Source organism: Shimia sp. FJ5 (assembly GCF_032918335.1).
GTDB classification, from domain to species: domain Bacteria; phylum Pseudomonadota; class Alphaproteobacteria; order Rhodobacterales; family Rhodobacteraceae; genus Shimia; species Shimia aestuarii_A.
Map to the genome: position 1 here is coordinate 54,716 of NZ_JAWJUV010000004.1, position 54,238 is coordinate 108,953.

Genomic DNA, 54,238 nt, shown 5'->3' on the forward strand with positions numbered 1-54,238 from the left:
AGGATTTCGACAAGATGCGCAAAGCGGGAGCGGCGCAGGTGCTTGATTATCACAGCGAGAATCTTGCCGCGGATATCCTTGCCGCGAATGGCGGCATGCCTGTGGATGCGGCGGTCGAGGTCGAGTTCGGGACGAACATCGCGGTGCTGGCCGAGGTGATGGCGCCGAACGGGCGGGTGGCGATCTATGGCTCGGCCAAGGACATGGCCCCGACGATCCCGTTTGGCCCAATCCTGTTCAAGGCGCTGACGCTTGATGTGGTGCTGATCTATATCCTGCCAGAGGCGGAGCGCGCCGCGGCGATCGCACGGTTGCATGGCGCTTTGGACGAGGGGGCGCTTGAGGTGCCCGTGGGACAGGTCTTTGCCCCGGAAGACGCGGCGAAAGCGCATGAGGCCGTGGAAGCCGGGGGACGCGACGGGGCGGTTCTGATCGCGTTTTAAGGGCGGTGTCCTAGAACCACTGTCCCGGCTCCATCAGGCCGAGGTCCAGAAGCTGGCGCGAGTGCCATTCGAAGGGCACGGAATTGTGCCAACGGAAGGATTGGATATCGAAGGTCGAGCCGGGATTGGTCTTGAGCGCCTTGGCGGTGCGAAATGAACAGACCGCCGCCGTCAGGTTGTTGTGCCACTCGCAGCTATAGGTGTTCATCTCTTCGTCGTTGAACGTGAAATCCTCACGCAGTTCGAGGCCGGGCTTGGCCTGAAACAGGGCGATCCGGTCAATCTTACGTCGATGTCCCGGGATATGCTCTTCGTAGCGCCAGCGCAGGCCGCCGAAGAAATCGAGCTGGCGTTCCTTGGGGTGATTGTGGTTGCTCGGGTCGGGCCGGGCGAGGGCGTAGTAGCCGGATTTGTCGAGCATCGTGTCGTCGAGGGAGACGGCATTGGGATGCGCGGCAAGGTCACTTGCGTAGAGGTCCACCACATAGGCGAGCATCGCGAAGCGGCGCTCTTCCATGTGGAACACGGTCATCTCTCCGATGGTGCGGCTCTCGCAGAAGGGGAAGAAAAGGTACTCGCCGTTGAAGCAATAATAGAACCACGTGCCGGGCGCTGCGGCGATGATCTTGTTTACGGTATCAATCATCGCCTGCCCGGTGGGGCGTTCCATGGTCACGCGGACCGTGGTGTCCTGTAGATCGTCAGGCAGGGGGAAGGCGGCGGGCATGAAGGCGATGACCTTCTTGAAGCCGAGCGCCTGATGGTGGCGGATGGTGGTGTCGATCTCGACCTCGTCCTCCACGAACACAAGCGCCACAGGCCCTTTGGCCAGATGGTCCGCACCATCGCGCAGGAAGGCTGTGAGGGTGTCGTAGGTCATGAGGGGCCTTGCGTGAAACCGAACTGCTCTTTCCTGTCAAATTCCGTCAATTCGCCGGGCATTGCAAGCGGCAGGGGTTTTCATGTAGAGACGCGGCCTGAAACCGCGACAGGACCGGGCACATGGACAACACCAAGGCCGATACGAAAAAGCTCTTCATCAAGACCTATGGCTGTCAGATGAACGTCTACGACAGCGAGCGCATGGCAGAGGCCATGGGCGGCGCGGGGTATGTCACCACCGACAGCCCCGATGACGCAGATATGATCCTGCTCAACACCTGTCACATTCGGGAGAAAGCGGCAGAGAAGGTCTATTCCGAGCTGGGCCGTTTCAAGGGGCTGAAGGCGGAGAAGCCGGACCTCAAGATCGGCGTCGCGGGCTGTGTCGCGCAGGCCGAAGGCGAGGAAATCATGCGCCGTCAACCGCTTGTCGATCTCGTCGTGGGGCCGCAGGCCTATCACCGCCTGCCCGAGATGGAAGCCAAGGCACAGGGCGGGGAAAAGGCGCTCGACACCGATTTCCCGGAAGAGGACAAGTTCGAGCGGCTCAAGAGCCGCCCCAAGGCCAAACGCGGCCCAACCGCGTTCCTCACGGTGCAGGAGGGATGTGACAAGTTCTGCGCCTTCTGCGTGGTGCCTTATACGCGTGGTGCCGAAGTCAGCCGCCCGGTCGAGCGGATCGTCACCGAGGCGCGCGATCTTGTGGAGCGCGGGGTGCGCGAGATCACGCTTCTTGGTCAGAACGTCAACGCCTATCACGGCGCTGGGCCAAGTGGCGATACGTGGTCGCTGGCCAAGCTGATCTGGGAACTCGACAAGGTAGATGGGCTTGAGCGCATCCGCTTTACCACGAGCCACCCGAACGACATGAGCGACGATCTTATCGAGGCGCATGGGGAATGTGCCAAGCTCATGCCGTATCTGCACCTGCCGGTGCAATCGGGAAGCAACAAGATCCTCAAGCGGATGAACCGCAGCCATGACCGCGACAGCTACCTGCGCCTGATCGAGAAAATCCGCGCGGCGCGGCCCGATATTCTTATCTCGGGCGATTTCATCGTCGGCTTCCCCGAGGAGACGGCAGAGGATTTTGAGGACACGATGGACCTCATCCGTGAGGTGCAATACGGGCAGGCGTTCAGCTTTAAATACTCGTCACGCCCCGGCACCCCGGCGGCGGAACGTCCGCTTGTCGATGACGCGGAAGCGAGCGAGCGGCTCTACCGTTTGCAGGCCCTCATCACCGAGCAGCAGCGCGCCATTCAGGACAGCATGGTTGGCCGCGAGGTTGGGGTTCTGTTCGAAAAGCCGGGCCGTTTCGAAGGGCAGATGGTTGGCAAATCCGACTATCTCCACGCGGTGCATGTTGCGGATACGGATGCCGGGATCGGCGATCTGCGCCGGGTGAGAATCGTCGAGAGCGGGGCCAATTCTCTGGCCGGTGTCGTCGTCTCGGATTGATGCGGGGGCGGAAACAATTTCGCCGCCTTTCAATGTGTTGTCCTCAGGGTGGCTTTTAACCGGGCAGTTGGTGCCTGTGGTGCAGGGCCAAAAACACATTGTTGCCACAATTGACTACCAGATATTGTGAAACTCTCTTCACAGGGTGTCCAAATTTGCTAGAGTGACCGACATTACGAAATCGGTCACGCGATGTCTTTTGGCGTTCGCCTGACCGAAGGTTGGCAAAGGATATTGCTGTGGCGGATAAGAGAAAAAGCATGATCCGGGCCGTTTTCGGGGGAGCAGTGGCGGTTTGCCTGGCGCTTGTTACCCTCGCTCAGCCCGCAGCGGCACAGAACCAGCGAACTGTGCTTGGACAAGAATACATTCCGACCATTTGGGTCGATCCGGATGGATGCGAACACTGGGTCATGGATGACGGTGTCGAGGGCTACATGTCGCCCCACGTCAACCGCCAGGGCATCCCGGTCTGTCGGCGCGGCAATGTTTGCGGCGTGATGCCGTCGGACCAGTTCTTTGCCACGGACCGCTATTCGATCAACGCGGCGAACCGTCAGCGTCTTGCACAGTTCTTCAACAGCGCGACCGCATCGGCCTTTATCATTGCCGGCCACACCGACAGCCGCGCCAGCGACGAATACAACATGCGCCTGAGCTACAACCGCGCCAACGCGGTGGCCAAGGTCGCCCGCTCGGTGGGCGCGCGCGTGATCGACGTGCGCGGTTATGGCGAGCGGATGCCGCGTGCTTCGAACCGGTCGTCGTCCGGCATGGCGCAGAATCGCCGCGTCGAAATCATCTGCATTCGTTAAGGGGGAATGGATATGAAACTCTCTCGGGGACTCCTTCTCCTCGCCTTGGCCACATCGGTTGCGGGCTGCGTCGGCAACAAAGTCGACAAGACAGTCGACCGCGGCTTTGACAGCAAACACCTCAGCCAGCTCAAGGCCGGTATCTGGGTCGATCCGAACGGTTGTGACCACTGGATCATTGATGACGGCGTCGAGGGATACCTCTCGCAACGCCTTGATCCCTATGGCAAACCGGTCTGTTCCGGTGCGGCGCCTCCGGGCGTGGCGACCGGTCCGTTCAAGAAGGGCTCGGCCTTCGGCGACGCGATCTGACGCCAGTCAAAACATTTCGGGAAAGGGCCGCGAGTTTCACCACGCGGCCCTTTTTTGTGACAGCTTCGCGAAATCTCTCCTGCTTTGCCTTGCGTATGGGCGCGCGACTTGGCACCCTCAACATATAGACTCGCATGTGCAGGAGAATTGATTGGCCACAGGTGTCCTGACCCCGCCGTCCCCGTCCGGCTCTCTCGGCGAAACCCTTGTCGAATTTCCGGATAACCGATTGCTCATCGACCTCTGCGGTGAATATGACCGCAACCTGGCCGACATCGAACAGAAACTCTCGGTTCAAATTCTGCGCCGCGGCAACCAGCTTGCCATTCACGGCGAAGAGGCCGCTCGTAAGGAAGCCGGAGAGGTGCTTGAGGCGCTTTATCATCGGCTCGAGACGGGCAAATCCGTTGAACATGGTGACATTGACCGTGAGATCCGCATGGGCGGATCGGAAGCAGATACCGGCGCGCGCGCGGGCGATCAGCTTGAGATGTTCAAGGGCGGTCCGGTCGAGATCAAGACGCGTAAGAAACTCGTGGAGCCGCGCACCGATGCGCAGAAGGCCTATGTGCTATCGCTGTTCAATCACGAACTGGCCTTTGGCATTGGCCCGGCGGGCACGGGGAAGACCTATCTTGCCGTTGCCGTGGGTGTGTCGATGTTCATCGAGGGGCATGTGGACCGGATCATCCTGTCGCGTCCGGCGGTGGAAGCGGGCGAAAAGCTCGGCTACCTGCCCGGCGACATGAAAGACAAGGTCGATCCTTATATGCAGCCGCTTTATGATGCGCTGAACGATTTCCTGCCGGGCAAGCAGCTTGCCAAGTTGATCGAGGAAAAGCGTATCGAGATCGCGCCGCTTGCGTTCATGCGGGGCCGCACGCTGGCCAATGCCTTCGTGGTGCTCGACGAGGCGCAGAACGCGACCACGATGCAGATGAAGATGTTCCTCACCCGACTCGGAGAAGGCTCGCGCATGGTCATCACCGGCGACCGGAGTCAGGTCGACCTGCCGCGTGGCGTGCCGTCGGGGCTTCGGGATGCGGAGCGACTCCTGAAGGGGATCGACAATATCTCGTTCAATTACTTCACCGCGTCCGATGTGGTGCGCCACCCGCTTGTGGCGGCGATCATCAAAGCCTATGACGCCGACGCACAGGAAGAGATGATCAAGAAGGGCCGTGAATAGGCCCCTCTTCTTGGCGGAGTCGAAGGGCGGGGCATGCTAACCGATACGATCATTGAGGACGACCGTTGGCAGGCCCTTGGGTTTGAGGCTCTGGCAGAGGCGGCGGCACAGGCCGTGCTTGCGCATCTTGGGATCGCCTCGGGGGATTGGGAGATTGCGGTTCTGGCTTGCGATGATGCGCGGATTGCTGAACTGAACGCGGATTTCCGTGACAAGGCGGCGGCGACGAATGTGCTCTCATGGCCCTCGGAAGAGAGGGGCGCGGCGCAAGACGGCGACGCGCCCGCACCACTTGAGCCGGGGTTCGACCCCGAGCTTGGCGATATCGCGATTGCCTTTGAAACCTGCGCCCGCGAGGCCGAAGAGGCGGGCAAACCGATGGCCGACCACGTGACGCATCTCGTGGTGCACGGGGTTCTGCATCTTCTTGGCTTCGATCATATCCGTGACAAGGATGCCACGTTGATGGAGGGGCTGGAGACGGCGATACTTGGCAAAATGGGCATTGCTGACCCATATAGGGTATGAAACGGGGCATATCCCCTATGGAAAGGTGAAATGGGCGACAGTCAGGACGGGTCCTCTAACGCAGCGCTGAGCGCGCAGCCGTTGGGCCAGACACATAAGAGTAGCGGCTTCTTTGGCCGCATCGTTGAAGCACTCAGCCCCGGCGAGGCCGCGACCGGAACACCCTCCGGCGTGCAGCCTGCCCAGGCCTCCCGAAAACACGGCATGATGAACCTGCGCCGGATGCGAGTTGAGGATGTGGCCATTCCGATGGCCGATATCGTCGCCGTGCCGGGCAACATCAGCAAGGATGAGCTTGTCACGGTCTTTCATGACAGCGGCATGTCCCGCCTGCCGGTGTATGAAGGCACGCTTGATACGCCTCTTGGCTTTATTCACCTCAAGGACTTTGCGCTCAAGCACGGGTTTGCCGCCGAGAATGGCGATTTCGATCTTGCGGCGATGCTGCGTCCGCTTCTCTATGTCCCGCCGTCTATGCCGATTGGCGTTCTGTTGGCCAAGATGCAGGCCGGGCGGCGGCATATGGCGCTGGTGATCGACGAATATGGCGGTGTGGACGGGCTTGTGACCATCGAAGACCTGATCGAACAGGTGATCGGGGAGATCGAAGACGAACATGACGTGGACGAGGACAAGCTTTGGGTGCAGGAGGCGCAGGGATGCTACCTTGCACAGGCCAAAGCGCCTTTGGACGAGTTTCAGGCCGAGGTTGGTCGCGACCTGACGAGCCATGCGTCGGTCGATACCGAGGAAGTTGATACGCTTGGCGGGTTGGTCTTCATGCTTTCGGGCAACGTGCCGGCGCGTGGCGAGGTGGTGAGCCACCCGGACGGGATCGAATTTGAGATCGTCGACGCCGATCCGCGCCGGATCAAACGGCTGCGCGTGCGTTTTGCCGATGCCGCCGCAGGCTGACGGCGCGCTCGGGCGCTGGTGGCAGGCGCGGCGGCGCTCTCATCAGCTGTTGCTCATGGCCGCATTGGGCGGCGAGGCGGCGCTTGGACAGGCGCCGTTTTCCATCCCGGCTCTGAGCCTGATCGGCTTTGCGCTCGCCTTTGCGTTTTTCCCTGCGATGAAAACAGCGCGCGCCGCAGCGGTGGCGGGGCTTTGTTTCGGATTCGGGTATTTCGCGGTGGCGCTGCATTGGATCGTGCAGCCCTTCCTTGTCGATAGTGCCCGCCACGGATGGATGGCGCCTTTTGCGCTGATCCTGATGGCGCTTGGGCTGGCGCTATTCTGGGCGCTGGCCTTTGGACTTGCACGGCGGGCCGGACGCACCGCCTGGACGCTTGTGCCGCTTTTGGCGTTGGCCGAGTTCGGACGGGCCTATTTGTTCACCGGGTTTCCTTGGGCGATGCCGAGCTATGGCCTTGTGAATGGCCTCGGTGGGCAGGCGGCGGCGTGGATCGGGCCGCATGGGCTCAACCTTTTGTTCCTCGCGCTCGCGGTGGCGCTTTCGGTGCTGCCGATCCGGCCTTTTGTCGGGGCGTTTGGCGTGGCGGCGACGGTGGCGGCGCTTTGGCCCTTGGCCGCTCCCCCCGCGCAAGACCCAGAGGCCCCGGTACTGCGTCTTGTACAGCCCAACGCGCCGCAGCGGTTGAAATGGCATCCCGATCACGTCTGGAAGCACTTTGGCCGCGCCATTGAGGCGACGCGGGCCGGTGAGACGCGCCCGGACCTCATCATCTGGCCCGAGACTTCGGTGCCGGTGCGTCTTGGCGATGCGCAGAACACACTCACCACGATTGCCACGGCGGCGGGCGGTGTGCCGGTGGTGCTTGGCATGAACCGGACCGAGGGGCGGCGCATCTACAATTCCGCTGTGGTGCTTGGTGCGGACGGGTTGGTTGCCGGGGTCTACGACAAACATCACCTCGTGCCGTTCGGGGAATACGTCCCCTTCGGCGATCTCATGGCGCAGGTTGGCATTCACGGCCTCGCGGCGCGGGACGGGGCGGGATATTCCTCGGGGCCGGGGCCAAGACTTCTTGATCTCGGGAGCGTGGGGCAGGCCTTGCCGCTCATCTGCTACGAGGTCGTGTTCCCGCAGGATGTGCGCGGCGCACCGGCACGACCGAGGCTGCTGATGCAGATTACCAATGATGCGTGGTTCGGGACGTTTTCAGGCCCATATCAACACCTGCAACAGGCGCGGATGCGGGCGATCGAGATGGGCCTGCCGCTTGTGCGGGCGGCGAATACAGGGGTCTCCGCGGTGATTGATGCACGCGGGCGGGTTGTGGCTGCGCTTGGCCTTGACGAGGCGGGCTATATCGATGCGGGCCTGCCTGCCGCACGGGCCGAGACGGTCTATGCGAAAATCGGAGATATGCCCTTTGCCGCGCTTATGGGGCTACTCTTGGCCCTGACGCTTTGGCGCAGGCGCGGCAAAAGCGATTGACCCGCTGCGGCAGGGCGCGTAAGCCCCTTGGCACCTGTTGTCACAACGGCTTCCTGGCGTGACGACGTAATCCTAATGGAGCATTTCATGAGCAGACAGACCTACACCTTCACCTCGGAATCGGTCTCCGAGGGGCATCCCGATAAGGTGTGTGACCGCATTTCCGATGCCGTATTGGACGCCTTTCTTGCCATCGAGCCCGAGGCGCGCGTCGCCTGTGAGACCTTTGCCACCACGAACCGCGTGGTGATTGGCGGGGAGGTTGGGCTGTCTGACCCGGACAAGCTTACCCAAGTGAAGGACGATCTGGCCCATGTGGTGCGCGACTGTGTGCGCGACATCGGCTATGAGCAGGACAAGTTCCACTGGCGCACTCTTGAGGTTACGAACCTCCTGCACGAGCAATCCGCCCATATTGCTCAGGGCGTCGATGCGGCCGAAAACAAAGACGAGGGCGCGGGCGATCAGGGCATCATGTTCGGCTTTGCCACCAATGAGACCGAGGCGCTCATGCCCGCTCCGATCCAGTATGCCCATGCGATCCTGCGCCGCCTTGCCGAGGTGCGCAAGAACGGCACCGAGCCGAGCCTTGGCCCGGACGCGAAATCGCAGCTTTCGGTGCGCTATGAGAGCGGCAAGCCGGTCGGTGTGTCGTCCATCGTGTTGTCGACGCAGCACCTAGACGAGAGCATGACATCGGATGACGTCCGCAAGGTTGTCGAGCCCTATATCCGCGAGACCCTGCCCGAAGGTTGGATCGACGCGAGCACCGTCTGGCATGTCAATCCGACGGGCAAGTTTGTCATCGGCGGCCCTGATGGCGATGCGGGCCTTACCGGGCGCAAGATTATCGTGGACACCTATGGCGGTGCGGCCCCGCATGGCGGCGGTGCCTTCTCTGGTAAAGACCCGACAAAGGTTGACCGTTCGGCGGCCTATGCGGCGCGCTACCTTGCCAAGAACGTGGTCGCGGCAGAGATGGCGGCGCGTTGCACCGTGCAGCTTTCCTATGCCATTGGCGTGGCCGAGCCGCAGTCGATTTATGTCGATACCCACGGCACGGGCGCAGTTCCGGATGCAGAGATCGAAAAGGCAATCCGTGACGTGATGGACCTCACGCCGCGCGGTATCCGCACGCAGCTCCAGCTCAACAAGCCGATTTTCCAGCGCACAGCAGCCTATGGCCATTTCGGCCGCGCCCCGGAGGCCGATGGCGGGTTCAGCTGGGAAAAGACGGATCTCGTGAGCGCGCTCAAGGCGGCCGTCTAGGCCCCGAGACGGTCAGAGAAAAGACACAGGCCAAAGCCCTCCTGCTACGGAAGGCTTTGGCCTTTTGCATTGGCTGTGGCACTCTCCTGAGGTGAACGGGAGGAACGTATATGTTGTTGGATGTCGCACTGCCATTGTCCTTGGCTTTCATCATGTTTTCGCTGGGCTATGGCCTGACTTTCGCGGATTTCGGGCGGGTGCTCGCGGTGCCGAAGGCAGCGCTTGCGGGGATGGTCCTGCAGATTGTTGTCGTGCCGCTCGTGGCCTATCTGGGACTACAGCTTTTTGACCTGCCACCGGCGCTTGCTTTCGGGGTGATGATCCTTGCCTTTTGTCCCGGGGGCGTGACCTCGAATATCCTGACCAAGCTCGCGGGCGGCACGGTGGCGCTTTCGATCACGCTTACGGCGGTGGTCAGTCTCCTGTCGGTCCTGACGGTGCCGGTTCTTGTGGGCTGGGCTGCGAAGACGTTCCTTGGCGACGGGGCGGAGACGATCAATGTCACGGCGATCGCGGTCTCGATGTTCGCAATCACGACGGTGCCGGTGCTTCTTGGCCTGTTGATCCGGTTCCTCGCGGAGGATTTCGCGCGCCGGAGCGAGGCGTTGGTCTCCAATATCGCTTTGGTCTTGTTTGTGGTGATCGTGGTGGCAGCGCTGGCAACAAACTGGGGGTTGTTCGTTGAAAACATCGCGCGGCTCGGCCCGCTTCTTGTCGCGCTGAATGCGGTGCTCCTCGTGCTTGGCATGGTCGTGGCGCGCGTGATCGGGCTTGGCGGGGCGGACGGCATCTGTATCTCGATCGAGATGGGGGTGCAGAACGCCGCGCTTGGCATCACGGTGGCCGGACTCGTGGCGCAGGTCGGCGGCATCCCGGAGTTCGCGGTGCCCGCCGCCGTTTACGGCATCACCATGTATATCGTCACCATTCCGGGCATGTTCCTTCTGCGCAAGGTGTTCCACGAGGCTTGACGGCGCGCGCTGCACAGGGCAGATGCGGGACCGGTTTTCAATAAGGGGTCGTGATGGCAGACCGGCAACATCCCTCGGGCGCGCCTTGGCGCAATTTCTATGGTCGCTTCAAGGGCAAGGGCCTGCGCAAGTCGCAGGAGGCCTATCTTGACGAGGATCTTGCGGCGCTCGCGCCGGGCAAGGTCACGTGGGAAGAAAACCCCGAGCGCGAGAATATCGACCTTGAGGCGTTGTTCGGCGGTCGCGATGTCTGGCTCGAGGTCGGGTTTGGCGGCGGCGAGCATATGGTGCATCAGGCCGTGCAGAACCCAGACGTCGGGATCATCGGCTGCGAACCATATATCAACGGTGTGGCGATGCTTCTTGGTAAGATCCGAGAAGCGGAAGCCGAGAACATCCGTGTGCATCCCGGGGATGCGCGGGATATGTTTGATGTGCTTCCTGAGGCAAGCATTGCGCGGGCCTTCCTTCTCTATCCTGACCCATGGCCGAAGAAACGCCATCACCGGCGCCGGTTCGTGACGCCGGAGCACCTCGAACCGCTGGCGCGGGTGTTGAAGCCCGGCGCGATTTTCCGCGTGGCGACGGATATTCCCGACTATGTGCGCCAGACCCTCGAACAGGTGCCGAAACACGGGTTTGAATGGCTCGCCGAGGGGCCGGCGGATTGGCGCACGCCTTGGGGCGATTGGATCTCGACACGCTATGAGCAGAAGGCGTTCCGCGAGGGGCGCGTGCCGCATTACCTCACCTTCCGGCGCAAGTAAGACGCTTTGCCCGCCCCCGCGGAGGGGCCGGACAAAGCGGCCTGTCCCGAGGGACAGGCGACAGGGGCGTTGCCCCTCTTGCCCCTAAGGGGCAATTCACCCCAGGATATTTCCGGCAAGAGGAAGAGCGGCGTGCCTGCGGCATGGACGGCTGCGCGGCGTTGCGGTAACAGCTTGGGGCAAGAGCAAAAGAGGAATTGCCCATGTCCGGCCACGGCACCCCAACCCCCATGACCTCCAGCCCCTGTGGCCCGCTTCAGGGCGAGGCGCATGTGCCGGGGGACAAGTCGATCTCGCATCGTGCGCTTCTGTTCGGGGCGATGGCCGTGGGGGAGACTGTGATCACCGGGCTTCTTGAAGGCGAGGATGTGCTTGATACCGCCAAGGCGATGCGGGCCTTCGGGGCTGACATTACGCGGGACGAAGACGGGGTATGGCATGTGTATGGCGTCGGTGTCGGCGGGTTTGCCGAGCCTGACACTGTCATTGATTGCGGCAACTCCGGCACCGGCGTGCGCCTCATCATGGGGGCGATGGCGACGACGGGGATTTCGGCAACCTTCACGGGCGATGCCTCGCTCAACAAACGTCCCATGGCGCGGGTCACCGATCCGATCGCTCTTTTCGGGGCGCAGGCGGTGGGGCGCTCGGGTGGGCGGCTTCCGATGACGATTGTCGGCGCGGCGGAGCCTGTGCCAGTGCGCTATGAGGTGCCGATGCCGTCGGCGCAGGTTAAGTCGGCGGTGCTTCTTGCGGGGTTGAACGCGCCGGGGCAGACCGTTGTGATCGAGAAAGAAGCGACGCGGGATCATACCGAACGGATGCTCGCGGGGTTTGGTGCAGAGATCACCACCGAGGTCACCGATGCGGGCCGGGTCATCACGCTCACCGGGCAGCCGGAGTTGGAGCCACAGACCATCGTCGTGCCACGCGATCCGTCGAGTGCGGCCTTTCCGGTCTGTGCGGCGCTGATCGTGCCGGGCTCGGACGTGCTTGTGCCCAATATCGGGCTCAACCCGACGCGGGCGGGGCTTTTCACCACGCTCAAGGAGATGGGCGCGGACCTGACCTATGAGAACCTGCGCGAAGAAGGGGGCGAGCCGGTGGCAGACCTTCGGGCGCGCTTCTCGCCGAACCTCAAGGGTATCGAGGTCGATCCGGCGCGGGCGGCGAGCATGATTGACGAATACCCGGTCCTTTCGGTCGTGGCGGCATTTGCCGAGGGCGAGACCGTGATGCGCGGCGTGAAAGAGCTTCGGGTCAAGGAAAGCGACCGGATCGACGCCATGGCCAAGGGCTTGCGGCTCAATGGTGTGGAGGTCGAGGAGGGCGAGGATTGGTGGATCGTCAAGGGGCGTGGCGCGGGCAACGTGCCGGGCGGGGCGACCTGCGAGAGCCATCTCGACCACCGGATTGCCATGTCTTTCATGGTGATGGGGATGGCAACCGAGGCCCCTGTCAGCGTTGATGACGGATCGCCGATCGCCACGTCTTTCCCGATCTTCGAGACCCTGATGGGAGGGCTTGGCGCAGAGCTTTCGAAAGGAGGCGCGTAATGGCGTTTACCATCGCGATTGACGGGCCGGCGGCGGCGGGCAAGGGCACGGTGTCAAAGGCTGTGGCCGCGCATTTCGGCTTTGCGCATCTGGATACGGGACTGCTTTATCGGGCGGTCGGGGCGAAGATGCTGGCAGGTGTTGATCCTGTCGCGGCAGCGCAGGGGTTGATGGCGGAAGACCTCGAGGGCGAGGGGCTGCGGTCTCCGGACGTGGCGCAGGCGGCGAGCAAGGTTGCGGCGATTGGCGCGGTGCGGGCGGCTTTGGTCGATTTCCAAAGGGCTTTTGCGCGGCGCGCGGGCGGTGCGGTGCTGGACGGGCGCGATATTGGCACAGTGATTTGTCCGGGCGCGGAGGCGAAGCTTTTCGTCACGGCGAGCGCCGAGGTCCGTGCCGAGCGGCGCTATCTCGAGCTTGTAAACAAGGGGCATGAGACCAGCCGCGAGGCGGTTCTCGCCGATGTAAAAGAGCGCGATGCGCGGGATATGGAGCGGGCGGAAGCGCCGCTAAAGCCCGCTGCGGATGCGGTGGTGATCGACACCAGCGAAATGAGCATCGAAGAGGCGGTCGCCGAGGCGATCAAGGCGATTGATGCGCGGCTTGGGGAGTAGGGCGATGCAGATGCGCAAGATGGGGGCCAAAGGGCCGGAGGTTTCGGCGCTGGGGATCGGGGCAATGTCCTTTGCGGATTTCTATGGCCCGACGAGCGAAGAGAATTCCTATGCCATCTTGGACGCCGCGCTTGAATCCGGGGTCAGCCATATCGATACGTCCAACGTGTATGGCATGGGCCGGTCGGAAGAGGCGATTGGGCAATTCCTAAGAGACAAGGGTGCCGGGACGCGGGAAAAATTCCATATCGCGACCAAGGCGAGCATCACCACCGATGCAGAGGGCAAGCGGTGTTTTCGCAATGACCTCGCGCATCTGGAGGGGGAGTTGGATCAGAGCCTCGCGCGGATGGGGATCGAGCAGGTGGATCTTTTCTATATCCATCGCCGCGATCCACAGGTGCCGATCGAAGAGGTTGTTGGCAGCCTTAGCATATTGAAAGATAAGGGGAAAATCGGAGGTATCGGGTTTTCCGAGATCGCGCCGTCTTCGCTGCGTCGGGCGGCGAAGGAGCATCATGTCGATGCGGTGCAGTCCGAATACTCCCTTTCGACGCGGGCGCCGGAGCTTGGGCTCTTGCAGGCCTGTGCAGAGCTTGGCACGGCCTTTGTCGCATTTTCGCCTGTGGGGCGGTCGTTCCTCACGGATGATCCGATCCCCTTCGAGCGCATCGAGAGCCTTCCGTTCCTGAGGGTCAATCCGCGGTTTCAAGCACCGAACTACGGCGAAAATATCAAGGCGACAGAAGCCTTTAGGGCGCTTGCGGCGGATATGGGTGTTGCGGCTGCGGGGCTTGCGATTGCCTGGACTCTGGCCAAGGGCGCGCATGTGATTCCGATCCCCGGCACACGCTCGACGGCGCATTTTGCCGAGCTTGTTGCCGGGGCGCAGATGCAGCTTAGCGCCGAGGATGTGGCCGCAATCGAGGCGGTCTTGCCGGTCGGCTGGGCGCATGGGGATCGCTATTCGGTGGACCAATGGGTCGGGCCGGAGCGGTTCTGTTAGGCCGGAAAATCAACGTCGGTATTACGTCGGTATTGCGTCTGTATCGCGGTGGTGCAGATTCTGCGGGGATGTGGCTTGCGTCTTTTAGCGACCTATGATTGTTACGATATAACGTATCTATTGCCACGGAGACAGGACATGCAGGAAAGGCGCGCTGCATTCTCAGATTCGATACAGGAACGCGGGCCTCGCAAGACGACGCGCCTGCGTCAGATCGGCGAGGTCGCGTGATGGGGCGGCGGAATCTCCGCGCCGGGAATGTGCGGCGCCGGCAGGGCGACCCGATGCGCGAGTTTGATGCCTTGCCGCCGCCGCTTCGGGCATGGCTTCGGCAGGCGGCGCTGCCATGGAGCGCGAAATCGGCCCTGCGCATCTGGGAGCAAGCCTGTCGGGAAGGCGGTGCGGACGCAGCGCTGGCGCGGCTCGCCGCCGCCGAGGCGGGGACACTCGCGCGGGATGCGGTGATCCGGCAAAAAGCCGCCAAACACGGTTGATTTCCCTTTAAACGCGGCTTATAGAGCGCCTGTCGACAAGGCGTGCAGCGCCATAGAACAAAGAGACGAGCAGGGTCGGGCACTACCGGCCCTCTTTGTTTTATGTGAACGGCGTTGCGGCTGACCAACGAAACCCAAGACCGGCGGAGACAACCGCACGGCCAGAAAAAGCACTTTGTAAAGGAAAAGACGCCACATGGCTAACGCAACCATGGAGGAATTCGAAGCCCTCCTTAATGAAAGCTTCGAAATGGACACACCGACCGAAGGGTCTGTTGTCAAAGGCAAGGTCATCTCGATTGAAGCGGGCCAAGCCATCATCGACGTAGGCTACAAGATGGAAGGCCGCGTTGATCTTAAAGAATTCGCAAATCCCGGTGAAGCTCCTGAAATCGCTGTTGGCGACGAAGTAGAAGTGTTCCTCCGCGCGGCCGAAAACGCCCGTGGCGAAGCCGTGATTTCCCGCGAGATGGCCCGCCGCGAAGAGGCATGGGACCGTCTTGAAAAAGCATATGCAGACGATGCACGCGTCGAAGGCGCGATCTTCGGCCGCGTCAAAGGCGGCTTCACTGTCGACCTCGGCGGTGCCGTTGCATTCCTGCCCGGCTCGCAAGTTGACGTGCGCCCCGTGCGCGACGCAGGCCCGCTCATGGGTCTCAAGCAGCCGTTCCAGATCCTCAAGATGGATCGTCGCCGTGGCAACATCGTTGTCTCGCGCCGCGCTATCCTCGAAGAGTCGCGCGCCGAACAGCGTGCAGAGGTCATCGCGAACCTCACCGAGGGTCAGGCCGTGGAAGGCGTCGTCAAGAACATCACCGAATATGGTGCCTTCGTGGACCTCGGCGGTGTGGACGGTCTTCTCCACGTCACCGACATGGCATGGCGCCGTGTGAACCACCCGTCGGAGATCCTGTCGATCGGCGAAACCGTCAAGGTTCAGGTCATCAAGATCAACAAAGAAACCCACCGCATCAGCCTCGGCATGAAGCAGCTGCAGGAAGATCCGTGGGATCTCGTTGCGGCGAAATTCCCGCTCGAGTCGGTGCACACTGGCCGCGTCACCAACATCACCGACTACGGTGCGTTTGTTGAGCTGGAGCCCGGTGTCGAAGGTCTCGTTCACGTCTCGGAAATGTCCTGGACCAAGAAGAACGTGCACCCCGGCAAGATCGTCTCCACCTCGCAAGAGGTTGAGGTCATGGTGCTCGAGATCGACCCCGCGAAACGCCGTGTCTCGCTTGGCCTCAAGCAGACCATGCGCAACCCGTGGGAAGTCTTTGCAGAAACCCACCCGGAAGGCACCGAGGTCGAAGGCGAAGTCAAGAACATCACCGAATTCGGTCTGTTCATTGGCCTCGACGGCGAAATCGACGGCATGGTTCACCTCTCCGACATCTCGTGGGACGAGCGTGGCGAAGACGCCATCCAGAACTACAAGAAGGGCGACGTCGTCCAAGCCGTGGTTTCGGAAGTCGATGTCGAGAAAGAGCGCATCTCGCTCTCGATCAAGGCGCTTGGCGGCGACAAGTTCGCTGAGGCCGTTGGCGGCGTGAAGCGTGGCTCGGTCATCACCGTCGAAGTCACCGCGATCGAAGATGGCGGTATCGAAGTCGAGTATGAAGGCATGAAGTCCTTCATCCGTCGTTCGGACCTGTCGCGCGACCGCGCAGAGCAGCGCCCCGAGCGTTTCTCGGTTGGCGACAAGATCGACGTGCGCGTGACTAACGTGGACAGCAAGACCCGTCGTCTTGGCCTGTCGATCAAGGCACGCGAGATCGCAGAAGAGAAAGAGGCCGTCGAACAGTACGGTTCCTCCGACTCCGGCGCATCGCTCGGCGATATCCTTGGCGCAGCGCTCAAGGGCGACGAATAAGCCAAAGGCCGGAAACGGCAGTAAGATTTGGAACGGCCCCGTATTGCACGGGGCCGTTTTTTCATGTCCAACTGTGGCCGCCGGGCCAAGGCTTTTTGAGAAGCCTTGGGCAAGCGGTTTTGAAACCGCTTGTCGGCGCCAGAGACAAGGGAGAGGCACATGAGCAAGAAAACCGCATTGATCACGGGCGCAGCGCGCGGCATCGGTCTGGCGACGGCAAAGCTTTTGGCAGCGGACGGCTGGCGCATCGCGATGCTGGACCGCGACACTGACGCGCTGCACGAGGCGATCCAAGAGGTCGAGGATGCGGTCTACCTTCCGTATGACGTGTCGGACCCCGAACAGGTCCAGGCAGCAATCTCGGATCTGCGGTCCTCCTGCGGGCGGCTTGATGCCTTGGTCAACAACGCTGGCGTGGCCGATTTCGGCCCCATTGAGGAGACGGATTTCGCCCGCTGGCGGACCGTGATGGCGACCAATCTCGACGGGGTGTTCCTGATGAGCCAGGCGGCGACACCGCTTCTCAAGGCGAGCAAAGGGTGCCTCGTCAATATCGCCTCGATCTCGGGGCTGCGCGCCTCGACGCTTCGGGTCGCCTATGGCACGTCGAAAGCTGCGGTGATCCAGCTCACGAAACAGCAGGCGGCGGAGCTTGGGGAATATGGTGTGCGGGCCAATTGCGTCTGTCCGGGACCGGTGCGCACCAAGCTCGCCATGGCAGTCCATAGCCAGGACATTATCGACGCATATCACGATGCCATCCCGCTCAACCGCTATGGAAGCGAGCGCGAAATCGCGGAAGCCATCGCCTTCCTATGCTCCGACAAGGCGAGCTATGTGACGGGGCAGGTTCTGGCCGCGGATGGCGGGTTTGATAGCACCGGAGTCGGGCTACCCGCGCTGCGCCGTTAACCATTGTGGCCGGAATGGGGTGTATTTCTCATTCCGAATCAATGGCTTCTTCTGCGCTGCGGCAATGGGGTTTTCTAGGCCAGCCATGCCACGGCACAGGAAAACAGGTCTCTGAAGCGCGGGAATTGAGCGGAATCCGGCGTTTTTCCGGCGGAACTGACGCGTATGTGTTTCCGTTTTTCCGGATTGTTCCTATAGTCGGGGCGATGCACGCGCAAAAGACATGCACGCCCAGGGAGTAAACAGTCAGATGATCCGCTCGGAACTCATTCAGAAAATCGCCGATGACAATCCGCACCTGTATCAAAGAGATGTGGAGCGTATTGTGAACACGATCTTTGAAGAGATTATCGACGCTATGGCGCGCGGCGACCGGGTCGAACTTCGGGGCTTTGGGGCGTTTTCGGTCAAGAAACGCGACGCACGTGTTGGGCGCAACCCGCGCACGGGCGAAACGGTGCAGGTCGAGGAAAAGCATGTACCGTTCTTCAAGACCGGAAAACTCCTGCGCGACCGTCTCAACGGGAAGTAATCCATGCGGTATATTCGCTATGCATTCCTCGCCGCGCTGGCGATAGTGCTTATTTCTGTGGCTATGGCCAACCGGGGTATGGTCACGCTGAGCCTTCTGCCCGAGGCGTTGGCTGATCTGACGGGGTTCGGTTGGACCATCGCGCTGCCGCTCTATGCGGTGATCTTTGCCAGTATCGCAGCAGGCGTTTTGATCGGCTTCATCTGGGAATGGCTGCGCGAGCACAAGCACCGCGCCGCCGGTAGCCAGATGCAGCGTGAACTCAAACAGACCAAGCGCGAGATGCGCCGCATCAAGGGCAGCGAGGGCAAGCCGCAGGACGAGGTTCTCGCGATCCTCGACGAGGCGAGCTAGGCCCGTTTGCAAGCGGGTCCGCTTGCGGGTAGAGACAGATCATGGATATCCGGGTCAAGATATGCGGGCTGAAAGAGCCTGAGCATGTGGTTGCGGCGGCCGAGGCGGGCGCGGCCTATGTCGGTCTTGTGTTCTTCGAGAAATCGCCGCGCTACGTGACGCCGGAACAGGCGCGCGATCTCGCCTTGGCCGCGCCGGTCGGGCTCGCCAAGGTGGCGCTTGTGGTCAATGCCGAGGATGCGTTTCTTGATCATCTCTTAGAGACGGTGCCGCTTGATGTCTTGCAGTTGCATGGCAAGGAAAGCCCCGAACGCGTGGCCGAAATCCGGGCGCGCTATGGCTTGCCGGTGATGAAGGCGGTGGGGATTGCCGAGGAGGCGGATCTCGCGGCGCTTCAGACCTATGGCGCTGTGGCGGACCAGCTTTTGGTCGATGCGAAACCGCCCAAGGGCGCAGAGCTTCCCGGCGGCAATGGGTTGGCGTTCGACTGGCGGCTTGTGAACCGGAAATACTGGCCCTGTCCTTGGATGCTCGCCGGGGGGCTCACCCCCGAGAACGTGGCCGAGGCGATCCGCATGACGGGCGCGCGGCAGGTCGATGTCTCGTCCGGTGTCGAACGCGCGCCGGGGGTGAAGGATGCCGGCCTGATCCGCGATTTCGTCGCGGCGGCGACGGGTGTTGGTGCGGCTGCGGCGGTGCCGAAGCTGCGGTAAGGCCATAGGCCCGCGCGCCAACGTCTCAGGCGACCGCTTTCAGCTTGCCCTGTATCCATGTGCGTTCTAGGTAATGTGGACGCGCAGGAGAAGGGCGACCCAATGGCCAATGATCTTTTCAATTCCTTCATGACTGGACCCGACGAAAAGGGCCGGTTCGGCAATTACGGCGGGCGGTTCGTGTCAGAGACACTGATGCCGCTCATCCTCGATCTCGAGGCGGAATATGAAAAGGCCAAGACCGACCCGACCTTCTGGGCCGAGATGGACGACCTTTGGAAGCACTATGTCGGTCGCCCCAGCCCGCTCTATTTCGCGGAGCGCATGACCGAGGCGCTTGGCGGCGCGAAAATCTATCTCAAGCGCGACGAACTCAACCACACCGGCGCGCATAAGATCAACAACGTCCTTGGCCAGATCATCCTTGCCCGCCGTATGGGCAAGAACCGCATCATCGCGGAAACCGGCGCGGGCCAGCATGGCGTGGCGACGGCGACGGTCTGTGCCAAGTTCGGCCTCAAATGCGTGGTATACATGGGCGCGCATGATGTGCAGCGTCAGGCGCCGAACGTGTTCCGTATGCGTCTTCTTGGTGCCGAGGTGATTCCGGTGACCTCTGGGCGTGGCACGCTCAAGGATGCGATGAATGATGCGCTGCGCGATTGGGTGACCAATGTGCGCGACACGTTCTATTGCATCGGCACAGTGGCAGGGCCGCATCCCTATCCGGCCATGGTGCGCGATTTCCAGTCGATCATCGGCAAGGAAGTCAAACAGCAGCTTCCCGAGTTCGAAGGCGAAGGTGCGCTTCCCGATACGGTCATCGCCGCAATCGGCGGCGGGTCGAACGCGATGGGGCTTTTCTATCCGTTCCTTGACGACAAAAGCGTCAACATCATCGGCGTCGAAGCCGGAGGCAAGGGCGTCGACGAGAAGATGGAGCATTGCGCCTCACTGACCGGCGGGCGTCCCGGCGTGCTGCATGGCAACCGCACCTATCTCTTGCAGGATGACGACGGGCAGATTCTTGAGGGATATTCGATCTCGGCCGGGCTCGACTATCCGGGGATCGGGCCGGAGCATAGCTGGCTCAACGATACGGGCCGTGCGCAGTATGTCTCGATCACCGACAAGGAAGCGCTTGAAGCGTTCCAGTTCTCCTGTGCCCATGAGGGGATCATCCCCGCGCTCGAGCCGTGCCACGCGCTTGCGCATGTGATGAAGCTCGCGCCGACGCTGCCGAAGGATCATGTTCTAGTGATGAACATGTGCGGTCGCGGCGACAAGGACGTGCAGACCGTGGCACGCTATCTCGGCTTTGACATGAGCGATACCGAGGGGCGTTCGGCGGACTAGGTAACGCGGTCTGCTTTTTTGAAATGAATGCAAAGAAAGCGGTGTGCACACGTGGCGCCCCGCTTTCTGTTTGGGGAGGTGGCTTTTCGATTGTTGCGCGAGGGGGTAATTTTGTTGCGCACAAGTCACGGTTGTGCCGCGGCGAAAAATGCGGCGTTGAGCGAAACTGCCCCATCCGGCTATTTAGCAGCCCCGGCCCAAGCGGACCGGACCCTAGCGGGCGGAGATGATCATTCCCCCGGTGCAGGCGGCGCTGCCGTTTCTGTATTCCAGGGCCGTGCCGCCGAAAGTTGGTGATTGGTGTAGCTCAGTCTGGAGAGAGCGACAGGGTCAGGTCCTGTAGGACGCGGGTTCGATTCCCGTCACCTCTACAAATGTAGCTCAATGGGTAGAGCAATCGACAGTTAATCGATGTGTCGCAGGTTCGATTCCTGCCATTTGACCAATGGTAAGCGCTCCAAACGCTCGGGGTTCGACTCCCCTACGCCGGATAATCCGGCTCATTCGGGTTCCAGGGTTGCTCCAGCAGGGGCGGCTCTTGCGCCGTGCACCCCGTCGGTGAACGGCAAAGGAATCGCCGCTGCTCTGGTGTCGTGCCGGAGCGGGGATGACGATTGCGCCGGCCTTGGGCCCGCATGGGCATGTTCGCATGATCCAAGCGCGCCTTTGGCCTGCTCTTTCCGCTCGCCCAACTCCTGCGCGATAGCATGGCGCGGGGCGGCCCTGGCGCCTTTTTCAGCCTCGTTTCGAGGCCTTTCACCTGTGGGCAATGTTGCCCCAACCTCAACAAAACAAGGAGTTCGCGTTTTGCGACGACGATAGGACGAGACCGAAAAGGAGACGAAAATGGCACATGTCCTTGAACGAATGATTGACCGGCTGACCGGGCATATCCGGGTTACGCTGATGGAAACCGAGCGGATGCTGGTGCTCCACAAAGGTCGGTTCGAGGCGATCCTCGGACCGGGTGAGCACCGGATCAAGGCGCGAAATGTGGTGCGCGAAGTGCATAATCTGGATCGTCTTCGGTTCACATCTCCCTATGAACGGGCGCTGTTTCGTGAACGGCCTGACCTTGCCGAGGCGCATCTGAGCGAGTTCCGCGCAGAACAAGGCGAGGTTCTTGTCCTGCACCGGGATGGACGGCCTTTCGAGGTCATCCTGCCGGAGGAACGCAGCGTGGTCTGGAATGATGCCGGGCCGTGGACTTCGGAAGCGGTCGGCGTGAGTGAAACGCTCGAAATGCCGACCAGCCTCATGCGGCGCCTTGTACGCAGCGGTCTGACGATGACCTTTCAGGGCGTCGAGGTGGCCGAGGGTCATGTGGGCCTCCTGACGGTGGACGGGGTGCACATGGGCGAACTCGCGCCTGGGACGCACGGTTTCTGGAAAGTGGGTCGCCATGTGGCCGTTAAGCAAATCGACTTGCGTCACCGGGTGCACGAGGTAACGGGCCAAGAGATCCTGACCAAGGATCGGGTCACGATCCGTGTCAACCTCACGGCTGGTTTTCGGGTCGTGGATCCGCTCAAAGCGGTGGGCTTGGTGAAGGACTTCGATGAGGCGCTGCATCGGGCGCTTCAACTTGCCTTCCGCAAGACGCTTGGCGGTCTGACCCTCGACCGGCTTCTGGTCGAGAAAGGGGCAATCCACGAGGAGGCCGCCGAAGCGGTGCGCCGCGAGATGGCCGGGATCGGTATCGAAGTTGGGGAGATCGCGCTCAAGGATGTGATCCTTCCCGGCGAGATGCGGGACATCCTGAACCGGGTGGTCTCTGCTGAGAAAGAGGCCGAGGCCAACGTAATCCGGCGCCGGGAAGAAACGAACGCAACACGGTCGCTTCTCAACACGGCAAAGGTCATGGCGGAAAACCCGGTGATGCTGCGCCTGAAAGAACTCGAGGCGCTTGAAAGCATCGCGGGCAAGGTCGAACGGCTTACCGTGCATAACGGTGCCGAGGGCCTTATGAATGATCTCGTGCGTTTGCGCGACTAAGACATGGACCGGCCCGGGGGTTGCCTCGGGCCGGTTTTCGTTCGGACCTAGGTCTCCAGAAGCACGGTCTCAAACCCCTCAAAGCTCGGCGGGCCCATGATCGGACTTTCGCCTTCGCGCTTGCCTGCGTTCTTGTGGGCGGCGCGGAATTGCTCGGACTTGGTCCAGGCTTCGAAATCTTCCTTGCTGTCCCAGAGTGCGTGGCTCGAATAGAGGGTGTGGTCGTCGTGGGTCGGACCCTTGAGGAGGCGGAACTCGCGGAAGCCTTGCATCTCTTTCAGGCGGCTTTCGCGGCTTTTCCAGATTTGTTCGAAATCGGCTTCGCGGCCGGGGCGGATCTTGAAGCGGTTCATGGCGATGAATGACATGGGAAACCCTATCGTTGTGTCAGTGCGGGGGCGCTGGCTCGGGTGCGAAGGGATGCAGGCACGGGTGGCTGGCTGGCCGCAATGGACAGGAGCCGGGGCCGAAGGTCAAGGCGGTCAGAGCGCGCAGGCCTTCAGAACCCGCAGCGGCACCACATCGAGCGCGCGTTGATGCGTCGCCGAAAGATCGACACGGGGGGCGCAGCCTTCGTCATGGGCCTGCAGAAAGCGCGCGGCGCAGAGGCACCAGCGGTCGCCGGGCTTCAGGCCGGGAAAGGCGAAATCGGGCTGGGGCGTCGAGAGGTCATTGCCGACATAGGCCGAGAAGGCGAGGAATTCGGCGGTCATCACGGCGCAGACCGTATGGTTGCCCTGATCCTCGTAGCAGGTATTGCAATGGCCATCGCGGAAGAACCCGGTCATGGGATCGGAAGAGCAGGGGGTGAGCGGGGCGCCAAGGACGTTCACAGAGGGTTCTTGATGGATCATGGGGGCAGGATGCCACGAGATAGGCCATTCGGCAAACCCGGCGTCCTGTCATAGAGCTGTGACATTCGGCTTGACCTATGCGGGCGTCGCGGAAAGGGTCGGGGCATGAAACGCATTACAGAACCCGCCCGCGAAATCGACGTTGTCCATGAAACCGAAGTGCTTGTCGTGGGGTCTGGTCCCGGCGGGCTTTCGGCGGCGCTCGCGGCGGCGCGGGCGGGGGTGGATGTCACGCTGGTCGAACGGTTCGGCTGTTTTGGCGGCAATATCACGGTTGTGGGGGTCGAGGGGATGCATTGGTATCGCCACGAGGCCACGGTCGAGAGCGACGGCATCCCGCGCGAGTTTGAGGAGGCCGCGAAGGCGGCGGGCGCGGCGGTGCCGGAGAGCCAGTCGCTGAGCTATGAGATCGACTCGGAAGGGTTCAAACTCGTGGCGGACCGGATGGTTGAGCAGGCGGGGATTCACCCGATGCTGCATCGGGCCTTTGTCGCGCCGATCATGGAGGGCGACCGGATCATCGGCATCATCACCGAATCCAAGGCAGGGCGCGAGGCGATCCTTGCACAGGTGGTGATTGATGCGACGGGGGATGCGGATGTGGCGCATCGGGCGGGTGCCCCGTGTGAGAAGGCGGCGCGCGAAGACCTCATGGCGGCCTCGGTGATGTTCCATGCCGCTGGGGTCGACCGGAAGGCGTTCCTTGCCGGTGTGCAGGCCGATCCGCAGACCTACAAGGATTGGGGCGGTGGCGGCGAATGGAATATCGAGACTTCCGGCAAGGAGGACGAGATGTTCTCGCCCTTCCTGCACAAGCCGTTCCAGCAGGCCATTGAGGCAGGGATGATCCCGCCGCATCTCAACACCATTGCCGGCACATGGGGCGCGGCGCATGAGAGCGGCGAGCTGACCTATATGAACCTCGTGCATCTTGCGGGGATCGACGGGACGGATCCGGCGGACCTCACACGGGGCGAGATCGAGGGGCGGCGGCAGGCGATGCTGGCGCTCGAGGCGTTGCGGTCCTTCACGCCGGGCTGCGAGGAAATCCGGCTCCGCAATTTCGGCATGAGCCTTGGTATCCGCGACACCCGCAAGGTGCAGACGGTGTATCGGATGACCGAAGGGGATGTGCGCGAACAGGGGCGGTTCGAGGACAGCATCGGGATTTTCCCCGAGTTCATCGACGGCTACGGCGTTCTTATCCTGCCGACGACGGGGCGCTATTTCGAGGTGCCCTATCGCAATCTCCTGCCGCAGAAGGTCCGGGGGTTGTTGGTTTCCGGGCGGGCGACGGGGGGCGAAAAGATCGCCCATGCCGCGACGCGCAACATGGCGTGCTGCGCGGTGATCGGGCAGGGCGCGGGGGTTGCGGCAGCGCTGGCCGTGCGTCAGGCGTGCGAATTGGACGCGCTTGACGTGGGCGAGATACAACGCGGGCTTTTGCGTCAGGGGGCGCGGGTGCACTAGGGGCCAGCCCCTCTTGCCTGCCAAGGCAGGCAATTCACCCCGGGATATTTTCGGCAAGAGGAAGAGTGGGCCTATTGCGCGGCGTTCGCGATGGCGCGGAACATGGCGACGTTGCTTTCATGGGCGCCGGGCTCGCGGAACTGGCGGTCGGCGGCGTTCGTCGCGATGACGACGCCGAGCGGTTTGTTCACGTAGATGTATTGTCCGTAGATGCCACGCCCGAGATATTCGCCTTCGGTCGCGCCGATGGGCACCCACCATTGATAGCCATAGCCGATGGCGCCCTCTGCGGTATTGGCGCTGGCGACTGTGCTCTCGGCGACCCAGGGGGCGGGCACGACCTGTTGGCCGTTATAGGCACCGTCTTGCAGGAACATCTGGCCGAAGCGGGCATAGTCGCGGGTGCGGATGTTGAGGCCGCCGAGGACAAAGGCGACGCCTTCGCCATCGGTGATGTAATAGGGCGCGTCCTCGTAGCCGAGCGGTGCGATGATCTTTTCAGAGAGGAGCGAGGGGATATCGCGCCCGGTTGCGCCACGGATCACCATACCAAGGATATGGGTGTCGATGGAGACATATTGCCAAGTCGCGCCCGGCGCGGTGAAGGTCTCGGTGAGGCCTTCGGCAAAGCCGTCCATCGTGCCGCCCAGGGCGATCACGCGGCCCATGCGGTTGATGTCGGAATCATAGTCGAGATAGTCCTCGTCGAAGGTCACGCCGGAGGACATCTGAAGCACGTTGCGGATCGTCGCACCGTCATAGGCGCCGCCCTTGAGGGAGGGGGCGTATTTGGTCACCGGGTCGTCGAGAGAGTCGATATGGCCCTCGTCGTAGATCACGCCAAACAGCGCCGAAAGGTAGGATTTGGCGACCGACCACGAGATGCGGCGATCCTCGGGGGCCGTGCCGAGATGATAGCTTTCATGCACAAGCGCGCCGTCCTTGAGGACCACAAGGGCCGTCACCGAGCGCGCGTCGATCCAATCGGCGCTTCCTTCGGGGAGGGTCATCGCCGGGCCTTCGGGCAGCGGAGAGACCGGACCCGCGCCGCGATCCACGGGCGTGGTCAGGAAAAGCGTGTCCATGTTTGAGAAATTGTGGACGATTTTCTCTTCTGAGAACAATGAGTTCACAGCGAGAAGCCGTGTGATCTCTTCGCGTTTCCAGATATAGAGAACGACGGCCGTGACGATCAGAAGCAACAGTATCCGACCGAGCCATTTTCCAAATGTGCGCATTTCACCCTCTCCCTTTTGACGCAGTTGGCCTCAGGAAAGGGCGGTTTGGCAAGTCTAACGTTAGGAGAGTTGGGTCGGGCCTTGCCAGTCGATCCAGCGCCCGTGGAAATCCACACGCCCAAGGGAAAGGCGGTGATCACCGGGCCAGAGGCGGAGGGAGAGTGCGGCGCCCGGGGTTTGGCCGTCGGTTTCCATGGAGAGCCATGCGAGGGGTGCGGCCTCGGTCGCGGCGGCGCCTGCGGTTTCAATGAGGGCGGTGCCGCGGGCCTGAACCTCGGGCGGGAAATACTGCCAGGCGACGGTGTGATAGACGAGGTGCAGCGTGCCCTCTTGCGGCGAGGAGAGGCGGGGCGCGAGCCAGTCGATCGCGTCGGCGCGGTCCACGGGGGCGTCCTGTGCGGCGATGGCGGCGCGCGTCCGGGCGAGGCGTTCGGATTGATCCGGCCAGAGATAGGCCATGAGCCGCAGGGCACCCGCCGGGCTATGGGCGTCGAGCGGGTTGAGGTCGACGCCGCGCCGGTCCGCTATGTGCAGGTCCGAAGGGGTCGGGCAGGGGCCGGTCCAGTCCGGGGCGAGTGTGAAGGCCGCATCGGGGGCGGCGAAATGTGTCTCGCCCGCCTGAAGTGCGAAGCGGTCGAACATCAGGTTCAGACCACCGCTCGCACCGAGTTCGGAGAGGCGCAGGGGCAGACCAAAGCGCGCGGCAAGCATATGCGCAACGGGGATCAGCGCAGCGGCGCGGCGCACCTCGTTGGTTTGCGGCGGGCTTGCGATCCAATCACAGAGAAAGGCGTCATGGGTGTGCAGCGCGGTATCGAGGGCGGCCCAAAGCGCGGGGTCGTCCGTCGCAGCAGGCGGGTAGGCGGCGGCGAGGGACGGGTCGCGCCCAGAGAGACAGAGCGCATGCAGCCCGCCCGCGATCCGAAGCGGTAGGCTATCGGCGTAGGGGGACATGTCGCCGGGCCAATGCGCGACCTTCTCTGCCAAGGCGGTATCCTCGGACCAATGGTCGGCAAGGAGGCGCAGGAGGCGGCCCATGAAGGGGCTATCGAGATTTTCGCAATGGCCAGCCTGCGCGCGCAGAGCATCGCGGATCATTTGAACTTGTCCGCGAGCTTTTGCAGCGGGCTGCGTGTGTCCTCGGGTTCCGGCGCGGATTCTGCGGCGGGTTTGGGGGCGGCGTCTTTCGGCGTGGTCGTGGAGGACCGGGGCGGATTCACGCGCAGGGCAACGGCATTCATGAACTTGCCGGTATCGCCTTCGGCCAGTTGCGGCGCGCCGTCGGAGATCCCACGCAGCAGATCGTCGAGCCACTCCTGATCGGCCTTGGCGAAATCGCGCAGCACATAACCCGCGACGGCGTTCTTGTTGCCGGGGTGGCCGATGCCGAGGCGGACGCGGCCATAGTCGGGGCCGATATGTTGGTGGATGGAGCGCAGTCCGTTATGGCCTGCGTGGCCACCGCCCTGTTTGACGCGGCATTTGCCGGGGGCAAGGTCCAGTTCGTCGTGAAAGACGGTCACGTCGTCGGGCGTTAACTTATAGAAGCGCATGGCTTCGCCGACGGATTGGCCGGAGAGGTTCATAAAGGTCTCCGGGCGCAGGAGCAGCACCTTTTCCCGGCCCAAGCGGCCTTCGGTGATCGCGCCTTGGAACTTGCCCTTCCACGGGCCGAAACCGTGATCTTCGGCGATGCGCTCGAGGGCCATGAAGCCGATATTGTGGCGGTTGCCTGCGTATTTGCCACCCGGATTGCCGAGTCCGACGAAGAGTTTCATGCGCTGCGCCCCGATGATCCTGTAGTCCCGTGATCTATAGGGGCGGGGCGGCGCGGAATCAATCGCGTGGGACAGACGAAAAACGCGGCCCCCGAGGGAGCCGCGTTCAATACAGAGCCGTAAGGGCGGGGAAGATTACTCTTCCGCTGCTGCTTCCTCGGTGGCTGCTTCTGCTTCATCTTCGCCTTCTTCGTCGTCATCCGATGCTTTGAGGCCGGACGGTGCGGAGATGTTGGCAATGACGAAGTCGCGGTCGATGGTCGGCTTGGCGCCTTCCGGCAGGGTGACGTCCGAGATGTGGACGATGTCACCGATTTCGAGACCTGCGAGGTCTACGGTGATCGACTCGGGGATGTCACCCGCGGTCACGCGAAGCTCAACGTCCGGACGCACAACGGTGAGAACGCCGCCGTGTTTGATGCCGGGGCATTCGTCTTCGTTGATGAAGTCGACGTGGATGAAGAGGTTGATCTTCGAGGTGCGGCGCAGGCGCAGCAGGTCGAGGTGGGTCGGAAGGTCTTTGACGACGTCGCGCTGAACGTTGCGGCAGATCACGCGCACGTCTTCTTCGCCTTCAACCTTGAGGTTGAAAAGGGTCGAAAGGAAGCGGCCTTCTTTCAGCTTCTTGAGAAGCGTGTTGAAGGGGATCTGAATTGCCAGGGGATCCTGGTCGCCACCATAGACGACACCGGGAACCATACCATCGCGACGTGCTTGACGAGCGGCGCCCTTGCCTGTCCCCGTCCGGACCTCGGCGTGAAGATCAGGGATCTGTCCAGCCATTTTGTATTCTCCAATATGTTAGGGCAGGGTGCCTCCAAGGCTGTCACCCCGCGTGAAGCCGCGCCTATAGCGCGTTCTTTGCTGTTTGGAAAGAGGATTCGGCGCGAAATCAGGGATCTCGCGCCAAAGCGGGTCAGCCCTGCCAGCGGCCGCCGAAATCCTCGGGAACGAGAAGGATATCGCGGCCCAACTCGTCGATACGGCGACGCCCGCAAAGCGCCATGGAAATGTCGAGCTCGCGGTGTAGAACTTCGAGCGCCGTGGTGACGCCCTTTTCGCCCATTGCGCCGAGGCCATAGACGAAGGCGCGGCCGATAAACGTTCCCTTTGCGCCCATGGAGACGGCCTTGAGGATGTCCTGCCCCGAGCGGATGCCGCTGTCGAGATGCACTTCGACCTGATCGCCGACGGCGTCGAGGATCGAGGGCAGGGCGCGGATCGACGACAGCGCGCCGTCGAGCTGGCGTCCGCCATGGTTGGAAACGATGATCGCATCGGCCCCGACCTGAAGCGCCATCTTGGCGTCTTCGGCGTCGAGGATGCCCTTGAGGATCACCGGGCCGCCCCAAAGCTCTTTGATCTTGGCGATCTTGCCCCAATCAAGGGTCGGGTCGAATTGTTCGGCGGTCCATGCGCCGAGGTCGGCGGCGTCGGAGATGCCGTCTACGTGGCCGACGATATTGCCGAAATTGCGCCGTTTCGCGCCGAGCATACCAAGGCCCCAGGACCATTTGGTCATCAGGTTGGCGATGGTCTTTGCGGTGAGCTTGGGCGGGGCGGAGAGGCCGTTCTTGAGATCCTTGTGGCGCTGGCCGAGGATCTGAAGGTCGAGCGTAATGACAAGGGCGGAACAACCCGCCGCCTTGGCGCGTTCGATGAGGCGGCGCACATAGTCCTCGTCGCGCATGGTATAAAGCTGAAACCAGAAGGGTTTGGTGGTGGCCTCGGCCACCTCTTCGATGGAGTTGATCGACATGGTCGAAAGGGTGAAGGGCACGCCGAATTTCTCGGCGGCGCGGGCGGCTTTGATCTCGCCGTCGGCGCATTGCATCCCCGTCAGGCCCACGGGTGCGAGGGCGACGGGCATGGAGACGTCCTGTCCGATCATTTGGGTCGCGGTGGAGCGGCCCGACATGTCGACGGCGACGCGCTGGCGCAGGTAGATCTTGTCGAAGTCTGAAGTGTTTTCGCGGAAGGTCTGCTCGGTCCAGCTGCCGCTTTCGCAATAGTCGAAGAACATGCGGGGCGTGCGGCGTTCGTGGAGGCGCTTGAGATCGTCGATGCAGGTAATGACGGGCATGAGAGGCTCACTTTTCCCTTGTATTGGTAAAGGTTCTTTACCAATGCGGCGAAAAAGACGCAACGGCATTTTGCGCGCGCTGGTCTGGTCATTGCGGGGCGAGGCGGTAGGCTTAGACGCAAACAGGAGAGCATCATGTATTTTGACGATTTGCCGGTCGGGTATCGCTTTGAGGCAGAGGCCGAGTACGAAGTCACGCAAGAATCGATCCTCGCCTTTGCGCGGGATTGGGATCCCCAGCCGTTTCACACCGATCCGGAAGCGGCCAAGGAGTCGGCCTATGGCGGGTTGATCGCGAGCGGGTTGCAGACCATGGGAATCGCGCTTCGGCAGGTTCTCGAGATGAATGTCTGGGCCGATAGCTCGATGGGGTCTTCGGGTTTGGACGAGGTGCGTTGGAAAGTGCCGGTGCGGCCCGGAGACAGGCTGCGCACGCGGGGGGAAATACTGTCTTCGACACCTTCGGCCTCGCGTCCGGATCGGGGGCGGACCGAGATCGCTTATGAAACAGTGAACCAGCGCGACGAGGTTGTGATGACCTACCGCGCGACGCAGATCCTCAAGCGGAAAGGCTAGGCGCGTTCGGCTTCGAGATAGGCGAGGCTCAGGGCGGTGGCGATCAGGAGTGCGACGGCTTCCATGATGAGCGTCGACAGGATCAGCGACAGGGTGCGGCCGATAATGCCCGTGCCGAAGGGCAAGACCGACAAAAGCAGGGTGCCGATGAGGATCGCGACGCCGGGGCCGACAAGGAAGTTCGGCACGAAGCCCCGCAGCGTGGCCTGACCGCGCGCGAGGGCGCGGCGCAGCGAGGTATCGCCGCGTTCGGCAGACGCGGGCAGGACAGAACCCACCAGGCCAAGCAGGATCGCGGCGGCAGGCAGGGCGATGAGAAAACCAAGCAGCGTCACAAGTGTCTGCAGCCGGGGATTGGCGAAGTCGATGATCTGGATCGCCGAGAGCACCATGAAGGCCGCCGTCATCGTTAGCATCAGCAGGAAGAAGAAGGCCGTGAAGCGCAGGGCATAGCGGAAGATCGGCACGTTGCGCCCGTCGATGCCCTTGGTCGAAAGGGGATCGGACCAAGGGTGCGTCTCGCCCATCTGGATCATGCGGTGGGTGTAGAGCATGACCAATGAGGCAAAGGCGAGCGAGACAAGGCCGACCGCCTGCATGATGCTTTCGAGCATGACGACGGCAAGACAGACCACCGCGTAGAACGCGATGTTGCGTTTGACGGTTTCAATCGCGAGGGCGAACATACGGGTCAGGCGCGATGCGCGCCGTCGGCGAGCGATTTGACGAAGGAGAGCACCTCGGAGACGGGTTTGCCCGCGCCGATCTGGCCGACGATGGCTGAGCCGACCACGGCCCCATCCGCGACAGAGGCGATGGCCTCTGCCCGATCCGGCGTGTTGATGCCGAAGCCGACGATGATCGGCAGATCGGTCTTGGCCTTGATGCGTGCAACTTCCGGGCCAACCTCGCCGGCCTGTGCCTCGGCGGCGCCGGTGATGCCGGTGACAGAGACATAATAGACAAAGCCCGAGGTGTTTTGCAGCACTTTGGGCAGGCGTCTGTCATCTGTGGTCGGGGTGGCGAGACGGATAAAGTTCAGGCCCGCGGCTTGGGCCGGGATGCAAAGCTCTTCGTCTTCTTCCGGGGGCAGGTCCACGACGATAAGGCCGTCGATCCCGGCGGCCTTGGCATCGGCAAGGAAGGTCTCCACGCCGCGGTTATAGATCGGGTTGTAATAGCCCATGAGCACGATCGGCGTCGTGTCGTCCTGTTTGCGGAACTCGGTCGCGAGGTCGAGGGTCTTTTGCAATGTCATGCCGCCGTCGAGCGCGCGCTGCCCGGCAAGCTGAATCGTCGGTCCATCGGCCATCGGGTCGGTGAAGGGCAGGCCAAGCTCGATGATGTCGACACCGGCCCCCGGCAAGCCCTTCACAACCTCGAGCGAGGTTTCGTAGTCGGGGTCGCCCGCCATGACATAGGCGACAAATGCCTTTTTGCCCTTGGCGTTCAGGTCAGCGAATTTGGCGTCAATGCGAGTCATCGGAGCGTCCTTGTGCTTTCGTCGCTCCGATTTGCCGCAAAAACGGTGCGGGAATCAATGGCGTGCGGCAGGAAAAGCGCGAGGCGGGACAGCGTGCCGCCTCTGCGCTACGAAAACGCGGGTCAGAACCGGCGTTTTAGAAGGAACGGTGCCAGCGCAAGAGCACGGTGTTGGCGCCGGGGTTGATGTTGCCGAGGCCCGCATTGGATTTGTGCAGCACGGCCAGCGAAATCTTGTCGCCAGAGGGCAGATGATAGGCGAGGCCAATCAGGCTCCGGAATTCCAGCGTATGGCCGAGATCAGTCAGGGCGCTGTCCTCGAAATAGGCGCCGGGCATCACGCTCGCCTCTGCGGACCAGTCGGACGAGAAGGCGTATTTGCTCACGAGGCCACCACCGACGAAGATGTCACCACCCGCCTGTGCCGAGACGACGCCCCCCCAACCGAGGGTGAAGTTGCCATTCTCATAGAAAGGTGTCGCGTGATATTCGAGCGAGAGGATCGCACTGTCATTCGCGCCATTTTGGTTGAAGTCGGTATACCCTGCGCCAAGAACGAGTTCTTGGGCCGAGGATACACTAGCGACGGCGCAAAAACCGGCCGCGAGCCAGACAGCTTTCATGAAAGATCCTCCGGACAAATCCAATTTGATATCAAGATAATCAAGCGCACCAGTTGCATGGTTGCAAGCGATGACATGCCGAAACGTGCGACTCTGTGGAAAAGTGTGGTTCTTTCGCACATATGCCGCGCGCGCGGGCGCGAAGCAAAGAGGCGGCTTGCGTCGAGGTTAGACAGCCAATAAAGCGATGCGAGCTACTTCAGGGGCCCGGGCACGATCTGCCGTGGGCGCCGCAGGATCATCGAACGGGAGGCCGCTATGGGCTTTAAGATGGGGATTGTCGGTTTGCCGAATGTGGGCAAATCCACGTTGTTCAACGCGCTGACCAGGACTGCGGCTGCGCAGGCGGCGAACTTCCCGTTCTGCACCATCGAGCCGAACGTCGGCGAGGTGGGGGTGCCGGATGCGCGTCTCGACAAGCTTGCGGCGATCGCCGGCTCCAAGCAGATCATCCCCACGCGGATGACCTTTGTTGATATCGCGGGCCTCGTCAAAGGCGCTTCGAAAGGGGAGGGCCTTGGCAACCAGTTCCTGGCCAATATCCGCGAGGTGGACGCGATTGCCCATGTGCTGCGTTGTTTCGAAGACGGCGATGTGACCCATGTCGAGGGGCGTGTTGATCCGGTCGAGGATGCCGAGGTGATCGAGACCGAGCTGATGCTTGCCGATCTCGAGAGCATCGAGAAGCGCCGCGCCGGGCTCGTGCGCAAACTCAAGGGCAATGACAAGGAAGCGGTGCAGCAGGACCGTCTCCTTGCGCAAGCGCAGGCCGTTCTCGAAGATGGCAAGCCCGCGCGCGTTGTCGATGTCGATGCAGAAGACGCTAAGGCATGGAAAATGCTCCAACTTCTGACAACCAAACCGGTGCTGTATGTTTGTAACGTAGGTGAATCCGAGGCCGCCGAGGGCAATGCCCATTCCGCCCGCGTGGCCGAAATGGCCGCCGCACAGGGCAACAGCCACGTTATCATCTCGGCCCAGATCGAAGAAGAGATCAGCCAGCTTGAGGATGAGGAAGCCGCCATGTTCCTCGAGGAAATGGGCCTTGAAGAGGCGGGCCTCGACCGGTTGATCCGGGCGGGGTATGAGCTTCTCCATCTCGAGACCTATTTCACCGTCGGTCCCAAAGAGGCCCGCGCCTGGACCATCCGCCAAGGCACCAGCGCGCCGCAGGCCGCAGGCGTTATCCATGGGGATTTCGAGAAGGGGTTCATCCGCGCCGAGACGATCGCCTATGAGGATTTTATCGCCTCGAACGGTGAGCAGGGGGCCAAGGAAGCGGGCAAGATGCGCGCCGAAGGCAAGAGCTATATCGTCCAGGACGGCGACGTGATGCACTTCCTCTTCAACACCTGAAGACTGCAAGACTGACCAAGGTTAACGGCGAATCGACAGGCGAAACCCCTTGTCGGTATCACGTCGGTATTGCGTCTGTATTGCGGTGGTGGCGATCTCGAAACGCGCGGGGTATTTGGCGCGTGCGGTGCTTTGCGCCTGTCCGGCCTTAATCACAGATCGGCAGAACGCGGGGCGGCTGTTTCGGCAAGGATTGGCGCCACGTGTTGATGATCGGCTGCAGGCGTTGCTTGGGCCAGAACTGCGGCGCACCGATTTTCTCGAGGCAGGCCGTATTCCAATAGAGCCCGGACCCCGCCAGCGTTGCTTTCTTCGAGACCGTGCGCGCCACTGCGTCGATATCGCCGGATTCAGGGTAAATGTAGAGCGTTGTCGGGTTCCCTTCGACCAGCGATATGATCTCTTGCGAGTGATCCTCTGACCATGTGGTGCAGCCATTGCTGCGCCCGCTGGTGTAATCGATCAGGCGGCCAAAAGGCACAAAGCCCTCGTCATCCGCATGCGGATTGTCGGGGTCTTCGAACCGGCATTGCCAACGCACGAAGGCGGCCCGATGCCCACCTATGGCACGCTCTCTGGCGTTCTGGGTTTCGCCTTCTCCGTCGAACAGGATGAAGGTTCGGTAGAAGGGGGTTTTCGCGCCGTCCTCGTGGATGATCCCCTTGAAAGATGTGCGGGTCTCGGCCGTCACATAGGCGCCGCCCGCCGTCAGTTTTGAGCCCTCGGCATTGCTGAAGTTCTGGGCGCATTCGCGGCCGTTGGAGAAATTCGCGCGGTGCAGTTTGCGTCCGTTGCCATAGCCCGACGAGATCGCGCGAAAAGTCCGGCTGTCCTCGCAGATGATATAGAAGCGTCGCCCCGCCTTGCCGTCCTGTCCGGTGCTCGGGCGGGTGGCGTCCATGGCGAAGTAGCAGGCGTTCCGCACCGAGCCTTGCGCGCGTTTCTTTTGGTAGAGTTTCCGGGCGCGGTGCAGGACCACCGACGCGATCTTGCCTTCGCCGACCCCGACATGTGTCTGCAGCCAAGCCGGAACGGGCGCGGGATTGGCCGCCACGGCGCCGGGCAGGCCGACACAGAGCGTGGCAAGAGCGGCAAGCGCAGAGCGGCGGGCGGTCGAAGGCATGGGCGAATCTCCTGCAGGGCGAACCATAGGATAGGCTTACCCCATTTTGGCGGGGTCGCCCAAATGCAGGGCTCTGCCAGTGGCGGAACTTGGCGCGTGCCCGCGGTTTTCGCCTCGCGTCGCCCGAGCGCGCAGCTACGTGGAAGCGGTGATTTCCCCAACCGTCGTTTTCTTCATGCCCCCCTCTTGCCCTCCGCCGCGCGCATCGCTAAACGGGTCGGCGGAGACGTGGCCGAGTGGTCGAAGGCGCTCCCCTGCTAAGGGAGTAAACGGGAAACCGTTTCGAGGGTTCGAATCCCTTCGTCTCCGCCATTAGGCATTGATTTTATTGGGTAAATTCAGATTTCAGAAACTCATTGCATGTCGCATTGTATGTTTTGAAATTGGCTACAAACCCTTAAATCCACGTCGTTGAGACAGCCCTTTGCGCCGCTCCCATCGTCGATCCCAGAGGTACAGGACTTATCCAGCCCGCAAAAATCTGCGATTTTTGTTCCTGCATCGACGCTTTGAAACACAGTCGTCTGCCTGTGTTTCATCAGCTGCAATGAACAGTGCCTCGCGCGGACTGGACCCTTCGTCCTTTGAACGCAACTGATTCAATTCCCCGCCAGAGGCTCATCTCCCTTTCAGTAACCTGGGGGGATGAACCACTGTGCGCCATTGAATACAGTCGCCGTCAACTTCTTGGGCTTGTCATTTGTCAGGGGTCGATCAGATCGGGTAGCTTGGCATCAATGTCGTTCATCAAGACCAAAGCGCATTCGACTATCGAACCGTCATCATTCACAAGCTGCATTTGCCCAGCCGGAGGCGTGTGGTCCCACGCAAACCCGTTGGTAAGAACCTCTAGGACGCTCTGCTTGTATGCGGTATCGAGATTTCCTGCGAGCTGATCGCCTTTTGTTTCAAGCGCCACCAGACGGTTGTTGCCGCCTGATGTATGGGCCGCGAACACGAAGTCTGGATAAATGCGGCCTCTTCTCCAACCTTGCAGGCCGTACTGATGCCTCGCGACGTTTCGGTGCCACCAGGTCACCGTAGCTGCTCCGTCCAGGTGAACGGCCACCTTCGCTTCGTCATCATTGAAGTCAGCCCGATAGTTAAGTTCGAAAAGGCTCTTCGCGATGGGTTGTTGCTTATCGTTCAGCAGAGGTGCTGCATTGGCAGGTTGAAGCGTGATATCCTTGGACGGCATCTTCCAATTCCGGCCATCTACTCGCAGGCGGAACTGGATATCACCGGACGCGACCAGAGACCTGAACAGCGCTTCGGCTGTCGTGGAACGCATTGCCTCCAACGCCTTGCGTAGCTCTGTAAGGATCAGGCCGGCATGCTTACCACGCTTTTCCACATCATAGCCAACATCATCCAGGGCAACGAGAAGATCGGACACGATACCACGCGCGGTGAAGGCATTTGGAACGATGTCCGAAATCGACCTAGTGACGAAGACCGGATCGAACACCATACTTTCGGAGATGATATCACCGTCCTCATTGACGATTTTGCCATCAGGACCGTTGAGACTGAACCGTTGCAGCTGCGAAGTCACTTCAGTGGGGTTGGCGGGGAGCTTCGTTGCCATCTCTTGAGTTTTGAAATTCGTCCAGTCGATCTTTGACAGCAGGTCGGTGTCGTAATCGAAATCCCGAGTTTCAGAACCTTCAACCCAGAGCACCTTCGGCAGATAGATGTCCTTCTTATCAAAGATGTCCCGTCGCGCGACATCTCGGGCAACCCCAGCCTTCGAGCCGCTCCCATCGCCTCCTGGAGTGGTAACCACAAGGTCAGACAAACCATCCTTCTCAAGACCATCTTTGATGGCCTTGATCACATCACCTGTTCCCGCGTGATGCGTCACGACATGGCACTCATCCAGGATTGGAACGTCAGTCTTGTGTGCATAGGGTTGACGCAGGATGCGTCCCACAAGCTGAGTCATGGCGCTCATATTGCTACTGGCAGCCAGTGAGCACAGCACGTAAGCGAAAGGGCAGTCCCAGCCCTCTTGCAGCGCCTGTTTGGTGATGATGACGCGCACCCTGTTGGTCGGAGATAGAAGATCTTGATTCTCCGGCTCTTTCAGGTCGTTCCTCTGCGCCGTCTTGATAGCGACCTCGGCTTCATCAAAGCCAAGCTGTTTCAGCCGGTCCATCACATCAAGTGCGTGAATGAATCCTCCTTCACGCTGATCATCGCCCGTACGCTCCACCTGAACCAACATGATTGGGCGAATGTAGTCACCGCCATCAGCTTCGTAAGTCTCTGCTGCAGCCTGTACTTCGCGCAGCTTGGCAACGCCCACATCGAGGGTTGAATGCCAATCAGAGCTTTGCCGAGGATCGAGGTTCAGCGGCATTTTGATCATGCCTTCTTGATCAAGCTCCTTGCCGGTCACCTCAACCAACAGATTCGCATATCGACCTGTTTTCGTAGCAGATGGAGCAACGTCTTTCGGTGTGGCCGTCAGCTCGAGTACGAAGGAGGGATTGAAGCCATACAAGGTCTTGAAGGCCAGTTCAGACACGGCCTTCTGCCCCTCATCGACTACGACAATCGGGCGGATGATCCGTAGGGCATTCCCCAAGCTGTCTTTGACCATTGCCCACGGCACAACCGCGTCACCATGATCGTAGGTCGACAGGTTCGGTATCGCCTTGAGGAGCTCTTCGTGCTTGTCCTGTTGTCCGGTCGGGGTGAAGCCATGAACATCGCCACGATCCCGGAACATCTTCAAGCTGTCCTGCGTCTCACGGTTGGCCGATTGCAGCATCAGCACCATCACGCAAAGATTCGCGTCGATGTCGCGCCGATCGAGGCGATCATTCTTCTCCATGATCTTCACGCGACCAGCAGCTGCCCGATCCAACACCTGCCGGTACGGGTCCTGCCGGTCTTTCAGGCGTCGCAGGGTTTGGGTGTAAATGGCTTCGTTAGGGACGATCCAGAGCACAAAGCCGCTGTTCGAGCCGATGTAGCTTCCTAGGATGCGAGAGATCGAGTTGACGGCGAGATAAGTCTTACCGCCACCGGTAGGGACTTTCAGCGTGATATTGGGAACAGACCGACCAATCCCGTCTTTCCGCTCAGAAAACGGGATTGGGTCTTTGGTTTTCTTGTCTATCCGTGTGGGTAGGAAGCCCGATTGCTTACGCAGCGCTTCCCAGGTCGCCGCAGCAAAATCAGGAATAGGTATCTCAATGCCTGGGTTGGCCGCAGCGACAGCTTCGACCTGATCTGCCTTGGCCTTCTGCGTTTTCAGCTCCGCAAGGTAGGTATCGAGCGCCTTCATCACGCGCTCTTGGTAATCAAGCGTGCGCATGCCTTATGCCTTCTCGACGCGATACAGCGCGTAGGGCAACGGTGCGAACTCGACCTTCAGCCCTTCCTTCGCAAGCATCTTGGGGTTGGTGTGATTGGCGGGCGCAAAGACCAGGTGTCGTGCCTTCGGGTGCTCTTCCCCGATCTTGCGGGCAAAGGACAACGACAGGGCCGCGTCCGGTGTTTTCAGCCAGTCCAGCTCCGGTTTGTAGACCAGCCAAAGTATCTGGCCGTTGGCCTCACCCATAAAGAACGTATCAGAATCCACCTTGGCAGGATCACCAGGCAGGTTGGTGGCGGTATGGAACAGAACCGTCGCCAGGTCGACGAAGGGGGGAAGTGTTTCCCCGGTCAGGATCTTGTCCATCTCGATAGGTGCGCCGAGGGTGCAGTAAGTGAACTCGCCACCAAGGCCTTCAACTCTTTTTTCTACCTTTTTCTCGCCTGTAACTATCAATTCGCCGTTTTTCACGGTTTTCTTTATTTCATCGAACTCATGGCCATGCAGATTTTCTATTTTCTCAATTTGTTCCTTGAGTCGATCCGCCTTGTTCAACCAGGACCACGTTAGCTTTTCGCGAAGCAATTCCGTTTTGGTTTTTCCTGTGAAGTCGTAGCCTTGAGATACCCGCCGAACTCGCTCTGCGGTCAACTCGTTAGCGTACCCCTCCATTTCGACCAAAATAAACTTTCTATTTCCACTATCTTGCTGGTTAGCTTTCAAAACAGAGTGAGCGGTAGTCCCCGATCCAGCGAATGAATCCAAAACGATAGAGTCGGCATCGGTAGCGACTTTTAGAATACGATCTATCAGCTTTGTGGGCTTGGGAGTGACGAAGATATCCTCTTCGCTTCCGCCCATGATTCTAACAATTTCCGTTTTTGAGTGTCTCGTGCTGCCAGCATCTTGCCAACGCCATAACGTTTGCGGCACGACGCCATCCCGAACTTCCGAAAGAAACTTTTTGACGTTGGGCTCGGATTTCCCATCCGCACCCCAGTAAATCCGATTATCTGCATCCAGCTTCCAAAACTTGTCTTCAGAAACTGTCCAGTAACGCCCCTTTGGTGGGCCAGGAATGAGCCTGCCACCTGGGATTTGGATGGAATACTCTCCTTTGGAGTAATAATTTCGGGCATCCAGGTCTCCAGTCATCCAAGGTCCGCGTGGGTCATTGTCCGAATTTGTATATCGCGCGGTCATTGCTTCCGTGCGGTCAATGAGGTTGGGCCGCCAGCTTTCCTTGTCTTTGGCGTAAACTAGCAAGTAGTCATGATCGACGCTGAAATGTTTCGCGGTATTCTTTGGGCTGTCTGCCTTTTGCCAAACAACAGTCGCGACATGACTCTCATCGCCAAAGATCTCATCAAGAATTTGCTTCCCTCGATGGAACTCATTGTCATCGAGAGTCACCCAGAGTGACCCACTTTCTGAAAGAAGATCATAAAGAAGACGCAGGCGGGGCCACATCATTGCGCACCATTTGTCATGCCTTAGTTTATCATCGGTGTTAATCGGGTTGTCTTGCAACCACTCGCGGATCATCGGTGCATTGACGCTATCACTGTAGGACCAGGATTCATTTCCAGTATTGTAAGGCGGGTCGATAAAGATGCAGTCCACTTTTCCAGCGTAAATCGGCAGAAGAGCTTTCAAGGCGTGCAGGTTGTCCCCCTGTAGGATCAGGTTTCCGTCCAGGCGCGGATCACCAATTCCTTTGTCAGCGTGCATCTCCAGCGGGCGATGCGGCACGGTCAAATGGTGGTTGTAAACAAATTCTTTGCCCTTGAAATAAAGCTCGGTCACGCTGCCCTCCGTTATGCCATGTAACGACATGCTGTTTTGGAAGCACCCTAACCCCGAGATCCCACCTTCGCCAGTCGGTTGTGATCGGTGTGGCCCTCGAAGCACGTCGTGACGGCATGCGTGGCTTGTGCCGTGTCGCCAGGGAGGGTGCGCCCTGTGATCCCAGTGCGGAGATGTCGAAGTGCCGGTGGTAGAGTGCTGACATATCCACCGCGTGACCAAGGCGGTGGCTGAGCTGCGGATGCACAGCCAAGTAGGCACCTTGCCAGTTGGTGTGCTCACCAAAGGTTTCGCGGCGTTTTGTGCATACTTGCAGTTTTCTACACGTGCTTGGATGTACTTCGTTTGTTGCCTTCCCAGACCCCGATGTTTTTTCTTCAATGCTCCGTGTTCGTTGGTTGGGGTTGGAAACGGCTGTGACGGGTTCTGTGACGCCAGCGTAGCGCGTCACGGGTTCTGTCACGACGGATTCCAACCCCAACCAGCGAACACTTCGGAGAGAGGTTTGGCATGCTGCCAAGCCTCTCTCCATTCATATTGCCAAATGAAGCCAAATCTCTTTCTAAAGGGGACCCTTCTGCAATCAATCCGTCGTGACAGAACCCGTGACATTTCATGTCACAGAACCCGTCACAGCCGTTTGATTGCAGACGAGCGTAACGCCGCTCGACCACTGTTACTTAGAAAAAATAATATGGGTGGAAGCTACGAAAACTACCGTAGTTTTCTATTCTGATGTTCCATGCAGAGACCAAACGATAAGAGAAAATGCAGTTTGATGTAGCTTGCGTAGTGAGCATTACAATGCGCTGAAAATTAAAGATTTTATGGCTATGCTTGGGCCGTAGCTACCAAGTAGCATGCTGTAGTTCTTCGAGAAAACAAGTCAGGGGACCGCCGGTCCCCCACCTCAACCGGAAAATACTGCGTATCCTGCGGGACCGTGTCCTCGGCTGCGCCTGCGGGCCGCACCACTCCCTTGTCCACTTGATTTTCCAATTGCGGCGGTTCCCCCCCTGCTCTCGCCGAGGGGCAGGGTTTCAGGAGAGGGCCGCGTTCGCGGACCTCGCCAGAAGCCCCAGCCCAATTCTGGAAGGGGCCAACCGAGGGAGGCCACAAATGGCTAAACAATTCGATATTCAACAACACGTCACAGATTCAATCATCGAAGCGATGGAAGCGGGAACGCCCCCTTGGCGTCAGCCGTGGACAGGGAGCAAAGCTGGGGCAGCGTTCCCCCTGAGGGCCAACGGGCAGGCGTACCGGGGTATCAACACGCTGATGCTCTGGCTGGTCGCAGGGAAGAATGGGTATGCAAGCCCGTATTGGCTCACATTCAAACAGGCCAAGGGCGCAGGCGGCGTGGTCCGCCGTGGTGAGAAATCCGCTTCCGTTGTCTATTACAACACACTGCAAAAAGAGGACGATGTGACTGGGGAGGAGATCACGGTTCCTTACATGCGCGGCTATCGGGTTTTCAATGCCGATCAGATCGACGGACTACCGGACGAATATTACCGCCCCACCATCATCGAGGCCCGAGACCTCGGAACCGAAGCCAACCCCGAGCTTGACGCCTTCTTTGTTTCGACAGGGGCGCAGATCGAGACCACCGAAGCGCCGGAGGCGTTCTATCACCCTGCGCGTGACGTAATCCACATGCCTCCGGTCAACACCTTCCACGGAGCAGGCGACTACTATGCCACGCTGGCACATGAAACCATCCATTGGACCGGCCACGAGAGCCGCCTTGGCCGCCTTACGAAAGGGCGCGACCGCGAAGCCTACGCGCGGGAGGAGTTGGTCGCGGAGATTGGAGCATGCATGACCTGCCTTACCCTCGGGCTGACGCCTGATTTTGGGCAGAGCGGCGCATATGTCGAAGGATGGCTTAAAGCTCTCAGAGACGACAAGCGGTGGATTTTTACCGCCGCAAGCGCAGCACAGAAAGCCGTGGACTACATTGCTACCAACCCAATTTGCCATCGGGAGGCTGCATGAGCGGCCCTCACACTTTAGAAGGAGATAACAACATGGATGCGAACGAACTATCGATTGAGTGGAGCACGGAGTGCGCAGACACAATCAAGAAAATCTTGACCGGCGGCGGCGATCTAGAAATCCCCATCTGGGCGCGGATCGAAGCAGTATTTGAAGAAATCACGGAAGGTATGATTGCAGATCACGAGGATATATCTTTGATCGGAATGGAAGTGATTGTAGAGCGGTTGAGCTATCCGCCCGAGAGCCGAAAAATGCACGCGCTCCACGTCGTTTAAGCTTACCAAAGCCCCGCTCCGGCGGGGCTTTCAGATACATTAGGAGGTTATCCTCTATCGTTTCGATTCGTCGTGACAGAACCCGTGACGCGCTCCGCTTGCGTCACCGAACCCGTCACAGCCGTTTGAGCAAGGGGCAAGCCCCCTGCACCCCCCGAGCATTGATAAAAGGACATAGAAGGACAAGTTCAGTGGGGGAGGATCAGGGCTTCTTGAGGGGGAACTTATGAAACGCCCATGTGAAAGGAGGGCGGAAAGTGTGAATTCGCTGCGCTTGCAACGGCACACTGTCAAACACATGAAAGCGGCCATTCAGGGCTTAGGTTCAACGCCCTGCCATGCTGCACCATCCACTAAGGTCAGCAATGCAAAAACGGCATGAGCCTGCGCCTCGGCTCTGCCATCACAAAGGTTGAAGACGCGAACGATCATGTCGAGGTCAGCCTCGAGAACGGCCGCTTCCTCGGCGTGCAAATCGTCGGCGAAGGCGCGACCGAACTCATCCACATCGCCCAAGCCGTTTTGAACCTCAAAGGTACCGTAGATTACTTCGTCGAGAACACCTTCAATTACCCCACGCTGGCCGAAGCCTACCGCATCGCCGGGCTAGATGCCATCAACCGGATGCCGATCCAGGAGGAATACAAGCTGAAGGGCAAGAAGAAGGGGTGAGAGGGGCTCTGGACAAACGCTTCGACTTCGCCCGGCCCAGATGGCCGCAACCGGCCTAGCGGCACACTATTGTATAAGTTTGTGACACTCTATAAGCCGCGCTTCCTGTTGCCAAAAACATATAGAATGAAGACGAGGGCTCGGATCGGTCAATGATCCGATACCCATTTGGACAAACCGCCGAAGCTTGGAACGGCAACCCGAGAGGATGTTTGCCTGTTTCCACTTCCGAGGCCGTCGCTCGCAATTCTTTTTGTTGCGGAGGCTGGCCTTTGCGGCTGTCATGAGGGCCATATGAAAAAATCTTTGATCCTCTAATGAGGTAGGCCTGCTGCCCGTTCACAAAGCGGGTTTCAAAACTAGATGGATCAGGCGGGGCAACGCAGCCTGCCAAGATCGTTGCAGTTGCCACAGCCCACACAGCTAGGGCTCGGGATTTATCAACACATTCCCACATTCAACACTACTTTCTGATTATACTATGTTGCCAACTCGGCGCTTTGCGCCGCATACATCCAATTGCTGCTGCTTTCAACCGATAGTTCCAAGGCGCCCCCCTAGATGATGCTTGCGATTGGCTCGTACCTTACCGAGTACTCATTTCCGAGCTCTGTTTGAATACCCTTCAATATGGCGAGTGCTTCGGTCTCGAAGTTTTCGAAATCGTTCTTGGACCAAGGACTCGGGCCTCCGGGGTCTGCCCAGTCCAGCGCCCCGTCGTGCATCTTCACAAGCTCACCCAATTTTGCCTTTGTGTATGGGGACAAAGGGAGGGTCGCTTCTAAATTTGAGTAGCCACCGAAAGCGGATTGGGTTGCCTTGTTCATGCCCCATAAGCAAGGACCGCCCCATTCAAACATTAGTCGAACTTCAAACTACACCATGGATAGGGGAAGCCCTCGTTTGATTGCGTGGTAATTGTTGATATCGCCGAAGTGGAAAGGTCGTCAAAGTCGGCTTCGTCCGCACTGCCGACCTTAACCCGGTCATCGATGTGCAAGACAATACACGAATGGTCGTTCTGGTTAAGCTTCTCTGCAGCGAGGAAGGCGATCATGGATGGCCGGTATGGACCGTTCGATTTACTTTTCGAAGGTCGCGAACAGCGCGTTTAGAACGGGGTTCGTGACTGCGCCGAACGAGGTTCGTTGGCATCCATACACAGGCTACGCCACGCATCACAATGATCTGAAGCGCATTTACCTTGGATCAGTTCGACTCTTTGCTGTTAGGTTCTGAGAAAATTGTACCCAGCCCTTAGTATGCGATACCTTTCCAATTACCAGAAATACCCTGATCAATCGTTTCTTGCCGCTCCGCCTTGGATATTTTTGAACATTGATCTTTTCGCGCTGCTCCGGCTGGAACTCTTTCATAGGCGTCCTTTTTTGTTCGCGCGAAGATGCCCATAATATCTGTCTTGTCTTTATCAGTTAGTTTTTGTTTGGTGCCCGCAAAAACAATAAAGCTCTCCTGGAATTGTCCGATGCGTTTTGCACCACACATTTCAGAGAAGGCAGATACAATGGCTGCGCCAGCTGTATATCGAACTAGTTTTCTTTTTAGTTTCGCGTCAGCTGGCATTGCAGTTGCGATAACTACTGCAAAAGCGGATGCTGCGATTATTGCGGAACGGTGTACCATGGCCTACATCACTTAATAATTTGTTGTTGTTCTCTTAAGCAAAAGCAATTGTCTTTACAATCTCGAATGCTCGTTGCAGCGACCACACATCGTGTCAAAAGCGACCGTTTTTCGAGCCACTCGCCAAACTGGGCTTTGGCGCAGCCGCAGCGAAAGCTCACAAAGTCCCGCCTTGTGTGAGTTCACTCATACCCAGATCTCGCATGGGCGGCGAATGACCGGTAAGCGAAAATCGGATTAACGAGGCCATTCACCTGCCGAGTCTACAATTCGTTCAATCTCAACTTCGGATAGCCTTCTATGCTCGTCGGCATGGTCGTTCTTTCTCTGGATAAACCTCAGCGCAGCATATCGAGTGCCACCTCTTTGAAATATCCCTTCGACGTGTTCACGATAAAACTGATCCCAAAATGGCTTAGACTGCAGCTTGAGCTCTTTTATCTCGCCGTCATCCGCATAGCCAAAGTGATCCGTGAGGATTCTGTTTATCATCCCCTCCGGTATTTTCAGTGAGTCTGCTCTCTGAACAAAATCGAGCGGTGTTTCTCCGTCAATTGGTTCGATCTTTGTCATGATATGTCAGCTTTCGCGTTTGATCAGAGATGGTTGACGATGTTTCAGTCTGCACATCTCCGAATTGCCGCACAATCACATCGTGAAGAAATTCTCCGGAAACCAGCTTTTAACTTTCGCTCGTTTCAAACTGAAGACGTCGAATCTGTCAGCCACACAGTAGATGCTTTCCGTCAACGAAATTGCGATTCCACTGCCCAATTTAACTACACTAACATTATGGTCTGCATGTTGATTTCGTTCCAAGAATTGACCAACAACTCCAGCGTAAGGTCGACCCAAAAAGGTCGACCATCCGAGTTGCGGGATCGAAGCAGGTGTTCTTTGCCCTACAATCCAAGTCGGTTCTCTTGCATTCGAAAGGTCTTTCCTCAGGTGTGCATCGCGGTACAGATGCATAAATCCGTATTGAGCGTCCGTTAGTTCATACAAGCTCTCAGCAAATCCGCGCCAATCAACTGATTTGTGGGGTTTTGCGTAGAAAGATAGCGAAGCTGGCTGGTAGCGACCTTTCACGTTCTGGTGCTCATGCTTTATCTCTGCTTGGTATTTTGTGGTCAGATTGCGCCTCCAGCCAAGGCCAGCATGAAACTCAGACGTTGAACCGTTTACCTGGAGTTGGCCAACGCCTGCCCAATGAGGCCGCGCATCTTCCACATCCTTAAAATCAGCGACCTTGTCGTTCCAGACGCTTAGGAGTTGAGGAACCAACCTTTTGTCGTGCTCAGCAAAAAGCTCAAGTAACTGTTTGCCAAATTGCCAATCAACAGTTGGCTTTCCAATTTCCACATGGAAAACCAAAAGCTCCTTTGCAATGATGACACGCATTTGATTTCTGCTCACGTTGGTTCCGTGGTGGTTCTAGCCACATTTTCAAAAACGTTTGCATTTGTCACGAGCTTCAAAAACGGTCGTCTGTTGAAAATTACTTAGCGCCGGCCTTATCCCGCCATGCGGACCTTGGCGCCCCAGCTCATGCTGCACGATGCCACCGAAGGCCGGTTTCGGGAAGCTGCATCGCAGCGGTGACCATCCTGGCGAAAGTCGGCAAAGGGCCGGTTACGCTCATCGATCACATGGAGCTACTGTCGCTTTGATGAAGTCGAGAGTGCTTATTGCGATATGAAGCGGCATTATGAACAGGAACGCCGCCGAGGATATCAGACCTCCCTCGACCAGTTTAGACCTCCCGAGCTTCTTCATATCTCTAGATCGCTCTGGCAAATCTGACAACGCAAGCGAGACCGCAATTTCCGCATCAGACAACCCAAACCACTTTGCCCATGCGCTCTTTTCCCGGAACGCCGCCGCCTCCTCTTTGACATCCTGCTTTCGAGCTTCTGGGAGCTTGTGATATGCGATCAGTGCGCAACCTCGCCGTGTTGCAGCATATGCCGTCGCTACGTCCTCTGCGTCCTCGGAACTGATCCCAATCACTCGCCCGCGTACGACCACTTCATCGAAATCGTTTTCAGGAATCTTTCGGACATACACACGCAGTCCGGTGAAAAAAAACGCCACCGCGCTCATTCCAACACACACCATGAAACGCTGTATATTCATCGCTGTTTCCTGTTTTTCTTGCAATGTTAATCCTTTTAACATACAGTGAACAGAGTAAGAACAGCAAGCAATGTTTTGTATAAACAGAAGTTTAACAAAACGGCTGCGCCGGTCGCCTATGGCTCCGATAGTCGCCAACGGCTTCGATTTTCGGAAAGGTCCGAGGAGGTAGGAAATGCGCGAGAACGTTTTGGCAATCCGTCTCGATGATGATGAGTGGAATCGGATCGCAGACATGGCGGGATCAGTTTCCCTTCCCATGTCTAGCTATGTCCGATCATTTATCCTGACGCAGAGACCACCGAAACCCCGAGCCTCGGGCGTGACAGTCGAAGCAGTTGCGGCGCTGAACCGCGTCGGTGCGTTGCTCAATCAAATCGCGAAGGTCGGCAACACATCGAAGGCTTTTTCGGCGGCTGAGGTCGGGCGGGTGACAGCCGCGCGAGAGCGCATTCTTGAAATTGCAACAGACCTTAAGGGGGATTGATCATGACAACCGAAACCGCCATGGCACGGACCATCACTCTCGTTTTCACCGGCATCATGATGTTCATGATTGGTGGTATTGTCAGAGGTCTGATCTACATCGCAGACGCACCGCGCCGCCGGGAGGCCCGGAACGCCACCACCGGGGACGAACCGAGATGATAGGCAAGACGCGGAAAGGCGACAACTTCGGCAGGCTCATCAGATATCTGACGAAAGAGGGGCGTGGGCGGCTTCTGGCGCTCCACAACCTCGCATCAGACAGCCCAGAGGCAGCGGTATCTGAAATGACCGTTGCGGCGGCGCAGAGCGCACGGACAACGCAACCTGTCATGCACATCTCAGTCAGCTACGCACAGGGAGAGCAGCCCACCCCGCAGCAGATGCGGGCGGATGCGCGGCGCATCCTGAAATCTTTGGGGTTGTCCGAAAATCAGGCCGTGGTCATCGCACATGATGACAAAGATCACCCGCATTTTCATATCGCTGTAAACCGGGTCGGGCCGGACGGTAAAACTGTTTCCGACAGCCAGAGCTATGCCCGGATTGAAGGCAGCCTGCGCCGGATCGAGGCGGAGCGAGGTTGGAACGCGGTGGAAGGCCGTAACGCTCCATCACCGGCTACGGGAGAGCCTATGCGCGGACATAGGCGCAGCCGGGAACCATACGAACCGGACGTGCCGGAACGTGTCCGTCAGGCGCTCCTGACTGCCACAAGCTGGAAGGAGCTTCATAGGGAGATCAGGTCCGCAGGGTGGACCTTCGAGATCGTACAAAAGGGCAAAGGGTCCGGCGCACTGATAACCGGCCCTGACGGTCAGAAGGTGGGCGCGGGGCGGATCGACCGAACGGCAACATTGACACAACTGAGGCGACGGCTTGGCCGAGACCCCGAAGCGGTCAGGGAAGCCCGGATGCGGGCCGCGCGGCGGGAACTTAACAGAGCGGCGGGCTTGGCCGCGAAAGCCGCCTTCGCGCCATTTCTCGCCCCCGTTCTCCAATCGCAACACCGCCCACTGCGTAGGCCGAGGCGAGGTCTTCGCGCACCGGGGCTTCGATAAAGGATCATCCCATGGCACGGATCAAGAAGCCCGCGCTTCACGAGAATGAGACGGATTTACCACCGTCAGACGATATCCGCCGGTTCATCGTCTACGCCGGTGATCTGATCGAAGCGCAGCAGCGCGTCACAGATGAACTGACCGCCGCGCGGGAAGCTCTCATCGAGGTATCCAAGGGATATCAAAGAACCTCACGCGCCATCGCCACGCGCGAGACCGAAGGCGTCACCGTCCGCATCGGGAGCGATATCGACAAAGCCCGCCAGCACATCGCGCAGGCACTCACGGAGCCACTGGCGCGGGCTGAGGCTATCGCACGAGAAACCCGGATCACGGCGTTTCTCTCCGGCCTCACCGGCGCTGCCATCGGCGCGGGTGGCATTTCCGTCTTACTTATTCTTGATCTGATTTAAAGGAGATCATCATGCGAAATACATATGCCGTCCGCCAGTTTCTCGACGCCGCCGCCGTTGCCCGAGATCCACTCGACGCAACCGCCTGCCGCCGTGCGGCAGCCTGGCTCAGATGGTGCGATGGATATGGGGCAACTCTGGCCCAAGGTGAAGCTGAACGCATCGCCCAGGGCGGAGCCTTGGGCGATTGCGCACGTCAGATCATCCGTCGCCTCGCCGAGGAGTTCCCCGCGCCGGTAGAGGATGCAGGCCTCACGTATCTGGACGATGACGAAGGAGGCGGATGGATGCAGAATATCCCCAAGGCTCCCGGAGCAGCGCGAACAGCGCGGGGAAGGGAGGCGGAGGACGAAAGGCCCGAAGTTCACAGCCCCTTCGGAGACATGGAACCGGGCCTTTAAAACGAGAAAACCGGGTCGTTAGACCCGGCCTCCCATTCCGCCTGCTCGGCGGGTAACAACAAGGATCAATCGAAACCGATCTTTGTAAAAGCGTTAGATTTCTCTATGCCGCTTGTAATCTCTAAGCCGCCTGTGCGGCGGGGGACGAGATGATCAAGCAATTTGTTGCCCTCACGATCATATACCTATGTCACTATAATTCGGGTTCAAGAGAAAATCTGAAAAAACTTATGCAGTTTCTTCATCCCGCATTCTCATGAAAGTTTTGCGGGAAGCCGAACTGCCGCGCTAGAGACATCACAGTCATGACGTCCTCGCAATTCCCCCTGTCGAGCGAATAGAATACATGCGACAGACGCACTGGTTTATCGCAGATCGCATCTCTCATGATTTTCGTAGACCCCGCGTGGGGGTGCTCCTCAATATGCGCAGTCAGTCGCGCGAGTGCAGCATTGTATTGTTCGTGTGACATAGTCTCACCTTTATATCTCGTTTCAGTTTCCAATTTCTGAATTAGACGCAATTCGAAATCGTACAAGAGAACGTGTCACTTTTTTCTCTCCGGGTTATTGGAAGAACCTTTTCCCTCTGACGTATCTGAGATCGAGGACTTCTGCATCGCACCCCCGGTAGCATGCTTCCCCATTGGAACTCCCGCGCCGGGGCGCACCGGGGCGATGGCATACGTATTAGAGACGACTTGATCTCTGTCACCCATCCATCTCAGAACTCGCGTCGGGAGTTCTGTAATCAAGCTGAAAGACCGTTCAAGAAGAACGATATAGATCAGCGACATCAGCACCGCGTAGCCGATGATCGCGACAAATCCGAACGTAAAATCGCCGCCGATGACGCCTTCCACCGCATAGAAAAATCCTGCGGATAGAAGAGCATCAGAGACCCGGAAAATCACCATGCCAGCGATAAACCCGAAGATCATCAACATTGGTGTGAACGCCAGCGTCAGCATCAAGAGCCACCCACTCCGGCCAGCCTCTCCGCTGATCCCTTCTCCATCCATTCGCATGTGAGACAGCGCAAAAAGATTGATCGGGTGATGTCAGAAGAAACCAACTTGAGGCGGGCAGGGCGGTCACATAGCGTCGAGGGATGACAAAACGCTCCCCTTTTCGCTATTTCAAAACCAGCCCAGAGATCATCCGGCTGGCGGTAATGATGTACGTCCGATTTCCGCTTTCGCTGCGGAACGTGGAAGATCTCCTTCACGAGCGGGGTATCGACGTCAGCCACGAAACCATCCGGTTTTGGTGGAACAGATTTGGCCCGCTGTTCGCATCTGAGATACGTAAGCGCCGAGTTTATCAAATGCGATCTCACTCCAACTGGCGATGGCATCTGGATGAGGTTTTCGTGAAGATCAACGGTGAGCAACACTATCTATGGCGGGCTGTCGATCATGAAGGTGAGGTGCTGGAAAGCTATGTCACGAAGCGCCGAGATCGTGCCGCAGCCTATAAATTCTTGAGAAAAGCGATGAAACGCTACGGCCATCCCGAGGTCGTAGTCACTGACAAGTTACGTTCATATGGCGCTGCGATGAAAGTTATCGGGAATGCGTCCAGGCAGGAAACGGGACGCTGGAAGAACAACCGAGCCGAGAATTCCCATTTGCCGTTTCGACGACGAGAACGCGCGATGCACCGTTTTCGCCGGATGCGAAGTTTACAGAAATTTGTCTCCATTCACGCATCCGTTTTCAACCACTTCAATCAGGAGCGCAGTCTTTCAAAACGAGATCATTTCAAGCTGAACCGCGCCGCCGCTCTTGCCGAGTGGCGGATTCTCTGCGCGACATAAAGGTTAGAGCTACTGGCCCAGTAGAGACGAGTTCGAATTGGTCTGACACCACCCAACGGCAGCTATGCGCAGCAGGACTTGCCTTCCTGTATCGGGGGGCACGGCACAGTCGCGTAAGAACAATAGACGCAGCAATCTCCTTCAAGCGGTTTCAAAACCGTGTGGCAGGACTTGCATTCATAGAACCACTGGCACGCATCGGTCGGCATAGTCTCCTCCGCAACGTGACCGCATTCGGGGCATGTGATTGTGGATTGAAGGTTCACTTTATTTGTTTGTGTCGCCATTGCGTGTATCCCATGAGTGGTAGAAATCCTGAAAGTATCGGCATCAGGCTCTCATCGATGTTGTCTAAGTAAAGCAAACATCGCTCTCGCCGCGTCTTCTTCCCAGAGTGGGGAGCTGGCGGCAAGAACAAAGGTCAGCGTTGTGAAGCCAAGAATGACAACGGTTGAACGTCTGCGACTCGCGCATTTCCAACGCCCCCAGAGGCGAACCCATCCCCAAGCCAGCACCAATCCCACGACAACCAGTAACTCGACCCGATACTCGACAAATGGCCCGAGAATGACAAGCCACGTTCCACCCAACCCTATGATTGAAAGACCAATTGGCAAAACGCAGCATGATGCGCTAAGCAAAGCAAGGAAGCCAGCGCCGCCAATCAGTAACCTGTTCGGCCCTTTGGCATCATCTTCAAGATTTTCAAAATTCGACATCATGCGAGAAGTTATGCATCCTGTAGCCACTACAGAAGCAAGTGGAGTTCGATCACATGATTGCGATTGGTGAGGCATCCCGCCTTAGTGGCGTCTCAATAGAGACGATCCGCTACTATGAGCGTGAGGGGATCATATCTACAGCAGGAAGGACCGCGTCTGGGCGGCGAACCTATACAGATGCTGAAATATCTGAACTCCGGTTTATCAAGCGGTGCCGTGATTTGGGGTTCTCAATAAGCGACGCCGTTGCGCTCCGCCATTTGGCTGATGCTCCATCAGACGCGTGTGAGACGGTCGAGCAACTTGGACGCAAGCATCTATTGAATGTGCAGGCGAAGCTGGCAGAGCTTCGACAGCTTGAGAGTGCTTTGGCTGAACTGGTCGCAAACTGTGCGATAGGGCAAAGCGATTGCCCGATGCTGGATGCGTTGAGAGCGCGCTAGTTTGAAAGCCGACATTAGCGCAGCCGCAGCAAAACGGCGCTTCGTCCGCATCTTACTAATTCGCAACCCGTGCGGTGAAGGTCAGCTATCACAGATCTAGGGCAAGCGTCGTGGGTCCGCTCTGGGCTGACAGCTGGCGTTGCGAACGCTCCGAAGGCGGTTCACTCGCCATGAACTTGGCGCCGCGTCGCCGCAAGTCGGCTTTGAGCCCAGACTCACCGATGCTGCGGGGCGCGCGAATGTCGGCTTTCGTTCGGCGCGTCGCACCATGATGGAGTTAGTCAGCTTCCACCAAGTCACTCCGGGCATCGCGGATGATCATCCACGACGAATGCAGGAAAAGCCCCGCGATCGCGAACGCGACGATCAGGTCGGGCCATGCACTGCCAAGCCACGCGACCAGCCCGGCGGCGATGACCACGGCGAGGTTGCCGATGGCGTCGTTGCGAGAGAACAGCCAGACGGCTCGCATATTGGCATCACCCTTGCGGTGCTTTAGCAGCGGCAGCACCGCGAGGATGTTTACGATCAGCGCACCTACCGCGAAGGCTCCCATCAACCCGGCTTCTGGCGTGGTCTGGTTGAGGACACGCCAGAGCGTGCTGCCGACAACGCCAAGGCCCAGAAGGCCCAGAAACACGCCTTGGATCATCGCCGACCGCGCCCGCCATGTCAGGCTCCAGCCGATGGCGAGCAGGCCCAGAAACGTGATCGCACCATCGCCCAGAAAATCGAGCGCGTCTGCCTTCAGCGCCTGCGAACCGGACAGGAACCCGCCGAACATTTCGACCACGCCGTATCCGAGATTGAGCGCGACCACGATCCAGAGCGCGCGGCGATAGCTCGGGTCCTTGTAGGCCGGATCGGACGATGTATCGCCGTCCTCGATCTTCTCGAAACCGTAGCCGGTCGCGTCGAGCGCGGGCCGCACTTTCGGCAGATCGCCGTCCGCGATCCGCAATGTCATGATGTGGGTGGCGGCGGACACTTTCACGTCGCCTTCGGCCACGCCCGCAGACCGGGCCGCGCGCTCGATCTCGGCGGCATCTTTCGCGCAGTCCATGCCTTGCACCCGCATTCGGATCGGGGAGGAGGCTGTCGCCAACTTGCTGTTATCGGGCTGGCTCATGTGCGATCCTTTTTGTGGTGGCGGGCGAAAAGGTACGCTGCTAACGTATCAGTGGATAATGATATGACAGCGCAAAACATTCAAGACGATCTTTCGGCACCCGATACACTGGAACTGCGGGCAAAGCTCTTCCGGGGCCTAAGCGATCCCAGCCGTCTGACGATCCTCGATGCGCTGGTGTCGGACGAACGCAACGTGCAGGAAATCGTCGGGCATACGGGTTTGGGTCAGCCCAACGTCTCGAACCATCTGCGCTGTCTGCTGGAATGCGGGCTGGTCAGTCGCCGCAGCAAAGGCCGCTTCGTTCGGTATCGTCTGGCGGACAGGCGGGTCGCCGATCTCATCCGTGATGCAGATCAGCTACTTGCCTCGACAGCCAACGGAGTTGATGCCTGCCAAAGCTATACGGACTAACCGGCGCGACCTGCTGCAATGTCCTATCGGTGCGCCAAACCTGAAGCAGCCATCTGGGTATTGTCAAAGGAAACAGGGTTGAGGCGGGGAGGGCGGTTTTGTAGCTTCATGTTATGACACAACGCAGCCCCTTCCGTTACTTTAAAACCAGTCCGGAGATCATCCGCCTGGCCGTGATGCTCTATGTTCGGTTTCAGTTGTCGCTTCGAAATGTCGAAGACCTGCTGCATGAACGAGGTATCGATGTCAGTCATGAATCTGTTCGATACTGGTGGCATCGATTTGGTCCGATATTCGCCGCTGAGATTAAAAAGCGTCGTGTGAGCGGGATGAAATCCAGCCGATGGCGGTGGCACCTTGACGAGATGTTCGTAAAGATTAACGGTGAAAGGCACTACCTGTGGCGAGCGGTGGATCACGAAGGCGAAATACTGGAAAGCTACGTGACTAAGACGCGTGATAAGAA

General features: G+C 59.4%; 57 protein-coding genes, 1 tRNA gene, 2 pseudogenes and 1 riboswitch (2 of these 61 cut by a window edge). Of the genes and pseudogenes, 38 read left to right on the plus strand and 22 right to left on the minus strand.

The window, feature by feature from the left end; all coding sequences use genetic code 11:
- Positions 1 to 443 carry the 3' end of an NADPH:quinone reductase gene (locus R1W01_RS13205; protein ID WP_297755761.1) on the plus strand. It extends 544 nt beyond the left edge of the window, so 443 of the gene's 987 nt are visible here — the last part of the coding sequence; its start codon lies beyond the left edge, outside the window; the stop codon is at positions 441 to 443.
- Positions 444 to 453: 10 nt separating this feature from the next.
- Here the strand turns inward: R1W01_RS13205 and R1W01_RS13210 are convergent, their stop codons facing one another.
- Positions 454 to 1,323 (minus strand): hypothetical protein, encoded by an 870-nt coding sequence (locus R1W01_RS13210; RefSeq protein WP_243614425.1) that lies wholly within the window; start codon positions 1,321 to 1,323, stop codon positions 454 to 456.
- 122 nt (positions 1,324 to 1,445) lie between these two features.
- Between R1W01_RS13210 and miaB the strand changes: the two genes are divergently transcribed.
- The 21 genes and pseudogenes from miaB (at position 1,446) to R1W01_RS13315 (ending at position 22,440) form a co-directional block, all read left to right on the plus strand.
- Positions 1,446 to 2,786: a tRNA (N6-isopentenyl adenosine(37)-C2)-methylthiotransferase MiaB gene (miaB, locus tag R1W01_RS13215; protein ID WP_243614424.1), complete on the plus strand. Its 1,341-nt coding sequence runs from the start codon at positions 1,446 to 1,448 to the stop codon at positions 2,784 to 2,786.
- A 260-nt stretch (positions 2,787 to 3,046) separates the two neighbouring features.
- Complete coding sequence (locus tag R1W01_RS13220; RefSeq protein WP_243614423.1) at positions 3,047 to 3,601, plus strand: OmpA family protein; 555 nt, start codon at positions 3,047 to 3,049, stop codon at positions 3,599 to 3,601.
- 12 nt (positions 3,602 to 3,613) lie between these two features.
- On the plus strand, positions 3,614 to 3,913 hold the full coding sequence (locus R1W01_RS13225) for a hypothetical protein (RefSeq protein WP_243614422.1): 300 nt from the start codon (positions 3,614 to 3,616) through the stop codon (positions 3,911 to 3,913).
- Positions 3,914 to 4,064: 151 nt separating this feature from the next.
- Entirely contained in the window at positions 4,065 to 5,102 is a 1,038-nt protein-coding gene (locus tag R1W01_RS13230; RefSeq protein ID WP_243614421.1) for a PhoH family protein, read from the plus strand.
- 33 nt (positions 5,103 to 5,135) lie between these two features.
- Positions 5,136 to 5,630 carry an rRNA maturation RNase YbeY gene (ybeY, locus tag R1W01_RS13235; RefSeq protein ID WP_297755765.1) on the plus strand — a complete coding sequence of 165 codons (495 nt, stop codon included), beginning with the start codon at positions 5,136 to 5,138 and terminating at the stop codon, positions 5,628 to 5,630.
- Between the two features lie 30 nt (positions 5,631 to 5,660).
- Positions 5,661 to 6,545, plus strand: a complete 885-nt coding sequence (locus R1W01_RS13240; RefSeq protein ID WP_297755766.1) for a hemolysin family protein — start codon at positions 5,661 to 5,663, stop codon at positions 6,543 to 6,545.
- A complete protein-coding gene (gene lnt / locus R1W01_RS13245; RefSeq protein ID WP_297755767.1) occupies positions 6,529 to 8,031 on the plus strand; it encodes an apolipoprotein N-acyltransferase in 1,503 nt (500 codons plus the stop codon). The genes R1W01_RS13240 and lnt overlap by 17 nt, the downstream gene beginning before the upstream one ends.
- Before the next feature lie 34 nt (positions 8,032 to 8,065).
- Positions 8,066 to 8,114: riboswitch (SAM-SAH riboswitch) on the plus strand.
- Between the two features lie 4 nt (positions 8,115 to 8,118).
- Entirely contained in the window at positions 8,119 to 9,300 is a 1,182-nt protein-coding gene (gene metK, locus R1W01_RS13250; protein ID WP_297755768.1) for a methionine adenosyltransferase, read from the plus strand.
- Between the two features lie 110 nt (positions 9,301 to 9,410).
- On the plus strand, positions 9,411 to 10,271 hold the full coding sequence (locus R1W01_RS13255; protein ID WP_297755769.1) for a bile acid:sodium symporter family protein: 861 nt from the start codon (positions 9,411 to 9,413) through the stop codon (positions 10,269 to 10,271).
- A gap of 53 nt (positions 10,272 to 10,324) precedes the next feature.
- Positions 10,325 to 11,038 (plus strand): tRNA (guanosine(46)-N7)-methyltransferase TrmB, encoded by a 714-nt coding sequence (trmB, locus tag R1W01_RS13260; protein WP_297755770.1) that lies wholly within the window; start codon positions 10,325 to 10,327, stop codon positions 11,036 to 11,038.
- Positions 11,039 to 11,241: 203 nt separating this feature from the next.
- Positions 11,242 to 12,594 carry a 3-phosphoshikimate 1-carboxyvinyltransferase gene (gene aroA / locus R1W01_RS13265; protein WP_297755771.1) on the plus strand — a complete coding sequence of 451 codons (1,353 nt, stop codon included), beginning with the start codon at positions 11,242 to 11,244 and terminating at the stop codon, positions 12,592 to 12,594.
- On the plus strand, positions 12,594 to 13,205 hold the full coding sequence (locus tag R1W01_RS13270; protein WP_297755772.1) for a (d)CMP kinase: 612 nt from the start codon (positions 12,594 to 12,596) through the stop codon (positions 13,203 to 13,205). The genes aroA and R1W01_RS13270 overlap by 1 nt, the downstream gene beginning before the upstream one ends.
- Before the next feature lie 4 nt (positions 13,206 to 13,209).
- Positions 13,210 to 14,211 (plus strand): aldo/keto reductase, encoded by a 1,002-nt coding sequence (locus R1W01_RS13275; protein ID WP_297755773.1) that lies wholly within the window; start codon positions 13,210 to 13,212, stop codon positions 14,209 to 14,211.
- 230 nt (positions 14,212 to 14,441) lie between these two features.
- Complete coding sequence (locus R1W01_RS13280) at positions 14,442 to 14,705, plus strand: DUF6525 family protein (protein WP_243614684.1); 264 nt, start codon at positions 14,442 to 14,444, stop codon at positions 14,703 to 14,705.
- 196 nt (positions 14,706 to 14,901) lie between these two features.
- Entirely contained in the window at positions 14,902 to 16,578 is a 1,677-nt protein-coding gene (rpsA, locus tag R1W01_RS13285; protein ID WP_297755774.1) for a 30S ribosomal protein S1, read from the plus strand.
- Between the two features lie 159 nt (positions 16,579 to 16,737).
- A complete protein-coding gene (locus R1W01_RS13290; RefSeq protein WP_297755775.1) occupies positions 16,738 to 17,490 on the plus strand; it encodes an SDR family NAD(P)-dependent oxidoreductase in 753 nt (250 codons plus the stop codon).
- Positions 17,491 to 17,704: 214 nt separating this feature from the next.
- Positions 17,705 to 18,022, plus strand: a pseudogene (gene ihfB, locus R1W01_RS13295) (integration host factor subunit beta); the annotation flags it as partial.
- Positions 18,023 to 18,025: 3 nt separating this feature from the next.
- Complete coding sequence (locus R1W01_RS13300; RefSeq protein ID WP_243614680.1) at positions 18,026 to 18,376, plus strand: lipopolysaccharide assembly protein LapA domain-containing protein; 351 nt, start codon at positions 18,026 to 18,028, stop codon at positions 18,374 to 18,376.
- Positions 18,377 to 18,417: 41 nt separating this feature from the next.
- Positions 18,418 to 19,089, plus strand: coding sequence for a phosphoribosylanthranilate isomerase (locus tag R1W01_RS13305; RefSeq protein WP_411028162.1), 672 nt, complete (start codon positions 18,418 to 18,420; stop codon positions 19,087 to 19,089).
- Positions 19,090 to 19,191: 102 nt separating this feature from the next.
- A complete protein-coding gene (trpB, locus tag R1W01_RS13310) occupies positions 19,192 to 20,445 on the plus strand; it encodes a tryptophan synthase subunit beta (RefSeq protein ID WP_297755776.1) in 1,254 nt (417 codons plus the stop codon).
- 846 nt (positions 20,446 to 21,291) lie between these two features.
- Positions 21,292 to 22,440 carry a slipin family protein gene (locus R1W01_RS13315; protein ID WP_243614678.1) on the plus strand — a complete coding sequence of 383 codons (1,149 nt, stop codon included), beginning with the start codon at positions 21,292 to 21,294 and terminating at the stop codon, positions 22,438 to 22,440.
- Between the two features lie 47 nt (positions 22,441 to 22,487).
- Here R1W01_RS13315 and R1W01_RS13320 read toward each other — a convergent pair whose 3' ends face one another.
- Positions 22,488 to 22,808, minus strand: coding sequence for an antibiotic biosynthesis monooxygenase family protein (locus R1W01_RS13320; RefSeq protein ID WP_297755779.1), 321 nt, complete (start codon positions 22,806 to 22,808; stop codon positions 22,488 to 22,490).
- Positions 22,809 to 22,922: 114 nt separating this feature from the next.
- The gene (locus tag R1W01_RS13325) at positions 22,923 to 23,294 is read right to left on the minus strand and encodes a DUF2237 family protein (RefSeq protein WP_297755781.1); all 372 of its coding nucleotides are present in this window, start codon (positions 23,292 to 23,294) and stop codon (positions 22,923 to 22,925) included.
- Positions 23,295 to 23,399: 105 nt separating this feature from the next.
- On the opposite strand from R1W01_RS13325, the gene R1W01_RS13330 reads away from it, so the two are divergent.
- On the plus strand, positions 23,400 to 24,764 hold the full coding sequence (locus R1W01_RS13330; protein WP_297755783.1) for an FAD-dependent oxidoreductase: 1,365 nt from the start codon (positions 23,400 to 23,402) through the stop codon (positions 24,762 to 24,764).
- Between the two features lie 71 nt (positions 24,765 to 24,835).
- Here R1W01_RS13330 and R1W01_RS13335 read toward each other — a convergent pair whose 3' ends face one another.
- The 5 genes from R1W01_RS13335 to R1W01_RS13355 all read right to left on the minus strand — a co-directional run bounded on the left by R1W01_RS13335 (position 24,836) and on the right by R1W01_RS13355 (position 29,863).
- Positions 24,836 to 26,002: a serine hydrolase domain-containing protein gene (locus R1W01_RS13335; RefSeq protein ID WP_297755784.1), complete on the minus strand. Its 1,167-nt coding sequence runs from the start codon at positions 26,000 to 26,002 to the stop codon at positions 24,836 to 24,838.
- 60 nt (positions 26,003 to 26,062) lie between these two features.
- Entirely contained in the window at positions 26,063 to 27,100 is a 1,038-nt protein-coding gene (locus R1W01_RS13340) for a DUF2332 domain-containing protein (protein ID WP_297755786.1), read from the minus strand.
- Entirely contained in the window at positions 27,097 to 27,780 is a 684-nt protein-coding gene (gene pth, locus R1W01_RS13345) for an aminoacyl-tRNA hydrolase (protein WP_297755788.1), read from the minus strand. Before pth ends, R1W01_RS13340 begins: the two co-directional genes overlap by 4 nt.
- A 135-nt stretch (positions 27,781 to 27,915) precedes the next feature.
- A complete protein-coding gene (locus R1W01_RS13350; RefSeq protein WP_243614672.1) occupies positions 27,916 to 28,563 on the minus strand; it encodes a 50S ribosomal protein L25/general stress protein Ctc in 648 nt (215 codons plus the stop codon).
- Positions 28,564 to 28,696: 133 nt separating this feature from the next.
- Complete coding sequence (locus R1W01_RS13355) at positions 28,697 to 29,863, minus strand: alpha-hydroxy acid oxidase (protein ID WP_297755790.1); 1,167 nt, start codon at positions 29,861 to 29,863, stop codon at positions 28,697 to 28,699.
- 135 nt (positions 29,864 to 29,998) lie between these two features.
- On the opposite strand from R1W01_RS13355, the gene R1W01_RS13360 reads away from it, so the two are divergent.
- Complete coding sequence (locus tag R1W01_RS13360; RefSeq protein ID WP_243614670.1) at positions 29,999 to 30,439, plus strand: MaoC family dehydratase; 441 nt, start codon at positions 29,999 to 30,001, stop codon at positions 30,437 to 30,439.
- Here R1W01_RS13360 and R1W01_RS13365 read toward each other — a convergent pair.
- From R1W01_RS13365 to R1W01_RS13375, 3 genes are all read right to left on the minus strand, one after another.
- Positions 30,436 to 31,125 carry a hypothetical protein gene (locus R1W01_RS13365; RefSeq protein ID WP_297755792.1) on the minus strand — a complete coding sequence of 230 codons (690 nt, stop codon included), beginning with the start codon at positions 31,123 to 31,125 and terminating at the stop codon, positions 30,436 to 30,438. The two genes, R1W01_RS13360 and R1W01_RS13365, sit on opposite strands and share 4 nt — an antisense overlap.
- Before the next feature lie 5 nt (positions 31,126 to 31,130).
- On the minus strand, positions 31,131 to 31,922 hold the full coding sequence (trpA, locus tag R1W01_RS13370; protein ID WP_297755794.1) for a tryptophan synthase subunit alpha: 792 nt from the start codon (positions 31,920 to 31,922) through the stop codon (positions 31,131 to 31,133).
- Positions 31,923 to 32,058: 136 nt separating this feature from the next.
- Entirely contained in the window at positions 32,059 to 32,544 is a 486-nt protein-coding gene (locus R1W01_RS13375; protein WP_243614667.1) for an acyloxyacyl hydrolase, read from the minus strand.
- Between the two features lie 258 nt (positions 32,545 to 32,802).
- On the opposite strand from R1W01_RS13375, the gene ychF reads away from it, so the two are divergent.
- Positions 32,803 to 33,900, plus strand: coding sequence for a redox-regulated ATPase YchF (gene ychF, locus R1W01_RS13380; RefSeq protein WP_243614666.1), 1,098 nt, complete (start codon positions 32,803 to 32,805; stop codon positions 33,898 to 33,900).
- 148 nt (positions 33,901 to 34,048) lie between these two features.
- Here the strand turns inward: ychF and R1W01_RS13385 are convergent, their stop codons facing one another.
- Complete coding sequence (locus R1W01_RS13385) at positions 34,049 to 35,023, minus strand: murein L,D-transpeptidase catalytic domain-containing protein (RefSeq protein WP_297755798.1); 975 nt, start codon at positions 35,021 to 35,023, stop codon at positions 34,049 to 34,051.
- A 222-nt stretch (positions 35,024 to 35,245) separates the two neighbouring features.
- On the opposite strand from R1W01_RS13385, the gene R1W01_RS13390 reads away from it, so the two are divergent.
- Positions 35,246 to 35,335, plus strand: a tRNA-Ser gene (locus R1W01_RS13390).
- Between the two features lie 391 nt (positions 35,336 to 35,726).
- Here the strand turns inward: R1W01_RS13390 and R1W01_RS13395 are convergent.
- On the minus strand, positions 35,727 to 38,348 hold the full coding sequence (locus R1W01_RS13395; RefSeq protein ID WP_317275255.1) for a DEAD/DEAH box helicase: 2,622 nt from the start codon (positions 38,346 to 38,348) through the stop codon (positions 35,727 to 35,729).
- A 3-nt stretch (positions 38,349 to 38,351) separates the two neighbouring features.
- On the minus strand, positions 38,352 to 40,154 hold the full coding sequence (locus R1W01_RS13400; protein WP_317275256.1) for a site-specific DNA-methyltransferase: 1,803 nt from the start codon (positions 40,152 to 40,154) through the stop codon (positions 38,352 to 38,354).
- Positions 40,155 to 41,273: 1,119 nt separating this feature from the next.
- Between R1W01_RS13400 and R1W01_RS13405 the strand changes: the two genes are divergently transcribed.
- The 3 genes and pseudogenes from R1W01_RS13405 to R1W01_RS13415 all read left to right on the plus strand — a co-directional run.
- Positions 41,274 to 42,155, plus strand: coding sequence for an ArdC family protein (locus R1W01_RS13405; protein ID WP_317275257.1), 882 nt, complete (start codon positions 41,274 to 41,276; stop codon positions 42,153 to 42,155).
- A 32-nt stretch (positions 42,156 to 42,187) separates the two neighbouring features.
- Positions 42,188 to 42,433, plus strand: coding sequence for a hypothetical protein (locus tag R1W01_RS13410; RefSeq protein WP_317275258.1), 246 nt, complete (start codon positions 42,188 to 42,190; stop codon positions 42,431 to 42,433).
- Between the two features lie 441 nt (positions 42,434 to 42,874).
- Positions 42,875 to 43,105 (plus strand): annotated as a pseudogene (locus R1W01_RS13415) (Si-specific NAD(P)(+) transhydrogenase); the annotation flags it as partial.
- A gap of 1,257 nt (positions 43,106 to 44,362) precedes the next feature.
- On the opposite strand, the gene R1W01_RS13420 reads toward R1W01_RS13415, so the two are convergent.
- The 4 genes from R1W01_RS13420 to R1W01_RS13435 form a co-directional block, all read right to left on the minus strand.
- The gene (locus R1W01_RS13420; RefSeq protein ID WP_317275259.1) at positions 44,363 to 44,749 is read right to left on the minus strand and encodes a hypothetical protein; all 387 of its coding nucleotides are present in this window, start codon (positions 44,747 to 44,749) and stop codon (positions 44,363 to 44,365) included.
- Between the two features lie 237 nt (positions 44,750 to 44,986).
- On the minus strand, positions 44,987 to 45,322 hold the full coding sequence (locus R1W01_RS13425; RefSeq protein ID WP_317275260.1) for a hypothetical protein: 336 nt from the start codon (positions 45,320 to 45,322) through the stop codon (positions 44,987 to 44,989).
- Positions 45,323 to 45,397: 75 nt separating this feature from the next.
- Positions 45,398 to 46,150, minus strand: coding sequence for a hypothetical protein (locus tag R1W01_RS13430; protein WP_317275261.1), 753 nt, complete (start codon positions 46,148 to 46,150; stop codon positions 45,398 to 45,400).
- 237 nt (positions 46,151 to 46,387) lie between these two features.
- Complete coding sequence (locus R1W01_RS13435) at positions 46,388 to 46,909, minus strand: hypothetical protein (protein ID WP_317275262.1); 522 nt, start codon at positions 46,907 to 46,909, stop codon at positions 46,388 to 46,390.
- Between the two features lie 151 nt (positions 46,910 to 47,060).
- Here R1W01_RS13435 and R1W01_RS13440 point away from each other — a divergent pair, with 151 nt between their 5' ends.
- Genes R1W01_RS13440 through R1W01_RS13460 form a run of 5 tightly spaced genes read left to right on the plus strand, consistent with a single transcriptional unit; the run spans position 47,061 to position 49,246 of the window.
- Positions 47,061 to 47,372 (plus strand): plasmid mobilization protein, encoded by a 312-nt coding sequence (locus tag R1W01_RS13440; protein WP_317275263.1) that lies wholly within the window; start codon positions 47,061 to 47,063, stop codon positions 47,370 to 47,372.
- Between the two features lie 2 nt (positions 47,373 to 47,374).
- The gene (locus R1W01_RS13445; RefSeq protein ID WP_317275264.1) at positions 47,375 to 47,533 is read left to right on the plus strand and encodes a hypothetical protein; all 159 of its coding nucleotides are present in this window, start codon (positions 47,375 to 47,377) and stop codon (positions 47,531 to 47,533) included.
- A complete protein-coding gene (locus tag R1W01_RS13450) occupies positions 47,530 to 48,432 on the plus strand; it encodes a relaxase/mobilization nuclease domain-containing protein (RefSeq protein ID WP_317275265.1) in 903 nt (300 codons plus the stop codon). The genes R1W01_RS13445 and R1W01_RS13450 overlap by 4 nt, the downstream gene beginning before the upstream one ends.
- 11 nt (positions 48,433 to 48,443) lie before the next feature.
- Positions 48,444 to 48,845 (plus strand): hypothetical protein, encoded by a 402-nt coding sequence (locus R1W01_RS13455; RefSeq protein WP_317275266.1) that lies wholly within the window; start codon positions 48,444 to 48,446, stop codon positions 48,843 to 48,845.
- An 11-nt stretch (positions 48,846 to 48,856) separates the two neighbouring features.
- Entirely contained in the window at positions 48,857 to 49,246 is a 390-nt protein-coding gene (locus tag R1W01_RS13460) for a hypothetical protein (protein ID WP_317275267.1), read from the plus strand.
- Between the two features lie 547 nt (positions 49,247 to 49,793).
- On the opposite strand, the gene R1W01_RS13465 is transcribed toward R1W01_RS13460, so the two are convergent.
- Positions 49,794 to 50,216, minus strand: a complete 423-nt coding sequence (locus tag R1W01_RS13465; RefSeq protein ID WP_317275268.1) for a hypothetical protein — start codon at positions 50,214 to 50,216, stop codon at positions 49,794 to 49,796.
- A gap of 140 nt (positions 50,217 to 50,356) precedes the next feature.
- Here R1W01_RS13465 and R1W01_RS13470 point away from each other — a divergent pair, with 140 nt between their 5' ends.
- Positions 50,357 to 51,064, plus strand: a complete 708-nt coding sequence (locus R1W01_RS13470; protein ID WP_058242990.1) for an IS6 family transposase — start codon at positions 50,357 to 50,359, stop codon at positions 51,062 to 51,064.
- A gap of 62 nt (positions 51,065 to 51,126) precedes the next feature.
- Here R1W01_RS13470 and R1W01_RS13475 read toward each other — a convergent pair whose 3' ends face one another.
- Positions 51,127 to 51,351, minus strand: coding sequence for a GDCCVxC domain-containing (seleno)protein (locus tag R1W01_RS13475; RefSeq protein WP_317275269.1), 225 nt, complete (start codon positions 51,349 to 51,351; stop codon positions 51,127 to 51,129).
- A 51-nt stretch (positions 51,352 to 51,402) separates the two neighbouring features.
- Complete coding sequence (locus tag R1W01_RS13480) at positions 51,403 to 51,786, minus strand: hypothetical protein (RefSeq protein WP_317275270.1); 384 nt, start codon at positions 51,784 to 51,786, stop codon at positions 51,403 to 51,405.
- A 53-nt stretch (positions 51,787 to 51,839) separates the two neighbouring features.
- Here R1W01_RS13480 and R1W01_RS13485 point away from each other — a divergent pair, with 53 nt between their 5' ends.
- Positions 51,840 to 52,229 (plus strand): MerR family transcriptional regulator, encoded by a 390-nt coding sequence (locus R1W01_RS13485; RefSeq protein WP_317275271.1) that lies wholly within the window; start codon positions 51,840 to 51,842, stop codon positions 52,227 to 52,229.
- A gap of 277 nt (positions 52,230 to 52,506) precedes the next feature.
- Here the strand turns inward: R1W01_RS13485 and R1W01_RS13490 are convergent, their stop codons facing one another.
- The gene (locus tag R1W01_RS13490; protein WP_007803328.1) at positions 52,507 to 53,358 is read right to left on the minus strand and encodes a cation diffusion facilitator family transporter; all 852 of its coding nucleotides are present in this window, start codon (positions 53,356 to 53,358) and stop codon (positions 52,507 to 52,509) included.
- Positions 53,359 to 53,421: 63 nt separating this feature from the next.
- On the opposite strand from R1W01_RS13490, the gene R1W01_RS13495 reads away from it, so the two are divergent.
- Together R1W01_RS13495 and R1W01_RS13500 are read left to right on the plus strand one after the other, a co-directional pair.
- Positions 53,422 to 53,772: an ArsR/SmtB family transcription factor gene (locus tag R1W01_RS13495; RefSeq protein WP_007803330.1), complete on the plus strand. Its 351-nt coding sequence runs from the start codon at positions 53,422 to 53,424 to the stop codon at positions 53,770 to 53,772.
- Between the two features lie 113 nt (positions 53,773 to 53,885).
- On the plus strand, positions 53,886 to 54,238 hold the 5' portion of the coding sequence (locus tag R1W01_RS13500; protein WP_317275272.1) for an IS6 family transposase. 352 nt of this gene lie beyond the right edge of the window; only the first 353 of its 705 coding nucleotides appear in the window; the start codon lies at positions 53,886 to 53,888; its stop codon lies beyond the right edge, outside the window.

What these genes read in the sequence shown, in the direction of transcription:
- R1W01_RS13210 (WP_243614425.1), bottom strand. Translation starts at nt 1,323, where the DNA reads ATGACCTACGACACCCTCACAGCCTTCCTGCGCGATGGTGCGGACCAT.
- miaB (WP_243614424.1), top strand. Translation starts at nt 1,446, where the DNA reads ATGGACAACACCAAGGCCGATACGAAAAAGCTCTTCATCAAGACCTAT.
- R1W01_RS13220 (WP_243614423.1), top strand. Translation starts at nt 3,047, where the DNA reads ATGATCCGGGCCGTTTTCGGGGGAGCAGTGGCGGTTTGCCTGGCGCTT.
- R1W01_RS13225 (WP_243614422.1), top strand. Translation starts at nt 3,614, where the DNA reads ATGAAACTCTCTCGGGGACTCCTTCTCCTCGCCTTGGCCACATCGGTT.
- ybeY (WP_297755765.1), top strand. Translation starts at nt 5,136, where the DNA reads ATGCTAACCGATACGATCATTGAGGACGACCGTTGGCAGGCCCTTGGG.
- R1W01_RS13240 (WP_297755766.1), top strand. Translation starts at nt 5,661, where the DNA reads ATGGGCGACAGTCAGGACGGGTCCTCTAACGCAGCGCTGAGCGCGCAG.
- lnt (WP_297755767.1), top strand. Translation starts at nt 6,529, where the DNA reads ATGCCGCCGCAGGCTGACGGCGCGCTCGGGCGCTGGTGGCAGGCGCGG.
- metK (WP_297755768.1), top strand. Translation starts at nt 8,119, where the DNA reads ATGAGCAGACAGACCTACACCTTCACCTCGGAATCGGTCTCCGAGGGG.
- R1W01_RS13255 (WP_297755769.1), top strand. Translation starts at nt 9,411, where the DNA reads ATGTTGTTGGATGTCGCACTGCCATTGTCCTTGGCTTTCATCATGTTT.
- trmB (WP_297755770.1), top strand. Translation starts at nt 10,325, where the DNA reads ATGGCAGACCGGCAACATCCCTCGGGCGCGCCTTGGCGCAATTTCTAT.
- aroA (WP_297755771.1), top strand. Translation starts at nt 11,242, where the DNA reads ATGTCCGGCCACGGCACCCCAACCCCCATGACCTCCAGCCCCTGTGGC.
- R1W01_RS13270 (WP_297755772.1), top strand. Translation starts at nt 12,594, where the DNA reads ATGGCGTTTACCATCGCGATTGACGGGCCGGCGGCGGCGGGCAAGGGC.
- R1W01_RS13275 (WP_297755773.1), top strand. Translation starts at nt 13,210, where the DNA reads ATGCAGATGCGCAAGATGGGGGCCAAAGGGCCGGAGGTTTCGGCGCTG.
- R1W01_RS13280 (WP_243614684.1), top strand. Translation starts at nt 14,442, where the DNA reads ATGGGGCGGCGGAATCTCCGCGCCGGGAATGTGCGGCGCCGGCAGGGC.
- rpsA (WP_297755774.1), top strand. Translation starts at nt 14,902, where the DNA reads ATGGCTAACGCAACCATGGAGGAATTCGAAGCCCTCCTTAATGAAAGC.
- R1W01_RS13290 (WP_297755775.1), top strand. Translation starts at nt 16,738, where the DNA reads ATGAGCAAGAAAACCGCATTGATCACGGGCGCAGCGCGCGGCATCGGT.
- R1W01_RS13300 (WP_243614680.1), top strand. Translation starts at nt 18,026, where the DNA reads ATGCGGTATATTCGCTATGCATTCCTCGCCGCGCTGGCGATAGTGCTT.
- R1W01_RS13305 (WP_411028162.1), top strand. Translation starts at nt 18,418, where the DNA reads ATGGATATCCGGGTCAAGATATGCGGGCTGAAAGAGCCTGAGCATGTG.
- trpB (WP_297755776.1), top strand. Translation starts at nt 19,192, where the DNA reads ATGGCCAATGATCTTTTCAATTCCTTCATGACTGGACCCGACGAAAAG.
- R1W01_RS13315 (WP_243614678.1), top strand. Translation starts at nt 21,292, where the DNA reads ATGGCACATGTCCTTGAACGAATGATTGACCGGCTGACCGGGCATATC.
- R1W01_RS13320 (WP_297755779.1), bottom strand. Translation starts at nt 22,808, where the DNA reads ATGTCATTCATCGCCATGAACCGCTTCAAGATCCGCCCCGGCCGCGAA.
- R1W01_RS13325 (WP_297755781.1), bottom strand. Translation starts at nt 23,294, where the DNA reads ATGATCCATCAAGAACCCTCTGTGAACGTCCTTGGCGCCCCGCTCACC.
- R1W01_RS13330 (WP_297755783.1), top strand. Translation starts at nt 23,400, where the DNA reads ATGAAACGCATTACAGAACCCGCCCGCGAAATCGACGTTGTCCATGAA.
- R1W01_RS13335 (WP_297755784.1), bottom strand. Translation starts at nt 26,002, where the DNA reads ATGCGCACATTTGGAAAATGGCTCGGTCGGATACTGTTGCTTCTGATC.
- R1W01_RS13340 (WP_297755786.1), bottom strand. Translation starts at nt 27,100, where the DNA reads ATGATCCGCGATGCTCTGCGCGCGCAGGCTGGCCATTGCGAAAATCTC.
- pth (WP_297755788.1), bottom strand. Translation starts at nt 27,780, where the DNA reads ATGAAACTCTTCGTCGGACTCGGCAATCCGGGTGGCAAATACGCAGGC.
- R1W01_RS13350 (WP_243614672.1), bottom strand. Translation starts at nt 28,563, where the DNA reads ATGGCTGGACAGATCCCTGATCTTCACGCCGAGGTCCGGACGGGGACA.
- R1W01_RS13355 (WP_297755790.1), bottom strand. Translation starts at nt 29,863, where the DNA reads ATGCCCGTCATTACCTGCATCGACGATCTCAAGCGCCTCCACGAACGC.
- R1W01_RS13360 (WP_243614670.1), top strand. Translation starts at nt 29,999, where the DNA reads ATGTATTTTGACGATTTGCCGGTCGGGTATCGCTTTGAGGCAGAGGCC.
- R1W01_RS13365 (WP_297755792.1), bottom strand. Translation starts at nt 31,125, where the DNA reads ATGTTCGCCCTCGCGATTGAAACCGTCAAACGCAACATCGCGTTCTAC.
- trpA (WP_297755794.1), bottom strand. Translation starts at nt 31,922, where the DNA reads ATGACTCGCATTGACGCCAAATTCGCTGACCTGAACGCCAAGGGCAAA.
- R1W01_RS13375 (WP_243614667.1), bottom strand. Translation starts at nt 32,544, where the DNA reads ATGAAAGCTGTCTGGCTCGCGGCCGGTTTTTGCGCCGTCGCTAGTGTA.
- ychF (WP_243614666.1), top strand. Translation starts at nt 32,803, where the DNA reads ATGGGCTTTAAGATGGGGATTGTCGGTTTGCCGAATGTGGGCAAATCC.
- R1W01_RS13385 (WP_297755798.1), bottom strand. Translation starts at nt 35,023, where the DNA reads ATGCCTTCGACCGCCCGCCGCTCTGCGCTTGCCGCTCTTGCCACGCTC.
- R1W01_RS13395 (WP_317275255.1), bottom strand. Translation starts at nt 38,348, where the DNA reads ATGCGCACGCTTGATTACCAAGAGCGCGTGATGAAGGCGCTCGATACC.
- R1W01_RS13405 (WP_317275257.1), top strand. Translation starts at nt 41,274, where the DNA reads ATGGCTAAACAATTCGATATTCAACAACACGTCACAGATTCAATCATC.
- R1W01_RS13410 (WP_317275258.1), top strand. Translation starts at nt 42,188, where the DNA reads ATGGATGCGAACGAACTATCGATTGAGTGGAGCACGGAGTGCGCAGAC.
- R1W01_RS13420 (WP_317275259.1), bottom strand. Translation starts at nt 44,749, where the DNA reads ATGGTACACCGTTCCGCAATAATCGCAGCATCCGCTTTTGCAGTAGTT.
- R1W01_RS13425 (WP_317275260.1), bottom strand. Translation starts at nt 45,322, where the DNA reads ATGACAAAGATCGAACCAATTGACGGAGAAACACCGCTCGATTTTGTT.
- R1W01_RS13430 (WP_317275261.1), bottom strand. Translation starts at nt 46,150, where the DNA reads ATGCGTGTCATCATTGCAAAGGAGCTTTTGGTTTTCCATGTGGAAATT.
- R1W01_RS13440 (WP_317275263.1), top strand. Translation starts at nt 47,061, where the DNA reads ATGCGCGAGAACGTTTTGGCAATCCGTCTCGATGATGATGAGTGGAAT.
- R1W01_RS13445 (WP_317275264.1), top strand. Translation starts at nt 47,375, where the DNA reads ATGACAACCGAAACCGCCATGGCACGGACCATCACTCTCGTTTTCACC.
- R1W01_RS13450 (WP_317275265.1), top strand. Translation starts at nt 47,530, where the DNA reads ATGATAGGCAAGACGCGGAAAGGCGACAACTTCGGCAGGCTCATCAGA.
- R1W01_RS13455 (WP_317275266.1), top strand. Translation starts at nt 48,444, where the DNA reads ATGGCACGGATCAAGAAGCCCGCGCTTCACGAGAATGAGACGGATTTA.
- R1W01_RS13460 (WP_317275267.1), top strand. Translation starts at nt 48,857, where the DNA reads ATGCGAAATACATATGCCGTCCGCCAGTTTCTCGACGCCGCCGCCGTT.
- R1W01_RS13465 (WP_317275268.1), bottom strand. Translation starts at nt 50,216, where the DNA reads ATGCTGACGCTGGCGTTCACACCAATGTTGATGATCTTCGGGTTTATC.
- R1W01_RS13470 (WP_058242990.1), top strand. Translation starts at nt 50,357, where the DNA reads ATGACAAAACGCTCCCCTTTTCGCTATTTCAAAACCAGCCCAGAGATC.
- R1W01_RS13475 (WP_317275269.1), bottom strand. Translation starts at nt 51,351, where the DNA reads ATGGCGACACAAACAAATAAAGTGAACCTTCAATCCACAATCACATGC.
- R1W01_RS13480 (WP_317275270.1), bottom strand. Translation starts at nt 51,786, where the DNA reads ATGATGTCGAATTTTGAAAATCTTGAAGATGATGCCAAAGGGCCGAAC.
- R1W01_RS13485 (WP_317275271.1), top strand. Translation starts at nt 51,840, where the DNA reads ATGATTGCGATTGGTGAGGCATCCCGCCTTAGTGGCGTCTCAATAGAG.
- R1W01_RS13490 (WP_007803328.1), bottom strand. Translation starts at nt 53,358, where the DNA reads ATGAGCCAGCCCGATAACAGCAAGTTGGCGACAGCCTCCTCCCCGATC.
- R1W01_RS13495 (WP_007803330.1), top strand. Translation starts at nt 53,422, where the DNA reads ATGACAGCGCAAAACATTCAAGACGATCTTTCGGCACCCGATACACTG.